The 53641-nt window shown below is 69.2% G+C and carries 69 protein-coding genes (2 of these 69 cut by a window edge); 57 read left to right on the top strand and 12 right to left on the bottom strand.

Going from position 1 to position 53641, the window contains the following annotated elements:
* The 34 genes from tuf to truA all read left to right on the top strand — a co-directional run.
* Positions 1 to 360 carry the 3' portion of an elongation factor Tu gene (gene tuf / locus ACTMTF_RS35555; protein ID WP_327108822.1) on the top strand. It extends 834 nt beyond the left edge of the window, so the window shows 360 of its 1194 coding nt (coding positions 835-1194); its start codon lies beyond the left edge, outside the window; it ends in the stop codon at positions 358 to 360.
* Between the two features lie 275 nt (positions 361 to 635).
* Positions 636 to 944: a 30S ribosomal protein S10 gene (gene rpsJ / locus ACTMTF_RS35550; protein ID WP_012887830.1), complete on the top strand. Its 309-nt coding sequence runs from the start codon at positions 636 to 638 to the stop codon at positions 942 to 944.
* Positions 945 to 958: 14 nt separating this feature from the next.
* Positions 959 to 1612 (top strand): 50S ribosomal protein L3, encoded by a 654-nt coding sequence (gene rplC / locus ACTMTF_RS35545; RefSeq protein WP_397007856.1) that lies wholly within the window; start codon positions 959 to 961, stop codon positions 1610 to 1612.
* Positions 1609 to 2256: a 50S ribosomal protein L4 gene (gene rplD, locus ACTMTF_RS35540; RefSeq protein ID WP_397007858.1), complete on the top strand. Its 648-nt coding sequence runs from the start codon at positions 1609 to 1611 to the stop codon at positions 2254 to 2256. Before rplC ends, rplD begins: the two co-directional genes overlap by 4 nt.
* Entirely contained in the window at positions 2256 to 2618 is a 363-nt protein-coding gene (gene rplW / locus ACTMTF_RS35535) for a 50S ribosomal protein L23 (protein ID WP_441114582.1), read from the top strand. Before rplD ends, rplW begins: the two co-directional genes overlap by 1 nt.
* Before the next feature lie 133 nt (positions 2619 to 2751).
* Positions 2752 to 3585: a 50S ribosomal protein L2 gene (gene rplB / locus ACTMTF_RS35530; protein WP_327108824.1), complete on the top strand. Its 834-nt coding sequence runs from the start codon at positions 2752 to 2754 to the stop codon at positions 3583 to 3585.
* An 11-nt stretch (positions 3586 to 3596) separates the two neighbouring features.
* On the top strand, positions 3597 to 3875 hold the full coding sequence (rpsS, locus tag ACTMTF_RS35525) for a 30S ribosomal protein S19 (RefSeq protein ID WP_397007862.1): 279 nt from the start codon (positions 3597 to 3599) through the stop codon (positions 3873 to 3875).
* Between the two features lie 28 nt (positions 3876 to 3903).
* Positions 3904 to 4257 carry a 50S ribosomal protein L22 gene (gene rplV / locus ACTMTF_RS35520; RefSeq protein WP_189141238.1) on the top strand — a complete coding sequence of 118 codons (354 nt, stop codon included), beginning with the start codon at positions 3904 to 3906 and terminating at the stop codon, positions 4255 to 4257.
* The gene (gene rpsC / locus ACTMTF_RS35515) at positions 4257 to 5108 is read left to right on the top strand and encodes a 30S ribosomal protein S3 (protein ID WP_397007865.1); all 852 of its coding nucleotides are present in this window, start codon (positions 4257 to 4259) and stop codon (positions 5106 to 5108) included. The genes rplV and rpsC overlap by 1 nt, the downstream gene beginning before the upstream one ends.
* A gap of 2 nt (positions 5109 to 5110) precedes the next feature.
* The gene (gene rplP / locus ACTMTF_RS35510) at positions 5111 to 5530 is read left to right on the top strand and encodes a 50S ribosomal protein L16 (protein WP_397007867.1); all 420 of its coding nucleotides are present in this window, start codon (positions 5111 to 5113) and stop codon (positions 5528 to 5530) included.
* Entirely contained in the window at positions 5530 to 5766 is a 237-nt protein-coding gene (rpmC, locus tag ACTMTF_RS35505; protein ID WP_397007869.1) for a 50S ribosomal protein L29, read from the top strand. The genes rplP and rpmC overlap by 1 nt, the downstream gene beginning before the upstream one ends.
* Positions 5759 to 6052 carry a 30S ribosomal protein S17 gene (gene rpsQ, locus ACTMTF_RS35500; protein ID WP_397007871.1) on the top strand — a complete coding sequence of 98 codons (294 nt, stop codon included), beginning with the start codon at positions 5759 to 5761 and terminating at the stop codon, positions 6050 to 6052. The genes rpmC and rpsQ overlap by 8 nt, the downstream gene beginning before the upstream one ends.
* Before the next feature lie 259 nt (positions 6053 to 6311).
* The gene (gene rplN, locus ACTMTF_RS35495; protein WP_026214151.1) at positions 6312 to 6683 is read left to right on the top strand and encodes a 50S ribosomal protein L14; all 372 of its coding nucleotides are present in this window, start codon (positions 6312 to 6314) and stop codon (positions 6681 to 6683) included.
* An 8-nt stretch (positions 6684 to 6691) separates the two neighbouring features.
* A complete protein-coding gene (gene rplX, locus ACTMTF_RS35490) occupies positions 6692 to 6988 on the top strand; it encodes a 50S ribosomal protein L24 (RefSeq protein WP_189141446.1) in 297 nt (98 codons plus the stop codon).
* On the top strand, positions 6988 to 7563 hold the full coding sequence (gene rplE, locus ACTMTF_RS35485) for a 50S ribosomal protein L5 (protein ID WP_441114581.1): 576 nt from the start codon (positions 6988 to 6990) through the stop codon (positions 7561 to 7563). The genes rplX and rplE overlap by 1 nt, the downstream gene beginning before the upstream one ends.
* 1 nt (position 7564) lies before the next feature.
* On the top strand, positions 7565 to 7750 hold the full coding sequence (locus ACTMTF_RS35480; protein WP_327108828.1) for a type Z 30S ribosomal protein S14: 186 nt from the start codon (positions 7565 to 7567) through the stop codon (positions 7748 to 7750).
* Between the two features lie 196 nt (positions 7751 to 7946).
* A complete protein-coding gene (rpsH, locus tag ACTMTF_RS35475; RefSeq protein WP_397007874.1) occupies positions 7947 to 8345 on the top strand; it encodes a 30S ribosomal protein S8 in 399 nt (132 codons plus the stop codon).
* A gap of 16 nt (positions 8346 to 8361) precedes the next feature.
* Positions 8362 to 8904 (top strand): 50S ribosomal protein L6, encoded by a 543-nt coding sequence (gene rplF, locus ACTMTF_RS35470; RefSeq protein ID WP_397007876.1) that lies wholly within the window; start codon positions 8362 to 8364, stop codon positions 8902 to 8904.
* 2 nt (positions 8905 to 8906) lie between these two features.
* Positions 8907 to 9290 (top strand): 50S ribosomal protein L18, encoded by a 384-nt coding sequence (rplR, locus tag ACTMTF_RS35465; protein WP_397007878.1) that lies wholly within the window; start codon positions 8907 to 8909, stop codon positions 9288 to 9290.
* Positions 9291 to 9342: 52 nt separating this feature from the next.
* Positions 9343 to 9972, top strand: a complete 630-nt coding sequence (gene rpsE / locus ACTMTF_RS35460; protein ID WP_189141228.1) for a 30S ribosomal protein S5 — start codon at positions 9343 to 9345, stop codon at positions 9970 to 9972.
* Positions 9973 to 9975: 3 nt separating this feature from the next.
* Positions 9976 to 10158 (top strand): 50S ribosomal protein L30, encoded by a 183-nt coding sequence (gene rpmD, locus ACTMTF_RS35455; RefSeq protein ID WP_189141227.1) that lies wholly within the window; start codon positions 9976 to 9978, stop codon positions 10156 to 10158.
* 2 nt (positions 10159 to 10160) lie between these two features.
* Positions 10161 to 10616 (top strand): 50S ribosomal protein L15, encoded by a 456-nt coding sequence (gene rplO / locus ACTMTF_RS35450; RefSeq protein WP_441114580.1) that lies wholly within the window; start codon positions 10161 to 10163, stop codon positions 10614 to 10616.
* A gap of 168 nt (positions 10617 to 10784) precedes the next feature.
* Positions 10785 to 12095 carry a preprotein translocase subunit SecY gene (secY, locus tag ACTMTF_RS35445; protein WP_397007883.1) on the top strand — a complete coding sequence of 437 codons (1311 nt, stop codon included), beginning with the start codon at positions 10785 to 10787 and terminating at the stop codon, positions 12093 to 12095.
* On the top strand, positions 12095 to 12745 hold the full coding sequence (locus tag ACTMTF_RS35440; protein ID WP_397007885.1) for an adenylate kinase: 651 nt from the start codon (positions 12095 to 12097) through the stop codon (positions 12743 to 12745). Before secY ends, ACTMTF_RS35440 begins: the two co-directional genes overlap by 1 nt.
* A 111-nt stretch (positions 12746 to 12856) precedes the next feature.
* Positions 12857 to 13660: a type I methionyl aminopeptidase gene (gene map, locus ACTMTF_RS35435; protein WP_397007887.1), complete on the top strand. Its 804-nt coding sequence runs from the start codon at positions 12857 to 12859 to the stop codon at positions 13658 to 13660.
* A 20-nt stretch (positions 13661 to 13680) separates the two neighbouring features.
* On the top strand, positions 13681 to 14115 hold the full coding sequence (locus ACTMTF_RS35430; RefSeq protein ID WP_441114579.1) for a DUF1707 SHOCT-like domain-containing protein: 435 nt from the start codon (positions 13681 to 13683) through the stop codon (positions 14113 to 14115).
* A 283-nt stretch (positions 14116 to 14398) separates the two neighbouring features.
* Positions 14399 to 14620 (top strand): translation initiation factor IF-1, encoded by a 222-nt coding sequence (gene infA, locus ACTMTF_RS35425; RefSeq protein WP_012887858.1) that lies wholly within the window; start codon positions 14399 to 14401, stop codon positions 14618 to 14620.
* A 21-nt stretch (positions 14621 to 14641) separates the two neighbouring features.
* Positions 14642 to 14755: a 50S ribosomal protein L36 gene (gene rpmJ, locus ACTMTF_RS35420; RefSeq protein ID WP_003956441.1), complete on the top strand. Its 114-nt coding sequence runs from the start codon at positions 14642 to 14644 to the stop codon at positions 14753 to 14755.
* A gap of 216 nt (positions 14756 to 14971) precedes the next feature.
* Positions 14972 to 15352 (top strand): 30S ribosomal protein S13, encoded by a 381-nt coding sequence (rpsM, locus tag ACTMTF_RS35415; RefSeq protein ID WP_189141220.1) that lies wholly within the window; start codon positions 14972 to 14974, stop codon positions 15350 to 15352.
* Positions 15353 to 15394: 42 nt separating this feature from the next.
* Positions 15395 to 15799, top strand: coding sequence for a 30S ribosomal protein S11 (gene rpsK / locus ACTMTF_RS35410; RefSeq protein ID WP_020542285.1), 405 nt, complete (start codon positions 15395 to 15397; stop codon positions 15797 to 15799).
* 20 nt (positions 15800 to 15819) lie between these two features.
* A complete protein-coding gene (gene rpsD / locus ACTMTF_RS35405; RefSeq protein WP_397007891.1) occupies positions 15820 to 16446 on the top strand; it encodes a 30S ribosomal protein S4 in 627 nt (208 codons plus the stop codon).
* 104 nt (positions 16447 to 16550) lie between these two features.
* On the top strand, positions 16551 to 17567 hold the full coding sequence (locus tag ACTMTF_RS35400; protein ID WP_219469300.1) for a DNA-directed RNA polymerase subunit alpha: 1017 nt from the start codon (positions 16551 to 16553) through the stop codon (positions 17565 to 17567).
* A gap of 147 nt (positions 17568 to 17714) precedes the next feature.
* On the top strand, positions 17715 to 18257 hold the full coding sequence (gene rplQ, locus ACTMTF_RS35395; protein ID WP_397007894.1) for a 50S ribosomal protein L17: 543 nt from the start codon (positions 17715 to 17717) through the stop codon (positions 18255 to 18257).
* Between the two features lie 115 nt (positions 18258 to 18372).
* Entirely contained in the window at positions 18373 to 19284 is a 912-nt protein-coding gene (gene truA, locus ACTMTF_RS35390) for a tRNA pseudouridine(38-40) synthase TruA (RefSeq protein ID WP_441114578.1), read from the top strand.
* On the opposite strand, the gene ACTMTF_RS35385 is transcribed toward truA, so the two are convergent.
* The 3 genes from ACTMTF_RS35385 to ACTMTF_RS35375 form a co-directional block, all read right to left on the bottom strand.
* On the bottom strand, positions 19249 to 21885 hold the full coding sequence (locus ACTMTF_RS35385; RefSeq protein WP_441114577.1) for a hypothetical protein: 2637 nt from the start codon (positions 21883 to 21885) through the stop codon (positions 19249 to 19251). The genes truA and ACTMTF_RS35385 overlap by 36 nt on opposite strands.
* Before the next feature lie 102 nt (positions 21886 to 21987).
* Entirely contained in the window at positions 21988 to 23067 is a 1080-nt protein-coding gene (locus ACTMTF_RS35380; protein ID WP_441114576.1) for a hypothetical protein, read from the bottom strand.
* A gap of 119 nt (positions 23068 to 23186) precedes the next feature.
* A complete protein-coding gene (locus tag ACTMTF_RS35375; RefSeq protein WP_441114575.1) occupies positions 23187 to 23933 on the bottom strand; it encodes a CAP domain-containing protein in 747 nt (248 codons plus the stop codon).
* Between the two features lie 309 nt (positions 23934 to 24242).
* On the opposite strand from ACTMTF_RS35375, the gene rplM reads away from it, so the two are divergent.
* The 3 genes from rplM to glmM are packed head-to-tail and all read left to right on the top strand — an operon-like array spanning position 24243 to position 26599.
* Complete coding sequence (rplM, locus tag ACTMTF_RS35370; RefSeq protein WP_397007904.1) at positions 24243 to 24686, top strand: 50S ribosomal protein L13; 444 nt, start codon at positions 24243 to 24245, stop codon at positions 24684 to 24686.
* A 28-nt stretch (positions 24687 to 24714) separates the two neighbouring features.
* Positions 24715 to 25236 carry a 30S ribosomal protein S9 gene (gene rpsI / locus ACTMTF_RS35365; protein ID WP_189141211.1) on the top strand — a complete coding sequence of 174 codons (522 nt, stop codon included), beginning with the start codon at positions 24715 to 24717 and terminating at the stop codon, positions 25234 to 25236.
* A gap of 1 nt (position 25237) precedes the next feature.
* On the top strand, positions 25238 to 26599 hold the full coding sequence (gene glmM / locus ACTMTF_RS35360; protein ID WP_441114574.1) for a phosphoglucosamine mutase: 1362 nt from the start codon (positions 25238 to 25240) through the stop codon (positions 26597 to 26599).
* Between the two features lie 55 nt (positions 26600 to 26654).
* Here glmM and ACTMTF_RS35355 read toward each other — a convergent pair whose 3' ends face one another.
* The 4 genes from ACTMTF_RS35355 to ACTMTF_RS35340 are packed head-to-tail and all read right to left on the bottom strand — an operon-like array spanning position 26655 to position 30040.
* On the bottom strand, positions 26655 to 27371 hold the full coding sequence (locus ACTMTF_RS35355) for an ABC transporter permease subunit (RefSeq protein ID WP_441114573.1): 717 nt from the start codon (positions 27369 to 27371) through the stop codon (positions 26655 to 26657).
* Entirely contained in the window at positions 27371 to 28285 is a 915-nt protein-coding gene (locus ACTMTF_RS35350) for an ABC transporter ATP-binding protein (protein WP_441114572.1), read from the bottom strand. Before ACTMTF_RS35350 ends, ACTMTF_RS35355 begins: the two co-directional genes overlap by 1 nt.
* Positions 28282 to 29139: an ABC transporter permease gene (locus tag ACTMTF_RS35345; RefSeq protein WP_441114571.1), complete on the bottom strand. Its 858-nt coding sequence runs from the start codon at positions 29137 to 29139 to the stop codon at positions 28282 to 28284. The genes ACTMTF_RS35350 and ACTMTF_RS35345 overlap by 4 nt, the downstream gene beginning before the upstream one ends.
* Positions 29132 to 30040 (bottom strand): ABC transporter ATP-binding protein, encoded by a 909-nt coding sequence (locus ACTMTF_RS35340; protein WP_441114570.1) that lies wholly within the window; start codon positions 30038 to 30040, stop codon positions 29132 to 29134. The genes ACTMTF_RS35345 and ACTMTF_RS35340 overlap by 8 nt, the downstream gene beginning before the upstream one ends.
* A 161-nt stretch (positions 30041 to 30201) precedes the next feature.
* On the opposite strand from ACTMTF_RS35340, the gene ACTMTF_RS35335 reads away from it, so the two are divergent.
* Complete coding sequence (locus tag ACTMTF_RS35335) at positions 30202 to 30336, top strand: hypothetical protein (protein ID WP_397007920.1); 135 nt, start codon at positions 30202 to 30204, stop codon at positions 30334 to 30336.
* Here ACTMTF_RS35335 and coaA read toward each other — a convergent pair.
* The gene (gene coaA, locus ACTMTF_RS35330) at positions 30308 to 31225 is read right to left on the bottom strand and encodes a type I pantothenate kinase (RefSeq protein WP_397007922.1); all 918 of its coding nucleotides are present in this window, start codon (positions 31223 to 31225) and stop codon (positions 30308 to 30310) included. The genes ACTMTF_RS35335 and coaA overlap by 29 nt on opposite strands.
* 187 nt (positions 31226 to 31412) lie before the next feature.
* On the opposite strand from coaA, the gene ACTMTF_RS35325 reads away from it, so the two are divergent.
* The 12 genes from ACTMTF_RS35325 (at position 31413) to tsaD (ending at position 41831) form a co-directional block, all read left to right on the top strand.
* Positions 31413 to 32828: a PhoX family protein gene (locus ACTMTF_RS35325; RefSeq protein WP_441114569.1), complete on the top strand. Its 1416-nt coding sequence runs from the start codon at positions 31413 to 31415 to the stop codon at positions 32826 to 32828.
* Positions 32829 to 32845: 17 nt separating this feature from the next.
* Complete coding sequence (locus tag ACTMTF_RS35320; protein WP_397007926.1) at positions 32846 to 33196, top strand: holo-ACP synthase; 351 nt, start codon at positions 32846 to 32848, stop codon at positions 33194 to 33196.
* Positions 33197 to 33206: 10 nt separating this feature from the next.
* On the top strand, positions 33207 to 34688 hold the full coding sequence (locus tag ACTMTF_RS35315; protein ID WP_441114588.1) for an NAD(P)H-hydrate dehydratase: 1482 nt from the start codon (positions 33207 to 33209) through the stop codon (positions 34686 to 34688).
* A 14-nt stretch (positions 34689 to 34702) separates the two neighbouring features.
* A complete protein-coding gene (gene alr / locus ACTMTF_RS35310; protein WP_397008825.1) occupies positions 34703 to 35833 on the top strand; it encodes an alanine racemase in 1131 nt (376 codons plus the stop codon).
* A complete protein-coding gene (locus ACTMTF_RS35305; RefSeq protein WP_397007928.1) occupies positions 35830 to 36882 on the top strand; it encodes an alpha/beta fold hydrolase in 1053 nt (350 codons plus the stop codon). Before alr ends, ACTMTF_RS35305 begins: the two co-directional genes overlap by 4 nt.
* A complete protein-coding gene (gene tsaE, locus ACTMTF_RS35300) occupies positions 36879 to 37346 on the top strand; it encodes a tRNA (adenosine(37)-N6)-threonylcarbamoyltransferase complex ATPase subunit type 1 TsaE (RefSeq protein WP_441114568.1) in 468 nt (155 codons plus the stop codon). The genes ACTMTF_RS35305 and tsaE overlap by 4 nt, the downstream gene beginning before the upstream one ends.
* A 172-nt stretch (positions 37347 to 37518) precedes the next feature.
* A complete protein-coding gene (locus tag ACTMTF_RS35295; RefSeq protein ID WP_441114567.1) occupies positions 37519 to 38193 on the top strand; it encodes a hypothetical protein in 675 nt (224 codons plus the stop codon).
* A gap of 2 nt (positions 38194 to 38195) precedes the next feature.
* On the top strand, positions 38196 to 38729 hold the full coding sequence (locus tag ACTMTF_RS35290; protein WP_441114566.1) for a class F sortase: 534 nt from the start codon (positions 38196 to 38198) through the stop codon (positions 38727 to 38729).
* Positions 38730 to 38762: 33 nt separating this feature from the next.
* Positions 38763 to 39692, top strand: coding sequence for a phosphotransferase (locus ACTMTF_RS35285; RefSeq protein ID WP_441114565.1), 930 nt, complete (start codon positions 38763 to 38765; stop codon positions 39690 to 39692).
* A 27-nt stretch (positions 39693 to 39719) separates the two neighbouring features.
* Entirely contained in the window at positions 39720 to 40364 is a 645-nt protein-coding gene (gene tsaB / locus ACTMTF_RS35280; RefSeq protein WP_441114564.1) for a tRNA (adenosine(37)-N6)-threonylcarbamoyltransferase complex dimerization subunit type 1 TsaB, read from the top strand.
* A gap of 11 nt (positions 40365 to 40375) precedes the next feature.
* A complete protein-coding gene (gene rimI, locus ACTMTF_RS35275) occupies positions 40376 to 40807 on the top strand; it encodes a ribosomal protein S18-alanine N-acetyltransferase (RefSeq protein ID WP_441114587.1) in 432 nt (143 codons plus the stop codon).
* Complete coding sequence (gene tsaD / locus ACTMTF_RS35270) at positions 40800 to 41831, top strand: tRNA (adenosine(37)-N6)-threonylcarbamoyltransferase complex transferase subunit TsaD (RefSeq protein ID WP_397007942.1); 1032 nt, start codon at positions 40800 to 40802, stop codon at positions 41829 to 41831. Before rimI ends, tsaD begins: the two co-directional genes overlap by 8 nt.
* A gap of 47 nt (positions 41832 to 41878) precedes the next feature.
* Here the strand turns inward: tsaD and ACTMTF_RS35265 are convergent, their stop codons facing one another.
* Both ACTMTF_RS35265 and ACTMTF_RS35260 read right to left on the bottom strand, forming a co-directional pair.
* A complete protein-coding gene (locus ACTMTF_RS35265; protein WP_441114563.1) occupies positions 41879 to 43483 on the bottom strand; it encodes a hypothetical protein in 1605 nt (534 codons plus the stop codon).
* Between the two features lie 186 nt (positions 43484 to 43669).
* Positions 43670 to 44899, bottom strand: a complete 1230-nt coding sequence (locus ACTMTF_RS35260) for a class I SAM-dependent methyltransferase (RefSeq protein ID WP_441114562.1) — start codon at positions 44897 to 44899, stop codon at positions 43670 to 43672.
* Positions 44900 to 45249: 350 nt separating this feature from the next.
* Between ACTMTF_RS35260 and groES the strand changes: the two genes are divergently transcribed.
* From groES to ACTMTF_RS35240, 4 genes are all read left to right on the top strand, one after another.
* Positions 45250 to 45561: a co-chaperone GroES gene (gene groES / locus ACTMTF_RS35255; RefSeq protein WP_043623565.1), complete on the top strand. Its 312-nt coding sequence runs from the start codon at positions 45250 to 45252 to the stop codon at positions 45559 to 45561.
* Positions 45562 to 45633: 72 nt separating this feature from the next.
* Positions 45634 to 47253: a chaperonin GroEL gene (gene groL / locus ACTMTF_RS35250; RefSeq protein ID WP_441114561.1), complete on the top strand. Its 1620-nt coding sequence runs from the start codon at positions 45634 to 45636 to the stop codon at positions 47251 to 47253.
* A 697-nt stretch (positions 47254 to 47950) separates the two neighbouring features.
* The gene (locus ACTMTF_RS35245; RefSeq protein ID WP_189141441.1) at positions 47951 to 48586 is read left to right on the top strand and encodes a sigma-70 family RNA polymerase sigma factor; all 636 of its coding nucleotides are present in this window, start codon (positions 47951 to 47953) and stop codon (positions 48584 to 48586) included.
* Positions 48583 to 48819: a hypothetical protein gene (locus ACTMTF_RS35240; protein ID WP_441114560.1), complete on the top strand. Its 237-nt coding sequence runs from the start codon at positions 48583 to 48585 to the stop codon at positions 48817 to 48819. Before ACTMTF_RS35245 ends, ACTMTF_RS35240 begins: the two co-directional genes overlap by 4 nt.
* Here the strand turns inward: ACTMTF_RS35240 and ACTMTF_RS35235 are convergent.
* Both ACTMTF_RS35235 and ACTMTF_RS35230 read right to left on the bottom strand, forming a co-directional pair.
* Positions 48780 to 49157: a DUF5319 family protein gene (locus ACTMTF_RS35235; protein ID WP_397007952.1), complete on the bottom strand. Its 378-nt coding sequence runs from the start codon at positions 49155 to 49157 to the stop codon at positions 48780 to 48782. The two genes, ACTMTF_RS35240 and ACTMTF_RS35235, sit on opposite strands and share 40 nt — an antisense overlap.
* Before the next feature lie 36 nt (positions 49158 to 49193).
* Positions 49194 to 50216: a LuxR C-terminal-related transcriptional regulator gene (locus ACTMTF_RS35230; RefSeq protein ID WP_441114559.1), complete on the bottom strand. Its 1023-nt coding sequence runs from the start codon at positions 50214 to 50216 to the stop codon at positions 49194 to 49196.
* Positions 50217 to 50630: 414 nt separating this feature from the next.
* Here ACTMTF_RS35230 and guaB point away from each other — a divergent pair, with 414 nt between their 5' ends.
* From guaB to ACTMTF_RS35215, 3 genes are all read left to right on the top strand, one after another.
* Positions 50631 to 52112 (top strand): IMP dehydrogenase, encoded by a 1482-nt coding sequence (guaB, locus tag ACTMTF_RS35225; RefSeq protein ID WP_397007956.1) that lies wholly within the window; start codon positions 50631 to 50633, stop codon positions 52110 to 52112.
* 3 nt (positions 52113 to 52115) lie between these two features.
* Entirely contained in the window at positions 52116 to 53237 is a 1122-nt protein-coding gene (locus ACTMTF_RS35220; RefSeq protein ID WP_397007958.1) for a GuaB3 family IMP dehydrogenase-related protein, read from the top strand.
* A gap of 130 nt (positions 53238 to 53367) precedes the next feature.
* Positions 53368 to 53641: the start of an SDR family oxidoreductase gene (locus tag ACTMTF_RS35215; protein WP_441114558.1), read on the top strand. It continues 410 nt past the right edge of the window; the window shows 274 of its 684 coding nt (coding positions 1-274); its start codon is at positions 53368 to 53370; its stop codon lies off the right edge, out of view.

Below are 53641 nucleotides of genomic sequence, written 5' to 3'. Positions count from 1 at the left end.
GCCCTGCTGCTCCGCGGCATCAAGCGCGAGCAGGTCGAGCGCGGCCAGTGCATCATCAAGCCGGGCACGACCACCCCGCACACCGAGTTCGAGGGCCAGGTCTACATCCTGTCCAAGGACGAGGGCGGCCGCCACACGCCGTTCTTCAACAACTACCGCCCGCAGTTCTACTTCCGTACGACTGACGTGACCGGTGTGGTGAACCTCCCCGAGGGCACCGAGATGGTCATGCCGGGCGACAACACCGAAATGCGCGTTGAGCTGATCCAGCCCATCGCCATGGAGGAAGGCCTCAAGTTCGCGATCCGTGAGGGTGGCCGCACCGTCGGCGCCGGCCGGGTTGTGAAGATCATCAAGTAGTTCGACCGCGGGGTGGCGGTCGGCCTCCACATCAGGGGCCGGCCGCCGCGCCACGATCGGGACAGGAGTCCATACGGCTTCCGTTCCGGAAGGCTTCACGGGGAAAGCCGTGATCCAGCAGTCGCTTCGGTCCAGTGACCGAAGTAGCTGCCGGATCACGGAAGAAAAGGCAGATCGATTGCGTCTGCTTCGTGGAGTCGTGCGGGCTCGACCCGCACGCGGCAAAAGGCCGCACGATACTTTTTCAGACGACAGCGAAGGACACCGAGGCCATTATGGCGGGACAGAAGATCCGCATCCGGCTTAAGGCCTATGACCACGAGGTCATCGATAGCTCGGCCAAGAAGATCGTCGAGACGGTGACGCGGACTGGCGCGAAGGTCGCGGGCCCGGTGCCGCTGCCGACCGAGAAGAACGTGTACTGCGTCATCCGCTCGCCGCACAAGTACAAGGACAGCCGCGAGCATTTCGAGATGCGCACGCACAAGCGGCTCATTGACATCATCGACCCGACGCCCAAGACGGTTGACTCGCTCATGCGGCTCGACCTCCCGGCGGGCGTCGACATTTCGATCAAGCTCTGAGGGAACGCACTGACATGGCTAAGACGATCAAGGGCGTCCTGGGCAAGAAGCTCGGCATGACCCAGGTCTTCGACGCGGACAACCGGATGGTTCCGGTCACCGTGGTCGAGGCCGGTCCGTGCGTGGTGACCCGCGTCCGCAGCGCCGAGAAGGATGGCTATGCCGCCATTCAGCTCGGCTTCGGACAGGTCGACCCGCGGAAGGTCAACAAGCCGCTCGGCGACTACCTGCGCAAGCACGACATCACCCCGCGCCGTTACTTCGCGGAGATCCGCACTGACGACGCGAGCGACTACAACCTGGGCCAGGAACTGCTGGCCGACACCTTCGAGGCCGGCCAGTTCGTCGATGTGACGGGCAAGAGCAAGGGCAAGGGCTTCGCCGGTGTCATGAAGCGCCACGGCTTCAAGGGTCTGGGCGCGTCGCACGGTACGCAGCGCAAGCACCGCTCGCCGGGTTCCATCGGTGGCTGCGCCACCCCGGGCCGCGTATTCAAGGGTCTGCGCATGGCTGGCCGGATGGGTAACGTCCGCACCACCGTGCAGAGCCTCAAGGTTCACGCCGTGGACGCCGAGAAGGGTCTCATCCTGATCAAGGGTGCGATTCCCGGCGCCAACGGCAGCCTGGTTCTCGTTCGCACCGCTGCCAAGAAGGGGGCTGCCAAGTGACCAGCATTGACGTCCTCGACGCCAGCGGTGCCAAGACCGGCACGGTTGACCTGCCCGAGGACATCTTCGGCGCGAAGGTCAACGTTCCGCTGATCCACCAGGTGGTCGTGGCCCAGCTCGCCGCTCGCCGGCAGGGCACGCACAAGGCCAAGACCCGTGGTGAGGTCAGGGGCGGCGGCAAGAAGCCGTACCGCCAGAAGGGCACCGGCCGCGCCCGTCAGGGCTCGACGCGTGCGCCGCAGTTCGCCGGCGGTGGCGTCGTCCACGGTCCGGTTCCGCGTGACTACTCGCAGCGGACGCCCAAGAAGATGAAGGCCGCCGCCCTGCGTGGCGCCCTGTCCGACAGGGCTCGCGGCGGTCGCGTGCACGTGGTGAGCAGCCTCGTCTCCGGTGAGACGCCGAAGACGAAGACCGCTCTCCAGGCGCTGCGCGCGATCACCCAGGCCAAGTCCGTGCTCGTCGTGGTCGCTGACACCGACGAGCTGACCTGGCTGAGCCTGCGTAACGCTCCCGAGGTCCACCTGCTGGACTCCGGGCAGCTCAACACTTACGACGTGCTCTGCTATGACGACGTGGTCTTCACCCAGGAGGCGTACGACCAGGTCGTGGCTCGGCTGGGCCAGGGCGAGAAGGAAGACGCCTGATGGAGAACAGCACCGACCAGCAGGCCGCCGTCCCTACCGCCGAGAAGCCTGTGGGCCGCCTGGCGAGGGTCGTCGACCCGCGTGACGTCATCATCAAGCCGGTCGTCTCTGAGAAGAGCTACGGCCTGATCGATGAGAACAACAAGTACACGTTCCTGGTGAAGAAGACCGCGAACAAGACCGAGGTCAAGATCGCGGTCGAGAAGATCTTCGGGGTCAAGGTCACCAGCGTGAACACGATCAACCGGCAGGGCAAGCGCAAGCGCACCCGGACCGGTTTCGGCAAGCGTCCCGACACCAAGCGCGCGATCGTGAGCTTGGCCGAGGGCGATCGGATCGACATTTTCGGTCAGATCGGCTGATCCGCGGGGGGCGCTGCCCCCCGCGATCCCCATGGTGTCGCCTCTGGCGACGACGGCCTGGGGTCTCGCACGATTGAGACAAGAGATCCAGAGTTCTTGGATTCTGGATATCGACGAAGGATGAACGAAAAAGATGGGCATCCGTAAGTACAAGCCGACGACCCCAGGTCGCCGCGGCTCGAGTGTCTCGGACTTCACCGAGATCACCCGCAGCGAGCCTGAGAAGTCGCTGCTTGCACCCCTTCATGGCAAGGGCGGCCGTAACGTACACGGCCGGGTCACCGCACGCCACCAGGGCGGCGGTCACAAGCGCGCCTACCGGATCATCGACTTCCGTAGGCATGACAAGGACGGCATTCCGGCCAAGGTCGCTCACATCGAGTACGACCCCAACCGCACCGCCAATATTGCTCTGCTGCACTACGCCGACGGCGAGAAGCGCTACATCATCGCGCCGACCGGCCTCAAGCAGGGCGACCGCATCGAGAACGGCCCCGCGGCCGACATCAAGCCGGGCAACTGCCTGCCGCTGCGCAACATCCCGACCGGTACCTTCATCCACGCGGTGGAGCTCCGTCCCGGCGGTGGCGCCAAGCTGGGCCGCTCCGCGGGAGCGCAGATCCAGCTGCTCGCCAAGGAAGGTCAGTACGCCACGCTGCGTATGCCCTCCGGCGAGATGCGCATGGTCGACGTGCGCTGCCGCGCGTCGGTCGGCCAGGTCGGCAACGCCGAGCAGGCCAACATCAACTGGGGCAAGGCCGGCCGCATGAGGTGGAAGGGCAAGCGCCCGACCGTCCGTGGTGTCGCGATGAACCCCGTTGACCACCCGCACGGTGGTGGTGAGGGTAAGACCTCCGGTGGTCGTCACCCGGTCAACCCGAAGGGTAAGCCCGAGGGCCGCACCCGTCAGGCCAGCAAGGCGAGCGACCGGCTGATCATCCGTCGGCGCAGCAAGAAGAAGCGGTAGGAGCAGCCGAAATGCCACGTAGCCTTAAGAAGGGTCCTTTCGTTGACGACCACCTTCAGAAGAAGGTGGATACGCAGAACGAGAAGGGCACCAAGACCGTCATCAAGACGTGGTCGCGGCGCTCCATGATCGTCCCCGACATGCTCGGGCACACGATCGCCGTGCACGACGGCCGCAAGCACGTCCCGGTGTTCGTCACCGAGTCGATGATCGGCCACAAGCTCGGAGAGTTCGCCCCGACGCGGACGTTCCGGAGCCACGTCAAGGATGACCGCCGCAGCCGGCGATAAGCGCCTTCAGAAGTAAGAGGAGTAAGCGATGGAAGCCAGGGCTCAGGCGCGGTTCGTCCGCGTCACGCCCCTCAAGGCCCGCCGTGTGGTGGACCTTATTCGCGGGCTGCCCGCTTCGGAGGCGCAGGCCGTGCTGCAGTTCGCTCCCCAGTCGGCGAGCGAGCCGATCTACAAGGTGCTCTCCAGCGCCATGGCGAACGCAGAGCACAATTTCGATCTCGACCCCCAGACGCTCGTCGTGAGCCGCGCGTGGGTCGACGAGGGCCCGACCCTGAAGCGGTTCCGGCCGCGCGCACAGGGTCGCGCCTATCGGATCAACAAGCGGACGAGCCACATCACCGTGATCGTGGAGTCCCGCGAGCCGAAGGGAAGGACCCGATAGTGGGCCAGAAGGTTAACCCGCACGGGTTTCGCCTCGGCATCACGACCGACTTCAAGAGCCGGTGGTACGCCGACAAGCTGTACAAGGCGTACGTCGCCGAGGACGTGGCGATCCGTCGCATGCTGCAAAAGGGCATGGAGCGGGCCGGCATCTCCAAGGTCGAGATCGAGCGTACGACCGACCGCGTTCAGGTCGACATCCACACCGCGCGTCCGGGCATCGTCATCGGCCGCCGCGGCGCGGAGGCCGACCGTATCCGCGGCGACCTGGAGAAGCTGACCAAGAAGCAGGTTCAGCTCAACATCCTCGAGGTGAAGAACCCCGAGATCGACTCCCAGCTCGTCGCGCAGGGTGTCGCCGAGCAGCTCTCCAGCCGTGTCTCGTTCCGTCGTGCCATGCGCAAGGCGATGCAGTCGGCCATGAAGAGCGGCGCCAAGGGCATCCGTGTCCAGTGCTCCGGTCGTCTGGGCGGCGCCGAGATGTCGAGGTCGGAGTTCTACCGCGAGGGCCGGGTGCCGCTGCACACGCTCCGCGCGGACATCGACTACGGCTTCTACGAGGCCCGTACCACCTTCGGCCGGATCGGCGTGAAGGTGTGGATCTACAAGGGTGAGGCTCCGACGAGCCGCGCCGAGCGCGAGGCGGCTGCCGCCGGTGCTCGGGCCGGCCAGCGTCGTGAGCGTGACGACCGTCGGGGTGGCGGCGGCGACCGTCCCCGCCGTGGTGGTGGCGCCGGTGGCGGCGCTCGCCGTGGTGGTGGCCGTGGCGACCGTGCCCCCAGGACTGAGGCGGCCGCTCAGGCCGCCCCCGAGACCGGCCCGGCTGCGCAGCCGGGTGCTGAAGGGAGCTGACCATGCTGATCCCGCGCAGGGTCAAGCACCGCAAGCAGCACCGGCCTGACCGCAGCGGAGCCGCCAAGGGCGGCACCAGGGTCGTCTTCGGCGAGTTCGGTATCCAGGCGCTTGAGCACTCCTACGTGACCAACCGCCAGATCGAGTCCGCTCGTATCGCGATGACCCGTCACATCCGCCGTGGCGGCAAGGTGTGGATCAACATCTACCCCGACCGTCCCCTGACGAAGAAGCCCGCCGAGACCCGCATGGGTTCCGGTAAGGGTTCTCCGGAGTGGTGGATCGCCAACGTCAAGCCCGGACGCGTGATGTTCGAGCTGTCCGGCGTGACGGAGACTGTGGCGCGTGAGGCGCTGCAGCGCGCGATTCACAAGCTCCCGATGAAGTGCAAGATCGTTAAGCGTGAAGTGGGTGAGGCGTGATGGCTAAGGGCCTGACCGCCGGCGAGCTGCGAGTGGAGGACCAGGACACTCTGGTCCAGAAGCTCAAGGAAGCCAAGGAGGAGCTGTTCAACCTCCGCTTCCAGTCAGCGACCGGTCAGTTGGAGAGCCACGGGCGGCTGCGGGCCGTCCGCCGCGAGATCGCCCGTATCTACACCGTGATGCGCGAGCGCGAGCTTCGCATCGTCACGGTCGAGAAGGAGTCGAGCGATGGCTGAGACCGAGACCACCGAGACGGGCGCCGAAGTCGACGCCCGTAAGTTCCGCAAGGTCCGCGAGGGCCTGGTCGTCAGCGACAAGATGGACAAGACCGTCGTCGTCGTCGTCGAGGACCGCGTCAAGCACCGTCTGTACGGCAAGGTCATCCGCCGTACGACCAAGTACAAGGCACACGACGAGTCCAACGCCTGTGGCGTGGGCGACCGCGTGCTTCTGATGGAGACCCGCCCTCTCTCCGCCACCAAGCGGTGGAGGATCGTGGAGATCCTCGAGAAGGCGAAGTAACACTCGCTTCTCGGATATACCGCGCCTCGTGGGGATGGCGACATCCCCATGACGGCGTCCAAGGACGCGGGGCCGTGTTCAAGAACGTGTTCACGAACAAGGCCTCGCGTCGCCTGCGGTGCGGCGCCGCGTGTGCCGCCCGTCCGGATCGAGAGGTACGGACGAGCGTGCGCGTGGCGCTGTGGCCGGAGGAACAAGACAACATCGGGTTCCGCCAGGCTCAGCGATGAGAACCGGCGCGACTAACAGGAGTTAAAACGTGATCCAGCAGGAGTCGCGGCTCAAGGTCGCCGACAACACGGGTGCCAAGGAGATTCTTTGCATCCGCGTTCTCGGTGGCTCGGGCCGACGCTACGCCGGTATCGGTGACGTCATCGTCGCCACTGTCAAGGACGCCCTGCCCGGCAGCACGGGCGTCAAGAAGGGCGATGTGGTCAAGGCTGTCATCGTCCGCACGGTCAAGGAGCGCCGCCGGCCCGACGGCTCCTACATCCGCTTCGACGAGAACGCCGCCGTCATCATCAAGGACAGCGGTGACCCTCGCGGCACTCGTATCTTCGGCCCGGTGGGCCGTGAGCTGCGCGACAAGAAGTTCATGCGCATCATCTCGCTCGCGCCGGAGGTGCTGTAATGCCGAAGCTGCATGTGAAGAAGGGCGACCTGGTCCAGGTCATCGCCGGCAAGAACAAGGGTGCCAAGGGACATGTGATCGCCACCTTCCCGCGCGAGGACCGCGTGGTCGTCGAGGGCGTCAACATGATCAAGAAGCACCAGAAGGAGCAGCAGGGTCCGCGCGGCACCCAGGCGGGTGGCGTGCAGACCATGGAGGCTCCCATTCACGTGAGCAACGTGAAGAAGCTCAAGGAAGACAAGCCCGCCGAAAAGCCCGCCGACAAGAAGGCCGACAAGGCCGACGAGACGGGTGAGGACAGCTGATGACTGCCACGACCACTGAGACCGAGCGCCCGACGCCGCGCCTCAAGACGAAGTACCGCGAGGAGATCGCGGCTCAGCTTCGCGAGGACTTCGGCATCGAGAACGTCATGCAGATCCCCGGCCTGGTGAAGATCAAGGTCAACATGGGTGTCGGCGAGGCGGCTCGCGACTCGAAGCTCATCGAGGGCGCTGTCCGCGACCTCACCGTGATCACCGGCCAGAAGCCGGCCGTCGTCCGGGCCCGCAAGTCCATCGCGCAGTTCAAGCTGCGTGAGGGCATGCCGATCGGCGCGCACGTCACTCTCCGCGGTGACCGCATGTGGGAGTTCCTTGACCGGCTGCTGTCGCTGGCGCTGCCGCGCATCAGGGACTTCCGCGGCCTGTCGCCGAAGCAGTTCGACGGCAACGGCAACTACACCTTCGGTCTGACCGAGCAGGTCATGTTCCACGAGGTCGACCAGGACAGGGTCGACCGGCCGCGGGGCATGGACATCACGGTCGTGACCACCGCGAAGACCGACGACCAGGGCCGGGCGCTGCTCAAGCTTCTCGGCTTCCCGTTCAAGGAGGCCTGATATGGCGAAGAAGTCGCTGATCGCCAAGGCGGCGCGCAAGCCGAAGTTCGACGTCCGGGCTTACACCCGCTGCACCCGCTGCGGGCGTCCCAGGGCCGTCTACAGGAAGTTCGGCCTGTGCCGTGTGTGCTTCCGCGAGATGGCGCACCGGGGCGAGCTGCCTGGTATCACCAAGTCCAGCTGGTAGTTACCCTTGGGGGCGGCGTGTGTCGCCCCCGAAGGCGGCTGCTGGCCGTACATATCCGTAAATGTCAATTCCAGGGGGCTCTCGCAGAGAGCACCCATGACCGCGCCGAAGGTCCACCGGCAGAGCAGTGCCCGGCAGCAGTGCCGGACGCTGAAACTTGGCCGACTGGAAACCGCGGCGAGGAAGGCCACTGGCCATGACGATGACCGACCCGATCGCAGACATGCTCACACGTCTGCGCAATGCGAATTCGGCGTATCACGAAAGCGTGACGATGCCGTACTCGAAGATCAAGGCGCACATCGCCGAGATCCTCCAGCAGGAGGGTTACATCCAGGCTTGGACCGTCGAAGACGCCAAGGTTGGCAAGAACCTCGTGGTGGAGCTCAAGTTCGGTCCGACCCGTGAGCGGTCGCTCGCAGGCCTGCGCCGGGTGTCGAAGCCCGGACTGCGGGTCTATGCGAAGAAGGACAACCTGCCCCGAGTCCTGGGAGGGCTGGGCGTCGCGATCATCTCGACGTCCGCCGGTCTCATGACTGACAAGCAGGCCGGCAAGCGTGGTGTAGGCGGGGAAGTCCTCGCCTACGTCTGGTAGAGGGGAGGAATACAGCATGTCGAGAATCGGACGGCTGCCCATCCCTGTGCCCGGCGGCGTAGACATCACGATCGACGGCCGGGATGTCCAGGTCAAGGGCCCGAAGGGCACGCTTTCTCACAGGGTCGCCGAGCCCATCGCGGTAGGCCGCGATGACGACGGCGCCATCGCAGTGACTCGTCCCAACGACGAGAACAAGGTCCGTGCGCTGCACGGACTCTCCAGGACGCTGATCGCCAACATGGTGCAGGGCGTCACCCAGGGCTACTCCAAGACCCTGGAGATCGTCGGAGTCGGTTACCGCGTTCAGGCCAAGGGCCCGACGCAGCTGGAGTTCGCGCTGGGCTTCAGTCACCCGGTCATCGTCAACGCCCCCGAGGGCGTCACCTTCCGCGTCGAGAAGCCGACCCTGTTCCATGTGGACGGCATCGACAAGCAGAAGGTCGGCGAGGTCGCCGCCAACATCCGCAAGTTGCGCAAGCCCGACCCGTACAAGGGCAAGGGCGTGCGTTACCAGGGCGAACAGATCCGCCGCAAGGTCGGAAAGGCTGGTAAGTAGGCATGGCTCCGAAGACTGCGTTCGGCAAGCACACGGCTGCCCGCACCGTCTCGCGGGCCCGCCGTCACCGCCGCGTCCGCAAGAACGTCGTCGGTACGGCCCAGCGTCCGCGCCTGGTCGTCAACCGTTCGACCCGTCATCTCTTCGTGCAGATCGTGGACGACACCGTCGGCCACACTCTGGTGAGCGCGTCCACCATGGACTCCTCGCTGCGCACGATCGAGGCGGACAAGACCGAGAAGGCCAAGAAGGTCGGCGAGCTCCTCGCTCAGCGGGCCAAGGAAGCCGGGATCACGGCGGTCGTGTTCGACCGTGGTGGCAACCGCTACGCAGGGCGCATCGCGGCCCTGGCGGACAGCGCTCGCGAAGGCGGGCTCGAGTTCTGATGCGGGCCCGGCAATCGCAACTGATACTGGCAACTGAGATGAGGAACCACTGATGGCTGCAGCTCCGCGTCGCGGTGGCGGCACCGGTGGCGAGCGGCGTGACCGTCGTGACGATCGCCGCGGCGGCGCCGCCGACAAGGGCGTCTCGTACATCGAGCGCGTAGTGAAGATCAACCGAGTGGCCAAGGTCGTGAAGGGTGGTCGTCGCTTCAGCTTCACCGCCCTGGTCGTCGTCGGTGACGGCAACGGCATGGTCGGCGTCGGCTACGGCAAGGCCAAGGAAGTTCCCGCGGCCATCGCCAAGGGCGTCGAAGAGGCGAAGAAGCACTTCTTCAAGGTGCCTCGGATCCAGGGCACCATCCCGCACATCGTGCAGGGTGAGGAGGCGGCCGGTGTCGTCTTCCTGCGCCCCGCCTCGGCCGGTACCGGCGTCATCGCCGGTGGCCCGGTGCGTGCGGTGCTGGAGTGCGCCGGCATCCACGACGTGCTGTCCAAGTCGCTCGGCTCGGACAACCCGATCAACATCGTGCACGCCACCGTGGCGGCTCTGAAGGGCCTTTCCCGGCCCGAGGAGATCGCCGCCCGCCGTGGCCTGCCGATTGAGGACGTGGCTCCGGCCCGGATGCTCAGGGCTCAGCGTGAGGGCATCGCGGAGGCCGCAGCGGCTAAGGCGGTGAGCTAGTCGATGGCACGCCTGAAGATCACTCAGGTTCGCTCGAAGATCGGTGGCAAGCAGAACCAGCGTGACTCGCTGCGTTCGCTTGGCCTGAAGCGAATCGGCGACGTCGTCGTCAAGGAGGACCGGCCCGAGATTCGTGGCATGGTCTCCGTGGTGACGCACCTCGTCGCCGTGGAAGAGGTCGACTAGTCATGACTGACAAGGCTCCGCTGAAGATTCACGACCTGCGTCCTGCCCCCGGCTCCAACAAGTCCAAGGTCCGCAAGGGCCGTGGCGAGGCGTCCAAGGGCAAGACCGCCGGTCGCGGCACCAAGGGCAGTCGCGCCCGTACGACGGTCCCCCTCGGTTTCGAGGGTGGCCAGGTGCCGCTGCAGAGGCGTCTGCCGAAGCTCAAGGGCTTCTCCAACGCCATGTTCAAGACGACCTACCAGGTCGTCAATCTGGACAAGCTCGGCGAGCTGTTCCCCGACGGTGGCGTAGTCACCGTCGAGACGCTGGTCGCCAAGGGCGCTGTCCGCAAGAACCAGCCGGTCAAGGTGCTCGGCACCGGTGACATCTCGGTCGCGGTGAACGTGACGGCTCACGCCTTCTCGTCCACGGCGAAGGAGAAGATCGCCGCTGCTGGGGGTTCCGTTACCGAGCTGTAAGAGCCATTACGAGGCGTGGGGGTTCTGACAATGGGCCCCCACGCCCGTAGTGCGTTAGAGTTCGCGAGACAGCAGGATCCTGTCCTGCTCGACTGACCTGAGACTTCAGATGGCAGATCCCCGCACCATCGCATACTCACACCGCCTTATAGGCGCGCAGGAGGGACCGTGCTGACCGCGTTTACCCGGGCGTTCCGGACACCGGACCTGCGCAAGAAGTTGCTCTTCACTCTGGGCATCATCGCGCTGTTCCGTCTCGGCTCGGTTCTTCCGACTCCGGGCGTTCACGTCCAGAACCTCGCGGCCTGTTTCGATCAGGCCCGTACCGGCGACACCGGCAACATCTACGGAATGGTGCAGCTGTTCAGCGGCGGCGCGCTTCTGAAGCTGTCGGTGTTCGCGCTGGGCATCATGCCCTACATCACCGCGAGCATTATTCTGCAGCTGCTCGTCGTCGTGATTCCACGCCTGGAAGCGCTCAAGAAAGAGGGCCAGTCCGGGCAAGCCAAGATCACACAGTACACCCGTTATCTGACGGTTGCTCTCGGTGTCCTGCAGTCGACGGCGTTCATCGCGCTGGCGCGCTCGGGGCAGCTCTTCCCCAACTGTCAGCAGGACGTGCTGCTCGATCCCGACAACGTGTTCCAGATCGTCACGATGGTCCTCATCATGACCGCGGGCACGTCCGTGATCATGTGGCTGGGTGAGCTGATCACCGACCGGGGCGTCGGCAACGGCATGTCGATCCTGATCTTCACCTCCATCGTCTCCATCTTCCCCTCCGAGCTCGCCAACATCTTCCAGGCCAACAAGTTCTCCTTCGCGGTGGTCCTGGTGGTCGGCGTCTTCCTGGTCGCCGCGGTCGTCTTCGTCGAGCAGGCGCAGCGCCGCATCCCGGTGCAGTACGCCAAGCGCATGGTGGGTCGCCGGATGTACGGCGGGACCTCGACCTACATCCCGCTGAAGGTCAACCAGGCCGGCATCATCCCGGTCATCTTCGCCTCTTCGCTGCTCTACCTTCCGCAGCTCGTGACCTCGCTGTTCGCCAACGCCGAGAACCCCAACCCGGTCGTGCAGTGGATCTCCCAGAACCTGGCCACCGGCGACACGCCGATCTACATGGCCACCTACTTCTTGCTGATCGTGTTCTTCACGTACTTCTACGTGTCCATCACTTTCAACCCCGCTGAAGTAGCGGACAACATGAAGAAGTACGGTGGGTTCATTCCGGGCATCCGCCCGGGCCGGCCGACGGCTGAGTATCTGGGTTTCGTGCTCAACCGGCTGACCGCGCCTGGCTCGCTCTATCTGGGTCTGCTCTCCATGATCCCGATCGTCGCGCTGACGGTGGCCGGTGCGAGCCAGAACTTCCCGTTCGGAGGGACGAGCATTCTGATCATGGTTGGTGTCGGCCTTGACACGGTCAAGCAGATTGAGGCTCAGCTGCAGCAGCGTAACTACGAAGGTTTCCTCCGGTAGTGCGTCTCGTTCTGGTCGGGCCCCCTGGAGCGGGTAAAGGGACTCAGGCCCAGTACATCGCATCGAACCTGTCCATCCCGAAGATTTCGACAGGTGACATCTTCCGTGCCAACGTTTCCGGCGGCACGGAGCTCGGCAAGCTGGCCAAGACATACATGGATCGTGGCGATCTGGTGCCCGACGAGGTCACCATCGCCATGGTCCGTGATCGCCTCTCCGAGGACGACGCGCAGGACGGTTTCCTGCTCGACGGCTTCCCGCGCAACGTGCCGCAGGCGGAGATTCTCAAGAAGATGCTGGCCGACTGGGGACAGGCACTCGACCTGGTCCTGGAGCTGGTGGTCGACGACGACGAGGTCGTCAGGCGACTGGCGGGCCGGCGCACGTGCAGCCAGTGCGGCCGCATCTGGCATGTGGAGTTCGACGACAAGCAGGACGACAAGTGCGACGCCTGTGGCGGCGCGCTGTTCCAGCGTGACGATGACAAAGAAGACACCGTCAGGCACCGCCTTGAGGTCTATCAGGAGCAGACGTCGCCGCTGATCGCCTACTACGCGGACGAGGGCATCCTCGTCGGGGTCGATGCGACTGGCCCGGTCGAAGAGGTAACCCAACGGGCCATGGATGCCATTCGGCCCTACATAGGTTAGATGTGACGACCGACTGCGGAGGTGGCACGGATTTCCGTGCCACCTCGCGGCTATTGTGGGGGGAATTGGGCTCCCGCCTCAGCCCGTTGAAAGCGCCTGGGGGTGCCGTACGTGTTCAAGAGAAACAAGCATGGGATTCAGATCAAGACGCCCGAGCAGCTGGAGAAGATGCGCGGGGCGGGACTGGTGGTGGGGCGCACGCTCGACCTGCTGAAGCGTTCGGTGGAGCCGGGCATGACGCCGCTCGACCTCGACGTCATCGCTGAGAAGGCGATCAGGGGCGAGGGCGCCATCCCGTCGTTCAAGGGCTATCAGGGCTTTCCCGCCACCATCTGCGCCTCGGTGAACAACGAGGTGGTGCACGGCATCCCGACGAACGCCCGCAAGCTTCGCGAGGGCGATGTCATCTCGATCGACTGCGGCGCCATCCTCGACGGCTGGCACGGCGACTCCGCGGTCACCGTCCCGGTGGGCGAGGTCGACCCCAAGCTGACCGAGCTGATGCGGATCACCGAAGAGGCCATGTGGAGCGGCATCAGGGCTCTCACCGTCGGCCGGCACCTGTCGGACATCGGCTACGAGATCGAGCGTTACGTGAGATCTCAGGGCCGCTACGGCATCCCTCAGGAGTACGGCGGCCACGGCATCGGCACCGAGATGCACATGGACCCGTGGATCGCCAACCATGGCAAGCCCGGCAGAGGCCCCGTGCTGGAGCCCGGCATGTGCCTGGCCATCGAGCCCATGGTCAACCTCGGTTCGGACCGCACCCGGGTATTGGCCGACGACTGGACCGTCGTGACGGTCGACGGTAAGGCGTCCGCGCACTTCGAGCACAGCGTCGCCGTGACACATAATGGTCCTTGGGTGCTGACCGCCCTGGATGGGGGCAAAGAGCGCCTGGCGCAGCCGTAAACGAGGCCAGGAGTGGTGGTATGGCGCAGAGCCCCGAGATGCGTGCCTCCGATGTCGACCGGGACAAGGTGGCGGCAGTGCTGCGTGAACACACCGCAGAGGGTCGCATCACCATGGACGAGTTCAACGAGCGGCTCGAACAGCTCTACAAGAGCAAGACCTACGGTGAGCTCGCCCGGCTGACGGCCGACCTCCCGGACGTGGACCTGCGCAACAACCGCCCGGCGAAGATCACGCCACAGCCGGTGGCCAAGCAGGCGGGGATGCACCCCGGCATGCGGGCCGCCTGGAGCGCGTGGGCCGGGGCGAGCGCCATCAACTGGGCGATCTGGCTGATCATCAGCCTCACGGCCGGCGACTTCGTCTACCCCTGGCCGCTGTGGGTGATGGGACCCTGGGGAGCGATCCTGCTGGTGAGCACCGTCTTCGGCGGTGGGTCGCAGGAGAAGAAGTAGCGGGCCCCACGCCGTGTCCGGCCGTCCGTGAGGAAACGCCCACCGCGCAGGGGAAGATGGCGTGAGGTGGGAGATTGTTCGGGTAGACTGGCCTCTGGTTGTGTCAGGACACCTGGCACGCGTTTCGCGTTCTACTCTCAGGTGTCGTACACTCCTTAGTCGGCTCACTATGACTACCACGCGTCGGCGACCCTTGGCGGTCGCCGCTCTCTTCGAAGCGTGAGGTCGCGGCTGCTTAGTGAACCGGAGCCTCAGACGACCGATCAGTGAAACGCGAGGGATTTTGGCCAAGAAAGACGGCGCCATCGAGATCGAGGGCACTGTGGTTGAGTCGCTCCCGAACGCTATGTTCCGGGTGCAGCTCGATAACGGCCATAAGGTCCTGGCCCACATCAGCGGACGGATGCGGATGCACTACATCCGAATCCTTCCTGACGACCGGGTAGTCGTTGAACTGAGCCCCTACGACCTTAGTCGCGGGCGGATCGTCTACCGATACAAGTAAGACGTCTGAGGAACAAGGACAATGAAGGTAAAGCCGAGCGTTAAGAAGATCTGCGACAAGTGCAAGGTGATTCGCCGGCACGGTCGCGTCATGGTGATCTGCGACAACCTGCGCCACAAGCAGCGCCAGGGCTAGTCGCCGCAAGGCTTCTCCGAGTCCGCCCCAGCAGGGAGCGGACTCGACGCATGAGGAGCCTGAGCCAGTAATCGCGTGCTACACCCGAGCAGGCGTGCCCTCACCGGCACGGACCACTCGGGAGACCCCCGGTCGGAGGCCGGGGCCCTCACCCCGGGCATGGGGAGGGGAAGTGGCGCGCAAGACCTCCGCCACAACGAAGGAGAATGCCCGACCATGGCTCGCCTGGTTGGCGTCGACCTCCCCCGCGACAAGCGGCTGGAGATCGCTCTCACCTACATCTACGGCATCGGCCGCACCCGCGCCCAGGAGATCCTCCAGGCCACCGGGATCAGCGGCGACCTCCGTGTGCACCAGCTCTCCGACACCGAGCTCGTCCCGATGCGTGACTACATCGAGTCGACGTTCAAGATCGAGGGTGACCTGCGCCGCGAGGTTCAGGCCGACATCCGTCGCAAGATCGAGATCGGTTGTTACCAGGGCATCAGGCACCGCAAGGGCCTGCCCGTCCACGGTCAGCGCACGCAGACCAACGCGCGCACCCGTAAGGGCAAGAAGAAGACCGTGGCCGGCAAGAAGAAGCCCGGTAAGAAGTAATCCTCGCAGCCGCGACCGAACCACCTGGAGTGAAGGCAACCAATGCCTCCTAAGAGCCGTCAGGGTGCGCCCAAGAAGGTGCGCCGCAAGGAAAAGAAGAACGTCGCTCATGGGCACGCCCACATCAAGAGCACGTTCAACAACACGATCGTTTCGATCACCGACCCGAACGGGAACGTGATCTCCTGGGCCAGCGCCGGCCACGTGGGTTTCAAGGGCTCCCGTAAGTCCACCCCGTTCGCCGCCCAGATGGCCGCCGAGAACGCCGCTCGCCGCGCCATGGAGCACGGCATGCGCAAGGTCGACGTGTTCGTCAAGGGTCCCGGCTCCGGCCGTGAGACCGCGATCCGCTCCCTCCAGGCCACCGGCCTCGAGGTGGGTTCGATCCAGGACGTCACGCCCGTCCCGCACAACGGCTGCCGTCCGCCGAAGCGCCGCCGCGTCTGATTCCCAGGAGATATTGAGAAATGGCTCGTTACACGGGCGCGGACTGCAAGCTCTGCCGTCGCGAGAAGACCAAGCTCTTCCTCAAGGGCAGCAAGTGCGAGTCCGCCAAGTGCCCCATTGAAATCCGTCCTTACCCCCCGGGTGAGCACGGTCGCGGACGCCCCAAGGAGTCCGAGTACCAGCTTCAGCTTCGCGAGAAGCAGAAGACCCGTCGCATCTACGGCGTCCTCGAGAAGCAGTTCCGCAACTACTACGAGGAAGCCGCGGGCAAGAGCGGCAAGTCGGGTGAGGTTCTGCTCCAGATCCTGGAGAGCCGCCTCGACAACGTCGTCTACCGCGCCGGGTTCGCCCAGTCGCGTGACGCCGCTCGCCAGCAGGTCCGCCACGGTCACATCATGGTGAACGGCAAGAAGGTCGACATTCCTTCTTACCGCGTGCGCGAGCACGACATCATCGAGGTCCGCGAGACCAAGCGCAACCTCCTGCCCTACGAGGTGGCTCGCGCCACCGCCGGTGACCGCACGGTCCCCGCCTGGCTGGGCGTCGTGCCCGACAAGCTGCGCGTCCTGATCCACCAGCTGCCGGTCCGCCAGCAGATCGACACCCAGGTGCAGGAGCAGCTGATCGTCGAGTACTACTCCAAGTAGTAGCTCGTCTTCTGGTTCGCGTACGGATTCCGTACGCGAACTAGGCTGTTTATCGGAGTGGCGTCATATAGCGGGCGCCACACGAAAAAGGGGAGAACCCACTCATGCTGATCGCTCAGCGTCCGACTCTTCTCGAAGAGTCGATCGACGACACGCGCTCCCGGTTCGTCATCGAGCCGCTGGAGCCGGGTTTCGGCTACACCATCGGCAACTCGCTCCGCCGTACGCTGCTGTCGTCCATTCCGGGCGCGGCCGTGACGAGCATCCGGATCGAGGGCGTGCTGCACGAGTTCTCGACCGTTCCCGGGGTCAAGGAAGACGTCACCGACATCATCCTCAACCTCAAGGAGCTGGTCGTCTCGTCCGAGCACGACGAGCCGGTCGTGATGTACCTGCGCAAGCAGGGCCCGGGTGAGGTCACCGCCGCCGACATCGCGCCCCCGGCCGGTGTCGAGGTGCACAACCCCGAGCTGCGCATCGCCACGCTCAACGGCAAGGCGAAGCTGGAGATGGAGCTGACCGTCGAGCGCGGTCGCGGCTACGTCTCCGCCGCGCAGAACAAGCAGCCGGGCCAGGAGATCGGTCGCATCCCGATCGACTCCATCTACTCCCCGGTGCTCAAGGTCACCTACAAGGTCGAGGCGACCCGAGTCGAGCAGCGCACCGACTTCGACCGCCTGATCCTGGACGTCGAGACCAAGCCGGCCATGAAGCCCCGCGACGCGGTGGCCTCGGCCGGTAAGACCCTCGTCGAGCTCTTCGGCCTGGCCCGTGAGCTCAACGTCGAGGCCGAGGGCATCGACATCGGCCCGTCGCCGACCGACGCCGCCCTGGCCGCCGACCTGGCGCTGCCGATCGAGGAGCTCAACCTCACGGTCAGGTCGTACAACTGCCTCAAGCGCGAGGGCATCCACACCGTGGGTGAGCTCGTCGCCCGCAGCGAGCAGGACCTGCTCGACATAAGGAACTTCGGCGCCAAGTCCATCGAGGAGGTCAAGCAGAAGCTCCACGAGATGACGCTGGCCCTCAAGGACTCCCCGCCCGGGTTCGACCCGAGCGCGGTCGCCGGTGCCGGTTACGACGACGACGACAGCGCGTACGTCGAGACCGAGCAGTACTGACCTGAGAGGGCTCCGGCCCTCACGACCCCGCGCCGGACGGCCCGTCCGGCCGGCGCGGGGGACACTGACGGCCGCGTCGCCCGACGCGGCCGGCCCGACTCCGGTACCTGGTACGGCCGGGGCGGGTGAACTCACAAGGAGAGAGCAATGCCCAAGCCCACCAAGGGCGCGCGTCTTGGCGGCAGCCCGGCGCACGAGCGGCTGATCCTGGCCAACCTTGCCACGGACCTGTTCCGTCATGGCAAGATCCGCACCACGGTGACGAAGGCCAAGCGCCTGCGGCCGCTGGCGGAGCGCCTGATCACCAAGGCGAAGAAGGGCGACATCCACAACCGTCGCCAGGTGCTGACCGTCGTCAAGGACAAGGGCGTCGTGCACCACCTGTTCACGGAGATCGCGCCGACGTTCGCCGAGCGTCCGGGCGGCTACACCCGGATCACCAAGATCGGTGCGCGTAAGGGCGACAACGCCCCCATGGCGGTCATCGAGCTGGTGGCCGAGCCCCTGAACCCGGTCACCGTCTCGCGCACCACCGAGGCTCCGGCCGCCGCGGACACCACCCCGGCCGCCGCCGAGACCGAGGAGACGGCCCCGGCCGCCGAAGCCACGGAGGCTCCCGCCGAGGAGACCGCCGCCGCCGAGGCTCCCGCCGCCGAGGCCAAGGACGAGGCGAAGAAGGACGAGGCCTGATCCATCCAGGCCGACAGAAATCGGGCCCGGACCCCTTCGCGGGGGCCGGGCCCTTTTCATGTGCGGGTACGCGCGCCTGAGTGCGCGGTAGCGTCTGTTGGGACTGTCTGGAGGAATGATCGTGGTACGGCTCCGACTCGACCTCGGCTACGACGGGAGCGACTTCTCCGGGTGGGCCAGGCAGCCAGGCCTGCGTACCGTCCAGGGGGAGATCGAGGAGGCGCTCGGCCGGATCCTGCGGCTCGGCGAGCCGCCGATGCTGACGGTGGCGGGGCGTACGGACGCGGGCGTGCACGCGCGCGGTCAGGTCGCGCACGTCGACGTGGCCGACGAGGCGCTCGCCGAGCTCGACGGCAACCGGGCCGGCCCGCTGGAAACGGATGAGCGGCTCTCTGCGCTCGTGCGACGGCTCGGGGGTGTCCTTCCTCCAGATGTACGGGTTTTTCGGGTCACAGTGGCTCCTGAGGGCTTTGACGCCCGGTTCTCGGCCATGTCCCGTCGGTACGCGTACCGGGTGAGTGACGCCGTGGGGGGCGTCGACCCGTTGCGGCGCCAGGAGGTCGTCTGGCACAACCGGCCGCTCGATGTGGACGCGCTCAACGCGGCGGCCGCCCGGCTGCTGGGCGAGCACGACTTCGCGGCGTTCTGCAAGAAGCGCGAGGGCGCCACCACGATCAGGGAGCTGCAGCGGCTCGACTGGGTGCGTGGCGGCGACGGGGTGCTGGTCGCCACCGTCGTGGCCGACGCGTTCTGCCACTCGATGGTGCGGGCGCTGGTCGGCTCCCTGCTGGCCGCGGGTGACGGGCGGCGGCCGGTCGAGTGGCCGGCGCGGGTGCTGGCGAAGGCCGTACGCGACTCCGGGGTGCATGTGGCGCCCGCGCACGGCCTGTGCCTGGAAGAGGTGAGCTACCCGCCGGAGGCGGAGCTCGCGGCTCGGGCGAAGGCCACCCGGCGGGTCAGGACCCGGGTCGGGACTCAGGTCGGATCATCGTCAGCTGTCGGTGACGCGGCGCTCGAGGACGAGTGACGTCTGGTCGCGGAAGGCGCTGCTGACCTTGATCAGCGTCTTCTCCTTCGCCTCCGGGGTGTGGCCGTCGGCGTGGGTGGCGTAGCTGAAGACGATGTAGCGGCCCCACACCAGCCCCGCCGCGTAGCCGCCCGCGATGTGCACGCGGTCGCCGCCTGAGCCCGGCGAGCCGGGCAGGGCGCGGAACCAGAGGTTGCGGCTCAGGTTCTTGGCCTTGTCGACGCGCAGGGCGGCATCCTTGCTGGGCAGCACCGCGATGCCGGTCGTCACCGCCCAGCGGCGCTTGGCGTCGACGTACGTGGCGCGCAGGACGCGGCTGCACTTCTGCTCACGCAGCGCCTCGGCGAACGCGCCCGCGGCCGCCTCCTGGCAGCTGGCGGCCACGTCGGACTTGACCCTGGTGAAAGTGGCGCCCGCCGCGCTCACCTTCTTCTTCGGGAACGCCTCCGACAGCGACAGCTTCTTGGGATCGGTGATCTCGGAGTTGAGCATGGCGGTGCCGGCGGCCTCGGCCGGCGTCGGGACGGCGGGGGCTGCCGTGGGGGTCGCCGACGGCGCGGCGGAGGTGATCGGGGCCGCCGCCTCCGGAGTCGGCGCGCCGACCGACCTGACGGCGAAGAAGCCGCCGGTCGCGACGCCCGCCAGCACCAGCACGCCCAGGGTGGCGAACAACGCCCGTTTGCTCTTGCCCGGCTGCTCGACCACCTGCAGCGGAGCGAACGGCGGCTGCCTGAACGCGGCGCCGCCCTGCGGTACGAGGTCGGCGGACGGGGCGCCGCCCGGGGGAAGGGCCAGGGCGGGGCGCTGGCCCCAGGTCTCCTGGTCGAACGGGAGATCGGGCAGCTTGTCCTGTTGCTCCGCGCCGTGCGGGGTCGGCGGCCAGACGGGGACGTCGCCGGGACCGGCGGGCTGATCCGCCTGCTCCTTGCCCTGGTTGGGGTTGAACAGCGGCGACGGAGGCAGCTTGGGACCCGGGGTCGGGGTGGTCCTGCCCGGGATGGCCTTCCTGGCGGCGGACGGCGAGGCGGCCTCGTCCGTGTCGGCCGGCACCGGCGCGCTGAACGGCGCGGCCGCTCCGTGCGCGGCGACCGCACCGGTGGTGAACGGCGCGCTGCCCTGCCGTGGGATGGGGGGCGGCGCGCTCTGGCCGGCCCCGTGCGGTGGTGTGGGCGGGGGTGCGGTCTGGCCGGTGCTGAAGGGCGGGGTGGGCGCTTGGGCGGCGGGTGGCAGCGCCTTCTCGCCGGTGGTGGGCTGCGCGGTGGGGGGCGGCGCCATCTCGCCGGTGGCGAACGGTGACGCCGGTTGGGGGTGTTGGGTTGTGGCATTCGGGTCGAAGCGGGCCGCCGGGGCGGTGGGAGCGTCGGCCTCGCGTCGCGTGGGGCCGACGCTCTGGGGCGTGTCGTGCGGGCCCTCCTCGCCGCCGGGGTCGAGCTCGCCGGTCGCGGCCGGCCAGGGCGGCATGGCGGGCGTGTCGGTGACGGGTGCGGGCCACACCTGCATGCCCGCCGCAGCAGCGGTGAACGCCGGCGGCGGCTCCCACCGGGGCGCGCCCGGAACCGCGGGCTCCGGGGCCCACGGCTCCCTCGCGGGCTGGGGCATGGCGGCCTCGTGACCTGGGTGCGCGGGCGCGTCGACCCCCGCACCTGACACGGGCGGCTCCTCCGAGCCGTCCGGTCCGGCGAACCAGTCGTACGGCGCGGCGTCGCCCTCTCGCACCTCCCACGGCTGCGCGCCGGGGAAGTCGGGCAGCGCGGGAAGCCGTTCGCCCTGAGCGGCCCGCACGTCGTCCACACCCGGAGGCGGCGTGGAGGAGGCCTCACCCTGCGATCGCGCGGCGGCAGCCTGTGCACCGCTCCAAGCCCCGGCAGGGCGGATCTCGCCGGTGTTCTTCGCAGGCGACAGGGTCGGGGCGGGTCGGGTCTCGGCTTCGGGGGCGGGACGGGCGGCGGCCTGCGCTCCGCTTTCGGCGGGGTGCCAGGCGGCAGGTCGGGTTTCGCCTTCCGAGGGTGGTCTGGCGGCGGGCCGGGTTTCGCCTTCGGAGGCGGGACCGGCGGCGGCCTGTGCGCCGCTGTCGGCGGGGTGCCAGGCGGGGTGGGGCTCGGTCCCGCCGGTGTTGGTCGCGGGCCGCAGGGCCGGGGCGGGGTGGGTTTCGGCTTCGGCGGCGGCGTGGGCGCCGCCCTTGGCGGGGAGCCAGGTGGTGGGGCCGTCGGCGGCCACCGGTGGCCAGGCGTCGGCGGGGCGCGTCCGGTCGCCCTTGCCGGGCCAGGCGATCGCGGGTCGGGTCTCGCCGGGGACGGGGGGCCGGGGGAGGGACGGGCTGGTCTCGCTCCCCGGGGCGGCGGGCTCGTCCTCGACGGAGAGCCACGCCTCGGCGGGCGGCCCGCCGTCCCGTGGCTGCCATCCGTCGACGGCGCCCGTCTCACCCTCTACAGAAAGCCAGCCTTCCGACTCCTCGACGGACGGCGGCTCGGGGTACGACCGCGGGACGCGCTGCTCGCCCGACGGCCGCCCGCCGAAGCTGGGCGGCGGCGTCGACGGTGCGGCCGAGCCGTCGTTATCCCTGCGACGCTCGTGCTCAGACCCGGGTCCGTGGCCACGCATAAGGTGAGCCTAGCGAGAGTCGCTAGATCGTTCCCTAGGTATGGACCTTCCCGGCGGATTGATCGTCCTGTTTGCGACCTTAACTCGGCGAAAGGGCGATTTTCAGGTGGCCCGGGTGCCGGTCAAGGTACGGGAGTCGAGCGCTTTGAAGACCGTCGCCTTGGTGATGTCGTCGGCCGCCTGGAAAAGCGTCTTCGACGCCTTCTTGTCGGGCTTGATGCCGTCCTTGCTCTGGAACCAGACCATGACCGCGTAGTGGCCGTGCGTCCACACCTTCGCCCCGCCGCTGCCCGAGCCGAGGAACTTGGTGACCTCGTCCTTGCCCGCCAGGGGCTTGACGTAGTCGGCCGTGCCCGCCGCGCGGGCCACCTTGGAGGCGTTCTTGCTCGTGTTGAGGTTGGCGACGCCGACGGTGCCGATCACCTTGCCGGACTTGTCGCGGAAGCTGGCCCGCATCATCTGCGTACACTTGCCCGCTTTGAGCGCCTTGGCGATCTTGTCACCCAGGACGCCATCGCCACACTTCTTGTCCTTGCTGGTGATGGTCATCTGGTACGAGCGACCGGCGATGGTGAACTTCTTGGCCGTGAACAGCTCCTTGACCGTGAGCGGGTCCGGGTCCGTACGACGCTCACCGGCGTAGCCGAACTTGCCAGGGGGCGCCGACGGGATCGGCGCGGACGTGCGGCGGCCCGCGTCGGTGGCGGCGGCGTCCGGATCGTCGGCGTTCCACATCACCGCGAGGCCGGCGCCGAGGAGCCCCATCACCGCCACGCCGCCGAGCACCGCCCAGAGCGGGCCGCGCGAGCGGTTCTCGTCGTCGTAGGGGCTCCACGTCCGGTGGGTCGGCCCGGTCTCGACGCGGTCGTCGGGCTTGGGCTGGGAGCCGGAGCCGGCGGCGGGGCCGGGCGCGAGGCCGTAAGGAGGGGCGCCCGACGGGGGCGCCGCTGCGGTGTCGGCAGGAGTGAAGGCGCCGGCGAAGGTGCTGGCGTCGGCCTCGGCCGCTTCGGCTGCCTTGCGCTCCTTGCGCGACATACGCGGGGCGCTCTCGGTGTCGGCGGCCTTGCGCTCCTTACGTGACAGGCGCGGGGCGCTCTCGGGTTCGGCGGCACGGCGCGAGCGGCGCGGCGTGCCCTCCGGATCGCCGTCGCCGCGAGCCCGGCGCGGGGTGCTCTCCGGCATGCCTTCACCGCCGGGAGCGCTCTCCGGGGCCTTTGCACGGCGCGAACGGCGGGGGGTGCTCTCCGTGCCACTTTCACGTTCATTGGGAAAACCCATGCGGAGACATTACCGTGCGTGGGTCACGAGCGTCCGAAATCCTGGGTCCACCACGGGCCGTCGGGGCCGGACACGACGCCGACGCCGATCGCCCTGAACTCGCAATTGAGGATGTTCTTACGGTGGTCGGGGCTGTCGAGCCAGCCGCTCAGGGCCTCCTCGGCGGAGACGTAACCGCGGCCGATGTTCTCCGCGGCGCCGGCGTAGTAGCGGGCGCGCTCCATCCGGTCCCACGGCGTCGAGCCGTTGGGGGACTCGTGCGTGAACTGGCCGGAGCGGGCCATCTCCAGCGAGTGGGCACGGGCGGCCCTGTTCAGCCGTACGTCGCTCCTGAGCGGGCCGCACCCGTGCCTGGCCCTGACGGCGTTGGTGAGGCGGACGACCTCGGCGGCCGCGCCGGGCAGGCTCCTGGGCGCCTGCTCGTCGCCGTGCATGCGGGTGAGGTCGTCGGTGGTGTAGCCGGGGATCTGGTCGTCGGCGCTCCTGGTCGGCCGGACCCTGTTCCTGCTGCGCGGGGCGATCGTGGTCGTCTGCCTGGGCAACGCCTCGACCAGCGGCTGCGGCTTCTTGCGGGCGGGCACGGAGGCCTTCGCCGTGGGGGAGGGGGTGGCCTCGTTGAGGTAGATGTGGCCGGCCGGCACCGGGTCGCCGGCCATGCGGCCGAGCAGAACTCCGGTGAACAGCGCCGCCAGGAGGCAGGCCAGCGCGCCCAGGTGGTTCCGGCGCCGTGCGCTCCGCTGGGTGTGCCGGGTGTGAAAACTCTGCCACATACCGCCACCAACGATAGGCAAGTCGGGTCGTGGTGAAGAAGGGATAGCAGGGAAACGAAATAGAACTGTTCTGTGGTCGGGTAGACTCAGCGGAGTTACCGGTCTTTTGACCAGCGTCCATCAGGGCGGGTAACCTAATCGTTCGTTGTGTGCATAGGTCCAGCGTGACCGATGCGCGGCGCGTCCGGCGTCATCTCCCATCACTTGAGGAGACGGAAGGTCCGGGCCGTCGTGTGCCCGCACCGACCGACCCCAGCGCTGTCGCATCCGGCAGCGCGCCGAAGACGCGAGCATAAGAAGGCTACGACCGTGCGCACGTACTCACCGAAGCCCGCCGACGTCCAGCGTCAGTGGTACGTCATCGACGCGACCGATGTCGTGCTGGGCCGGCTGGCCAGTCACGTCGCGATCCTGCTCCGAGGCAAGCACAAGCCGATCTTCGCCAACCACGTCGACACCGGTGACTTCGTCATCGTCATCAACGCGGACAAGATCGCGCTCACGGGTAACAAGCTCGAGCAGAAGAAGGCTTACCGCCACTCCGGCTACCCAGGTGGTCTGCGTTCCGTGAGCTACGGCGAGCTCATGGAGAAGCGGCCGGACAAGGCTGTTGAGAAGGCCGTCAAGGGCATGCTGCCCAAGAACTCTCTCGGCCGGAAGATGGCCAAGAAGCTCAAGGTCTACGCGGGTGCCGAGCACCCGCACAAGGCTCAGCAGCCGGTGCCGTTCGAGATCACCCAGATCGCCCAGTAGTAGTCCGAGAAAGAGTTAGAGGAGAACCGTGGCTGAGCCCACCGGTGTCGAGACGGCCGTCGAGCCCCAGGTGGAGGAGTTCCCCACCGAGGAGTTCCCTTCCGAGTACACCACCGAGTCCACCGCAAGTGCTGACGCTCCCGTGCGCAAGCCCATCACCACGGGCAACTCGTACGGCACCGGTCGCCGGAAGGAGGCGATCGCCCGCGTGCGCATCGTCCCCGGCACCGGCAAGTGGACGATCAACGGTCGTTCGCTTGACGTCTACTTCCCCAACAAGGTCCACCAGCAGATCGTCAACGAGCCCTTCGTGGTGCTCGGTGCCGAAGAGGCGTTCGACGTCATCGCGCGCATCGACGGCGGCGGCGTGACCGGCCAGGCCGGCGCGCTGCGCATGGGTCTGTCCCGCGCGCTGACGGCGCTGGACGTCGAGACCAACCGTGCGCCGCTCAAGAAGGCCGGCTTCCTCACCCGTGACGCGCGCGCCACGGAGCGGAAGAAGTACGGCCTCAAGAAGGCCCGTAAGGCTCCGCAGTACAGCAAGCGCTAAATTGGCGCGTCTGTTCGGCACCGACGGGGTGCGTGGGGTCGCGGGTCGCGACCTCACGGCCGAGACCGCCATGGCCCTTTCGGTCGCGGCGGCTCACGTCCTCGGCGATGCAGGCGTGTTCACCGCTACTGGCTCTGCCGCTCGTCGGCAACGGCCAGTAGCGGTCGTAGGCCGGGACCCACGAGCTTCGGGAGAGTTTCTCGAAGCCGCTGTGGTCGCCGGCCTCGCGTCGTCCGGAGTGGATGTGCTGCGCCTCGGCGTGCTGCCCACTCCCGCCGTCGCCCATCTCACGGCCGCGCTCGGCGCCGATTTCGGCGTCATGCTGTCGGCCTCGCACAACCCGGCGCCCGACAACGGCATCAAGTTCCTCGGCCGTGGCGGCTTCAAGCTGTCCGACGCGGTCGAGGACGAGATCGAGCGGCGGCTCGACGAGGACTGGGACCGGCCGGTCGGCTCTGCGGTCGGCCGGGTCCGCGACGCCTACGGCGAGGCGGACCGCTACATCTCCCATGTCCTGACGACGGTCAACGGGCAGCTCGACGGGCTGGACATCGTGGTCGACTGCGCTCACGGCGCCGCCCACATGGTCGCCCCGGAGGCGCTGCTGCGGGCCGGGGCCAGGGTGGAGGCGATCGGCGCCAGGCCCGACGGCCTCAACATCAACGCCGGTCACGGCTCCACCCACCTGGACAAGCTGCAGCAGGTGGTCGTCTCACGCGGCGCCGACGTGGGCATCGCCTACGACGGTGACGCCGACCGTTGCCTGGCCGTCGACCACACCGGCGCCATCATCGACGGCGACCAGATCATGGCCGTCCTCGCGGCCGACATGCACGCCAAGGGCAGCCTGGCCAAGGACACCGTGGTCGCGACCGTGATGTCCAACCTGGGCTTCAAGCTGGCGATGCGTGATGCGGGCATCAACGTGATCGAGACCGCCGTGGGCGACCGCTACGTGCTCGAGCGCATGAAGTCCGAGGGCTTCAACCTGGGCGGCGAGCAGTCGGGTCACGTCATCATGCTCGACCACGCCACCACGGGCGACGGGCTGCTCACCTCGCTCCACCTGCTCTCGGTGGTGGCGCGCTCGGGCAGGTCGCTCCGGGAGCTGGCGTCGATCATGACGCCGCTGCCGCAGATCCTGATCAACGTCAAGGACGTGGACCGGGGCAAATCCGCCGCCGACGAGCTCACGGCCGCGGTCGCGGTGGCCGAGGAGGAGCTCGGGGAGACGGGCCGGGTCCTCATCAGGCCGAGCGGCACCGAGCCGATGATCCGCGTCATGGTGGAGGCCTCCTCCAAGGACCAGGCCACCAAGGTCGCCGAGCGCCTCGCGGACGTCGTCCGCGTCGCCTGCGTCTGACACACCCTCCGGGTGCGGCACACCGCACCCGGAGGTCATGCCTGGGCTTCGCCCGTTACTCGTCGCCGGTGAGGGAGAACTTGCGCAGGCGGAGGCCTGCCCAGAAGACCGCGCCGGCCGTGACGATGATCAGGGCTGGGATGGCGAAGCCGAGGGTGACCTTCGCGTCGAGGAACGGTGAGTCGGAGATCTGGGCGGCGATGGCCTGGCCCCACTGCTGGATGGAGAACTTCTGGGCGCCGGTGATGAAGCTGCCGACGAGGGTCTCCCAGACGAGGGCGTAGATGACGCCGATGGCGACGGCGTGCCGGGTGATGACGCCGAGCAGCAGGAAGACGGCGGCGTAGGCGATGCCCGCCACCAGCACCCCGAGGGCGAAGCCGGAGGCGATGCCGTCCTCGTTGCGGACCAGGAGCCAGGCCGCGATGTAGGTGGGCACGGCGGCGAACAGCGCCAGGACCGAGGCCGCCACCAGGAACTTCGTGCCGGCGATGATCGGGCGGGAGATCGGCTTGGACAGCAGGTGGATGATGGTGCCGTCGTCGATCTCGGGGGCTATGACGCCGGTGCCCGCGATGAGCCCGAGCAGCGGCAGCATGGTGGCGATGGCGAACTTGTCCATCAGCAGCAGGGCCGAGCGCTGGTCGGCGCTGCCCACGAAGAGCAGCAGGATGGCCAGGCCGATCAGGGCGAGCGGCAGCAGCAGGAGCAGGAGGATCCTGCGCCTGCCCAGCAGCGCCCGGTAGGTGATGCCTGCGACCACGGTATTCATCAGGTGCTCCTGTTGATCAGGTAGGAGAAGACGCTCTCCAGGTCCTCGTCGGCGGGGGACACCTGGTGCAGTCGTACGCCCTCGGCTCGGGCGACCCGGGGGAGCAGTTGGGCGAAGCGCCGGAACTCGGCGGCCTGAACCTCCAGGCCGTCGGGGCCGAGTGTGACGCCGCCCGCCGAGCTGTCGATGATGAGGGCGGCGGCCAGCTTGCGGTCGTCGCTGGACCGGATCTTGAACAGGTGTGGCCGGTCCGTCATCAGGCGGCGGATCTCGCGGAAGTTGCCGGTGGCCGCGTGTCTGCCCGCGACCAGGACCTCGATCTGCTGGGCGACCCGCTCGACCTCTTCGAGGATGTGCGAGCTGAACAGGATCGTCTTGCCCGCGGCGCCCATGGACCGGATCAGGTCCATCAGGTGCATCCGCTGGCGGGGGTCCATGCCGTTGAAGGGCTCGTCCAGCAGGAGGACCGGCGGGTCGTGGACGAGCGCGGCGGCGACCTTGACCCGCTGGCGCATGCCCTTGGAGTAGGTCTCGACGCGGCGGTCCTTGGGCTCTTCCATCTCCACCGTGGCCAGGGCCTTGCCGGCGGCTCCGGCAGGGTCGGACAGGCCGTGGAGCCTGGCCGCGGACAGGACGAACTGCCAGCCGGTCAGGAAGCCGTAAACGCCCTCCCGTTCCGGGACTAAGCCGATATTGCGGTAGATGTGATGGTTCTTCCACACCTGGGCGCCGTCCAGCGTGACCGTGCCGCCGGACGGGGCCAGGAAGCCGGCCATCATGTGCAGCAGCGTCGACTTGCCGGCGCCGTTGGGGCCGAGCAGGCCGGTGACGCCGGGACCGATCGTCATCGTGACGTCGTTGACCGCGACGACGTTGCCGTACCAGCGCGAGACCTGCGAGAGCTCGATCTTCATCGCGAGGCCGCCTTCCGGTAGCGCAGTGCCAGGACCGCAAGGGCGGCGGCGATGAGGGCCGCCACCAGGAGAGCGGGGACAGGGCCCCCGGGATAGGGGCCTTCGGCGTGGGACGGGGTGCCGAACAGCCAGGACTGCACGGCGTCGACCAGCCAGAACGGGTTGGCCAGCCAGGCCCAGCGGGCCTCGGAGCTGTAGCCCGACATCTCCAGCGTGCCGTAGATGACCGGGACCGCCGCCGAGGACAGCAGATAGGCGGCCATGACGGAGGCGACGCCGAGGCCGCGCCTGGGCGTGAGCGAGGAGATCGCCAGGCCGAAGGTGGACAGCAGCAGCGCCAGGACCAGGGCCATGGCCACGGCGCCGAGGTACTCCCCGGTCCCCGGCGGCCCCGGGAGGTCGATCAGCAGCTCGCCCACGTAGATCAGCGTCAGCGGCACCGCGACCAGCAGGAACAGCGCCGCGGTCATCGCCGCGACCTTGGCGCCGACGTACTCGCCGATGGTGACGGGCCGGGACAGGTAGAGCGGCAGGACGCGGAAGCGCAGGTCGGGGGCGACGACCGTGGGCGCCTGAGCGGCCAGGAAGATCGCCACGACCGCCTGCATGAGAACGGCGAAACCGCTGTAGGCCACCAGGCCCCGCTGCTGGACCAGCGCCATCATCGCGATGGACACGACGGCGGGCAGCAGCATGATGGTGACCAGCGAGAACGGCATGATCTTGCTGCGTGCCGTGCGGCCGAGGCCGAAGATGCCGCGCAGGCTGTGCACGGTCAGGGCTCGCACCGTGTGGCCGCGGCCCAGGCGCGGGCCGTCGTAGTGGCGGTAGCCGATGTCGTAGATCTCAGACATGGGCCGCCTCCTCCCTGAAGACGTCCTCGATGCGGTGCCGGCCCTGCTCCAGGCGGATCAGGCAGAGGTCCAGGTCGGCGGCGGCGTCGCGGACGGCGTCGAACGTCTCGGGGCCGAGCACCTGGACCGCCAGCAGGCGGCCGTGCGGGGTGACGGTCTGGCCGAGCTCGGCCAGGCGGGCCGCGAGCAGGTCGGCGCCGTCCTCGACCTCGACGGTGATGGACTCGGTGGCATGGGTGAACTCGGCGATCGCGGAGGAGCGCAGCAGCCGCCCGGCGTCGATGACGATGACGTGGTCGCAGACGCGCTCCAGCTCGCCGAGCAGGTGGGAGGTGACGAGCACGCTGATGCCGAACTCGGTGCCGATGCGCCTGATCAGCGCCAGCATCTCGTCGCGGCCGCGTGGGTCGAGCCCGTTGGTGGGCTCGTCGAGGAAGATCAGCTTGGGGTCGTGGACCAGTGACTGGGCCAGCTTGACGCGCTGCTTCATGCCGGTGGAGTATCCGCCGATCGCCCGGTAGCGCTCTTCGGCCAGGCCGACGTGGCGCAGCACGTCGGCGGCGCGCTCGCGGGCCGCCGTGCGCGGCAGCCCGGACATCCGGGCCAGATGGACGACGAACTCGGTGGCGGACACGTCGGGCGGCAGGCAGTCGTGCTCGGGCATGTAACCGACGAACCTGCGGATCTCCGCGCCGCGCGTCGCCACGTCCAGGTCGAGCACCTTGGCGGTGCCCTCGGACGCCGGCAGCAGGCCGAGCAGGATCTTGATGAGCGTCGACTTGCCCGCGCCGTTCGCCCCGACGAGGCCGGTGACGCCGGGTCCGACGGTCACCGACAACCCGTCGAGCGCCGTGACGGTGGGGAAGCGTTTGGTCAGCCCCTCGGTAGCGAGGATGTGCATGTCCGGGACCCTACCGGCAGCGATATGGACGCGGCGTCGGTCAAAAGGATGAACGACGTCCTCCCTGGGGCTGGAATTCGCGCTGCGCCCACGGGTGGAGTCCCGGACCTGTCGATCAAACGTTGAATTCTCATTGACTCTGGTCGGCGAAGCTGCCGACCATGCAGATCTACAGGTGCCACGATCACGGCGAGGAGTGCTGGTTCGCCGACATCGACGATCAGGAGTGTGCGGGCAGGTTCGCGACCTACCTGTTCGAGGAGGCTTTCAGGTGCGGCGAAGCCGTACCCGCGTGACGGCGTGGTCGGCGCCCTTGTGCATGACCAGGTCGGCGCGGCCCCGGGTGGGGGCGATGTTCTCGATCAGGTTGCGTTCGTTGATGTCGCGCCAGACGTTGACCGCGAAGGCGGTGGCCTCCTCGTAGGACAACTCGGCGATGTGACGGAAGTAGGACTTGGGGTCCTCGAAGGCGGTGCGACGGAGCTTGTGGAAGCGGTCGACGTACCAGTTGCGGATGTTCTCGACCTTGGCGTCCACGTAGATGGAGAAGTCGAAGTAGTCGTTGACCGCCAGTGAGGTGGGCGGGGCCGGCTGGAGGACGTTGAGTCCCTCGATGATCAAAATATCGGGACATTTCACGATCTGCGCCTCGCCGGGGACGATGTCGTACTCAAGGTGGCTGTAGACCGGAGCGCGCACCTCGCGCGCGCCCGCCTTCACCTCGGCCACGAACCGCACCAGCCCCCTGCGGTCATAGCTCTCCGGGAAGCCCTTGCGGTGCATGATGCCCTTGGACTCCAGCACCGCGTTGGGGTAGAGGAAGCTGTCGGTCGTGATCAATTCCACGTGTGGGTGCTCGGGCCACCTGGCCAGCAGCGTGTGCAGCAGTCGCGCCGTGGTCGACTTGCCGACCGCGACACTGCCCGCGATGCCCAGGATGTACGGAACTCGCTGTTCGGCGTGGCCCAGGAACGCGCTCAGCACGCTGCTGCGCTCCTTGGAACCGGTGAAATGGAGGTTCAGCAGCCGCGTCAGCGGCAGGTAGATGTCGGTGACCTCGGTGAGGTCGATGGGGTCGTCGACGCCTCGTAGCTCTTCGAGCTCTTCCGCCGTGAGAGTCAAGGGCGTGTTCTTGCGGAGTTCGCTCCACTGCTCCCTGCTCAGTTCAACGTAGCCGTTGTTCACCTTGGCAGCGTAGCGACGGCGTCACAGCCGGGCTCCGGCCGGGGGTGGAGGGGGATATCCACAGGCTGTGGATGAAAACGGGGGATTACCGATAGTCAGTTCGGGGAAAGGGGGCCGCCCGGTCGAATCGTCGGCATGTCGACGGGCCTGCGGCTAATGTGCCATAGCAAACTCACCTGGAGGCCATGTGGACCGTCGTCGTTTCCTCACCCGCACGGCCACGATCGCCGCCGGGATCGCCGGGCCGTTCGCGGGCGTCGCCTGCGCGGGAGCCCAGGGAGGCGCCAGGCCGGCGCCCGGATACGGGCGGCTGCGGCCGGTGCGGGACCAGCGTGACGGCGTGGTCAGGCTCCACCTGCCGGACGGCTTCAAGTACAGGTCGTTCAACGCGGCGGGGGAGAAGTTCTCCGACGGCAGCGCCGTGCCGGGCCGGCACGACGGGATGGCCGCGTTCGCCGGGCCGCGCGGCAGCGCGATCCTGGTCCGCAACCACGAGGTCAACGGCCCCGTGGGGGCCTTCGGCGACCGGGCCAGGGCCTACGACCCGATGGCCGGGGGCGGCACCGCCACCCTGCGGGTGAGCCGCTACGGCGAGGTGCTCAAGAGCCTGCCGTCGCTGAACGGCACCATGATGAACTGCTCGGGCGGCCCCATGCCGTGGGGCGCCTGGGTGAGCTGCGAGGAGACCGTCAACGGCCCCGACGTGGGCGACGACCACACCGGCGGCGACAACTCCAAGCTCACCGAGAAGCACGGCTACATCTTCGAGGTGCCGCTCAAGGGCCGGGCGACCGCCAGGCCGATCAGGTCCGCGGGCCGGTTCGCGCACGAGTCGGTGGCGTTCGACCCCCAGACCGGCACCCTCTACCTGACCGAGGACAACTTCGGCTTTCCCTCGGGTTTCTACCGGTACATCCCGCCGCGGCATCCGGCGCAGGCGGGCCGCCTGCTCGACGGCGGCAGGCTCCAGATGCTCGCCGTCAAGGGCAGGAAGCGCGCCGACCTCTCGGTGGGCCACCCGCCGGGCGCCGCCTTCGGCACCGAATGGGTGGACATCGACGAGCCCGACCCGTCCTTCACCGGCAGACCGTCGAACGACCACGCCGTCCAGGCGGTCGGCAAGCAGGGCCGGGCCGCGGGCGGGGCGATCTTCTCCAGGCTCGAAGGCGCCGTCTACCACCAGGGGACCGTCTATTTCGTCTCCACCCAGGGCGGGGACACGGCGCCGGGCGACACCCCGCCGGACGGATTCGGCAAGGGCAGGGGACAGGTGTGGGCGTACGAGACGTGGAGCGGCAGGCTCAAGCTCGCCTACCAGTCGCCGCGCGCGGCGACGCTGGACCTGCCGGACAACGTGACCGTCAGCGGACGCGGGACGCTGGTGCTGTCCGAGGACGGTGAGGGCGACAACTACCTGCGCGGGCTCACCCGCGCGGGCGGCGTCTTCGACTTCTGCCGCCTCGCCCCGGTCGCGGGTGACGCGGGGGCGGAGTTCGCGGGCTCCACGTTCGGGCCCGGCGGCCACACCCTGTACGTGAACGTGCAGTCCAAGCAGGGCCGGTCCTTCGCCATCTGGGGTCCTTGGCAGCGAGGCGCTTTCTAGCTGGTTAGCCTGGTGGGATGATCCTGGGCATCGGCGTGGACGTCGTGGACATCGCGCGCTTCGAGGCCGCGCTGGAGCGGACGCCGGCGCTGCGCGAGAGGCTGTTCACCGAGATCGAGCGGCCGCTGGCGACACACTCCCTGGCCGCCAGGTTCGCGGCCAAGGAGGCCGTCGCCAAGGCCCTGGGCGCCCCGAAGGGCCTCGGGCACCTGGAGGCCGAGGTGCGCTGCGACGAGAGCGGCAAGCCCGAGCTGCACGTGAGCGGCAAGGTCGCCGAGGCCGCCTACGGGCTCGGGGTGAAACGCTGGCACGTCTCACTCAGCCATGACGGCGGTGTGGCGATGGCTTACGTGATCGCCGAGGGATAGCTTGGTGCAGGTGATCGCCGCCTACTCCGCCGACCAGATCAGGGCCGCCGAACAGGCGCTGATGGCACGACTGCCCGAGGGCACGCTGATGCTGCGCGCCGCGACGGGCCTCGCCGCCGTCTGCGCCGGCCTGCTCGGCAAGGTGTACGGCAGCCGCGTCGTGCTCCTCGTGGGCAGCGGCGACAACGGCGGCGACGCCCTCTACGCCGGCGCCGTGCTGGCCCGGCGCGGGGCCAGGGTCGAGGCCGTGCTCGCCGGCTCCAGGACGCACCAGGCGGGGCTGCGCGCCCTCCAGGAGGCCGGCGGGGTGGTCGCGGGCGAGGACGCCGTCGGTGCGGCCGACCTCATCGTCGACGGACTGGTCGGGATCGGCGCGTCCGGCGCGCTGCGCGAGCCCTACGCCCGCCTCGCCGAGGCCGCCAACGCCGCCCCGGGCCCGGTCGTCGCCGTGGACGTGCCCAGCGGGGTGGACGCGAGCAGCGGGCGGGTGGCGGGCGCGGCCGTGCGGGCGCTGCTCACGGTGACGATGGGGGCCCGCAAGACCGGTCTGCTCGTCGATCCGGGAGCCGCCTTCGCGGGCCGGATCGAGCTGGTCGACATCGGGCTCGACGCCTACCTGCCCGGCCCGGACGCCACCGCGCTGACCCGCGCCGAGGTCGCCGGGCGGCTGCCGCGACCCGGCAACGAATCCGACAAGTACCGCAGGGGCGTGGTCGGCATCGCCGCCGGCAGCGACCAGTACACCGGCGCCGCCGTGCTCGCCGTGGGCGGCGCGCTGCGTGCCGGCGCGGGCATGGTGCGTTACGCCGGTCCGAGCCGCCCGGCGGCGCAGGTGCGCGCCCGCTGGCCGGAGGCGGTCATCACCGAGCTGGACGAGCCGTCGATCGACGGCGTCGGCCGCGTGCAGGCGTGGGTGCTCGGCCCCGGGCTCGGCACCGGCCGCTGGGCGCGCGAACTGGTCGCCAGGGTGCTCGCCTCGGACGTGCCCGTGCTGGTCGACGCCGACGGCCTCAACCTGGTGGCCAAGGACGTCGCGTCGCTGCGCCGTACCAGCCCGGTCCTGATCACCCCGCACGCGGGCGAGCTGGCGCGGCTGACCGGAGCCGGCCGCGCCGAGATCGAGGCGGGCAGGCTGGAGCACGCCCGTGCGGCGGCGACCGGTCTCGGCGTCACGGTGCTGCTCAAGGGGTCCACCACGGTCGTGGCCGAGGAGGGCTCGCCGGCGCGGGTCAACGGCACCGGCACGCCCTGGCTGGCGGCGGGCGGCACCGGAGACGTGCTGTCCGGCGTCGCGGGCTCGCTGCTCGCCCAGGGGCTGAGCTGCTACGACGCCGGGTCGTGCGGCGCCTATCTGCACGGGCTGGCGGCCCGGATCGCGGCCCGTGGCGCGCCGCTCACCGCGGCCGAGGTGGCCGAGGCGGTGCCGGCCGCCATCCGGGCGCTGAGCGGCGAAACCTCGCTCGACCACGCGCACGAACTGACAGACTGGTAGGTATGGACAACCCGATGGCGACGCCCGCGCAGGCGCGGGTCGACCTGGCCGCGATCAGGCACAACGTGGCGCTGCTCAAGGAGCGCGCCGGGGGCGCCGAGCTGATGGCCGCCGTCAAGGCCGACGCCTACGGGCACGGGCTCGTGCCCTCCTCCCGGGCCATGCTGGCGGGCGGGGCGGCCATGCTCGGCACCGCGTTCATCGCCGAGGCCCTGGAGCTGCGCGCGGGCGGGATCACCGCGCCGGTGCTGTCGTGGCTCATCACGCCGGAGGAGCCGCTCGACGAGGCGCTCCAGGCCGGCATCGAGCTGTCCGCCTCCGACGAGCGGCTGCTCGACGAGATCGCCGCCGCCGCCCGGCGCACCGGGCGCACCGCCCGCACCCACCTGGAGGCCGACACCGGCATGAGCCGGGGTGGCGCGCCGCTCGCCGCCTGGCCCGGCCTGCTGCGCCGGGCGCTGGAGCTGCAGGCCGAGGGCGCCGTCGAGATCGCCGGGCTCTGGTCGCACTTCGCCTGCGCCGACATCCCCGGGCACCCGGCGATCGACGCGCAGCTGGAGGCGTTCGAGACGGCACTGAAGCTGGCGGAGCAGGCGGGGGCCGCCGGATCCCACGTGATCAGGCACCTGGCCAACTCCGCCGCCACCATGACCCTGCCCAGATCCCACTACGACCTCGTCAGATGCGGCATCGCCGCCTACGGCCTCAGCCCGATCCCCGAGCAGGGCGACTTCGGGCTCAGACAGGCGATGACCCTCGTGGCGCGGATCGCGATGGCCAAGCGGGTCCCGGAGGGCTCCGGCGTCTCCTACGGGCACCTTTACGTCACCGATCGCGAGACCACGCTCGCCCTGGTGCCGCTCGGCTACGCCGACGGGATACTCCGGCACGCGACGGGGAAGGCCGAGGTGCTGGCCGGCGGCCGCCGGAGGCTCGTGACGGGCCGGGTCTGCATGGACCAGTTCGTGCTCGACATGGGCGACGACCCCATGGTCGCGGGCGACGAGGTCATCCTGTTCGGGCCGGGCACCCAGGGCGAGCCGACCGCTCAGGAGTGGGCCGATAACCTCGGCACCATCACGCATGAGATCGTGACCAGGATCGGATCGCGGGTGCCGCGGGTGTACGAAGGATGGGGTCCATGACGACCACAACACGCCGAAAGGTCGGAATCGCCGGCGCGATCGTCGGCGCCGCCTCCGCCGGGGTGGCCGCGGCGGCGCTGGCCAAGCGCTACGCCGTGGGCCGGATCAGGCTGCGGCCGGACCTTGAGGCGAACGAGCCGTTCGGCGAGCTCGGCGGCACCGAGCACACCCTGACCACCTCCGACGGCAAGGCGCTGCACGTCGAGGTCGACGGCCCGCAGGACGCCCCGCTGACGATCGTGTTCTGTCACGGCTACTGCCTCAACCTGGAGTCCTGGCACTACCAGCGCAAGGACCTGCGCGACACTCACCGCATGGTGCTCTGGGACCAGCGCTCCCACGGCCGCTCGCAGCGCGGCGCGGCCGACGACAGCACGATCGACCGGCTCGGCGAGGACCTGGCCGAGGTGATCGAGCGGTTCGTGCCGGGGCCGTGTGTGCTCGTCGGCCACTCCATGGGCGGCATGACCGTCATGGCGCTCGCCGACCGCCGGCCCGAGCTGTTCGGCGACCGGATCCGGGGCGTCGCGCTGATCGCCACCTCGGCCGGCAAACTGGCCGAGCTGACCCTAGGGCTGCCCGCCCTGGTGTCGAAGGTCGTCCACAAGGTGGCGCCCACGACGGTGTCCCTCCTGGGCCGCAGGGGCGCGCTGGTCGACCGCACCCGCGACGTGGGCAGCGACATCGCCTTCCTGATGACCCGCTACATGGGCTTCGGCGACTCACGCAACATCAGCCCCACCCTGGTCGACTTCGCCGAGTCCATGATCAGGGGGACGCCGACCGAGGTCGTCGCCGACTTCTACCCCGCGCTGATGAACCACGACAAGCTGTCGGCGCTGCACGTGCTCGACCCGATCCCGACGGCGATCGTGGTGGGCGACAAGGACTGGCTGACACCGCCCGACCACAGCAGGGCGATGGCCGAGGCGCTGCCCAAGGCGCAGCTCACCGAGGTGCCCGACACCTCCCACCTGATCCAGCTGGAGCGCCCCGGGGTGGTCAACGACGCGCTGCGCGACCTGATCAAGCAGGTGGAGATCCAGTGAGACTTCCCACCGCGGAGGAGATGCGCGCGTACGGCACCCGCCTGGCGGCCCTGCTCAGGCCGGGCGATCTGCTGGTCCTGTCCGGCCCGCTCGGCGCCGGCAAGACCACGCTGGTGCAGGGCGTGGGCGAAGGGCTCAAGGTGCGGGGGCCGATCACCTCGCCCACCTTCGTGATCGCCAGGGTGCACCCGTCGCTGTGCGGCGGGCCGCCGCTCGTGCACGCCGACGCCTACCGGCTCGGCGGCGACCTCGAAGTGGACGACCTCGACCTCGACGCCTCCCTGGAGGAGTCGGTGACGGTCGTCGAGTGGGGCGAGGGTCTGGTCGAAGGACTGTCCGAGGAGCGGCTGGAGATCCACATCGACCGCGAGGCCGGCGACGAGGCGCGGACGGTCACGTTGCGCGGCGTCGGACCCAGATGGGCGGGCGTGAAGGTGGACGACACGCCGTCTGAAACGGACTAAGAGTAAAACCGCCACCAAGCCCCGATCATCCTGTCACCCTTGACGCGACTCGCCGATGCCAGGAAACATGATCATTGGTAAGGGTTGGCCCAGAAATTCTGGGTATTCAGGAGGGGCGGCATCCATAGTTTGATGGATGCTTGGTGAAAGACGGCGGAGTGGGGTGCGACGGGTGCTCAGGGTCAGGCGAGTCGCGTACGCGGGAGCCATCGTCATGATCGGCCTCGTGGGATGCGCGGCGGAGGCACAAACACCACCGGCGAGTTCGGGAAGCCCGACCGCGACGGCCAGCCCCACAGCCAGCGTCACGGCCACCACGTCGGCCGGCCCCACGGCGACCGCCACCCGGCAGGCCATCTCGGTCCAGCTCAACCCCGACAGCGTCACCGCCGGCGAGACCTCGACCGTGTGGATCCTGGCCAACTGCCCCGAGCCCTCGGGCGGCCCCGCCCACACCGGCACCGCCACCTCCAGAGCCTTCCTGTCCGGGGTCTCGTTATCCCCGGCCACGTCCGCGACCGCCACCCCGGCCGCCACCGGCTCGCCCTCCGGCGCGTGGGTGCGCGGCCAGGCCCAGGTCTCCGGCACCGTCAAGCGCGGCTCCTACCCCGTGGACGTCAAGTGCGACGGCACCAACCACGTCGGCCGGGCCACCCTGAGAGTCACCCGAGCCGACCCGCTGCCCAGTGACGTGCCCACCAGGGCGCCCAGGGCGGGCGGCGGCGGCACCTTCGGCCAGGAGGTCGACGAAGGCTCCTCCATCCCGCTCGGCGGCGTCGGCCTGGCGCTCGGCCTGGCCATGGCCGTCGGGATCGGGGTGGCGGTCAAGCGCCGCAGCCGGTCCTAGCGATGGCGCGTCCCGGGCGGGTGGTGCTCGCCGGCGCCGTGACCGGGCTGGTGCTGGTCGCCTTCGGCAAGAGCATGCAGTCCACCCCCGAGACGGCGGCCGCCATCGTGCCGAAGAGCATCGAGATCGCCTCGATCGACATCGAGGCCCCGCTGATGAAGCTCGGGCTCAAGGACGGCGAGGTCGAGCTGCCGCCCTACGAGAAGCCCGAGATGGCCGGCTGGTACACCGGCAGCGCCGTGCCGGGCGAGAAGGGCGCCTCGGTGATCGTCGGCCATGTCGACACCAAGACCGCGCCGGCCGTGTTCTACAAGCTCAGGAACGTGCGCAAGGGCGAGATCGTCAAGGTGGAGCGCAGCGACGGCAAGGTCGTCACGTACAAGGTCGACGACGTCGAGCAGGTCCACAAGGACGACTTCCCGCTCAGGCGGGTGTACGTCGACGACGGGCTCAAGCTGGTGACCTGCGGCGGCAGGTTCGACCGCGCCGCGGGCGAGTACCTCGACAACATCATCGTCTACGCCTCCCGCGCCTGAAATTCGGTTGCGCGCTCCGGGAGCATGGGGTGCATGAGCGTCGACACCAGCCCGCCCGCGGCGGGAGCCCGAGTCCCGTGGGCCGAGGTGCACCCGGGCGTGCGCGCCGCGGTCGAGAAGCTGCTCGGCGGGCCCGTGGCCGAGGCGGTCACGCAGCAGGGCGGGTTCTCCCCGGCGGCGGCGGTGCGGCTGCGCGGGGCCGACGGACGCCGGCTCTTCGTCAAGGCCGTCGGCCCCGAGCCGAACCCCGAAGCCGTCCGCATCTACCGCGCCGAGGCCCGGATCGCCGCCGCGCTCCCCGCCTCGGTCCCGGCTCCCCGCCTGCTCACCAGCTTCGAGGTCGACGGCTGGGTGGTGCTGGCGTTCGAGGACGTCGAGGGCCGCCACCCGGCGCTGCCGTGGCGCCGTGACGAGCTCGACCGGGTCAGGTCGGCGGTCGAGCGGATGTCCGCCGAGCTGACGCCGTCCCCGATCGACGCGCCGCCGATCGCGGAGGCGTTCGGCGCCTCCTTCCACGGCTGGCGCGGGCTGTGCGCCGGGGACGCCACCGGGCTGGACCCGTGGGCGCTGCGCCACCTTGACGCGCTGGCCGGGCTGGAGTCCGGCTGGGCCGAGGCGGCGGCGGGCGACACACTTTTGCACGGTGACGTGCGGGCCGACAACGTCCTGCTCACCCCCGAGCGCGTCTACGTCGTGGACTGGCCGTGGGCCTGCGTGGGCGCGCCCTGGTTCGACGTGGTGGCCATGCTGCCGTCCATCGGCATGCAGGGCGGGCCGCCGCCGCACGAGCTCTTCTCCGACCCGGATCCCGGCGTCACCAAGGTGATCGCCGCGCTCACCGGCTATTTCGTCAGCCAGGGCCGGCAGCCGCCCCCGCCGGGCCTGCCCACGCTCAGGGCGTTCCAGCGGGCGCAGGGCGTCGTCGCGCTGGAGTGGCTCAGGCGACGAACCGGCTGGGTCTGACCTGCGCTGCGGGTAGGCTAGTCAGTCGTGCTGGTCCTGGCTTTCGATACCGCTACCCCCGCCGTCACCGCCGCGCTCCACGACGGGGAGCGAGTGCTCTCCGAATCCACCACGATCGACGCCCGGCGTCACGGCGAGCTGCTGGCGCCGACCGTCGAGCGGGTGCTGGCGGAAGCGGGCGTGTCGCTGCGTGACGTCACCGCCGTGGTCGCGGGCAGCGGCCCCGGCCCCTACACCGGCCTGCGGGTCGGGCTGATGACCGCGCAGGGCCTGGCCACCACGCTCGGCGTGCCGGCCTACGGCATCTGCACCCTCGACGCCGTCGCCTTCGGCAGCGGCCTGGACGAGCCGTTCCTGGTCGCCACCGACGCGCGGCGCAAGGAGGTGTTCTGGGCCCGCTACGCCGACCGGCGCACCAGGCTCGACGGCCCGTCCGTCGCCCGGCCCGCCGACGTCCCCGTCGACGGGCTGCCGGTGGTGGGCGCCGGCGCCGGGCTCTACCCCGAGACACTCGGCCAGGCACACGACCCCGCCTATCCGTACGCCGGCTTCCTGGCCGCGCTCGCGGCCGAGCGCATCGCGGCGGGGACGCCGCTCGACCAGCCGCACCCGGTCTACCTGCGCCGGCCCGACGCGGTCGTGCCCGGCGCGCCCAAGAGGGTGACGGCGTGAAGCTGCGGCCGATGACCGTGGCCGATCTGCCGGTCGTGATGGCGATCGAGAGGGCGACGTTCCCGTACGACGCGTGGAGCGAGGGCATGATGCGCGGCGAGCTCGCCGATCAGCCGCGCACCAGGCACTACGTGGTGGCCGAGGCCGACAGCGAGATCGTCGCCTACGCGGGGCTGGCCGTCGCCGCCGACCAGGCCGACGTGCAGACCATCGCGGTGCTGGAGTCCCACCGCGGCACCGGCATCGGCGGCGCGATGCTGGCCGAGCTGCTGCGGGAGGCGCGGGAGCGGGGCGCACGGGAGGTCTTTCTGGAGGTCCGGGAGGACAATCCGGTCGCTCGTGGCGTCTACCAGCATTTCGGGTTCGAGGAGATCGGCGTCCGGCGCCGCTACTACGACGACGGCACCGATGCGATCATGATGAGGAGAAAGCTGGATGGCTGACGCACCGCTGGTCCTGGGCATCGAGACGTCCTGCGACGAGACCGGCATCGGGATCGTCACCGGTCACACCCTGCTGGCCAACACGATCGCCTCCAGCATGGACGAGCACGCCCGCTTCGGCGGCGTGGTGCCCGAGGTGGCCTCGCGAGCCCACCTGGAGGCGATGACGCCCACCGTGGAGGCGGCGCTGGCCCAGGCCGGGCTGAAGTTCTCCGACATCGACGCGATCGCGGTCACCGCCGGGCCGGGGCTGGCCGGCGCGCTGCTGGTCGGCGTGGCCGCGGCCAAGGCCTACGCGCTCGGCCTCGGCATCCCCCTCTACGGCGTCAACCACCTGGCCGCGCACGTCGCGGTGGACCAGCTGGAGCACGGGCCGCTGCCCAAGCCGTGCATCGCCCTGCTGGTGTCGGGCGGCCACTCCTCGCTGCTGCTGGTGCCCGACGTGGCCCAGGACGTCATCTCGCTCGGCTCCACCGTGGACGACGCGGCGGGGGAGGCGTTCGACAAGGTGGCGCGGGTGCTCGGGCTGCCGTTCCCGGGCGGCCCCTACATCGACAAGGCCGCCACCTCGGGCTCCGGCACCGCGGTCGCCTTCCCCCGGGGCAAGATGGACGACGGCACGCTCGACTTCTCCTTCTCAGGGCTGAAGACCGCCGTCGCCCGCTGGGTGGAGGCGCGCGAGTCGGCGGGGGAGCGCATCCACGTGCCGGACGTGGCGGCCTCGTTCCAGGAGGCGGTGGTCGACGTGCTGACCCGCAAGGCGCTGCAGGCCTGCCGCAAGTACGACGTGGGCGACCTGCTGATCGGTGGCGGTGTGGCGGCGAACTCGCGGCTGCGCGCCCTGGCCCAGGAGCGGTGCGACGCGGCCGGCGTACGGCTGCGCGTCCCCCGCCCCGGGCTGTGCACCGACAACGGCGCCATGGTCGCCGCGCTGGGCTCCGACCTGGTGGCGGCCGGTGTCACCCCGTCGTCGCTGGAGATCCCCGCCGACTCCTCGATGCCCATCACGACGGTCCACGTCTGAGCCTGCCCATCACGACGGTCCACGTCTGAGTCTGCCCGTCGCGGCTCTCAGTCCTTGGCGCGGGTGGGCCGCAGGAGGGCCTCGGCGAGGGCCAGCATGGTCTCCTCCAGGGCGCCGAGGCGCTTGTTGAGGTCGGCGGTGGCGGGCTCGACGATGCCGGTCACCGTCTCGGTCACCGTCTCGGCCAGCGCCTCGCGGTCCGGGCGGGAGCTGACCGCCTCGGTGAGCGCGGCGGCCGCCTCGGCCAGGCGCTCGGCGTGGTCGGCCCGGTGGGAGTCGAGCAGCTCGCCGAGGCGCTCGTCGATGGCCAGCGCTTCGGGGAGCTGGCCGATGCGGCGGCCCACGGATTCCAGCGTCTCGCCGACCTGCTCGGAGTGGGTGGTGAGGCCGGTCAGGTGGGCGTCGAGGCCGTCGACCCGGGTGGTCAGGTGTTCCTCGGCCGCCTCCAGCCGCTCGTCCAGGGACTTCAGATGCGTGTCCAGGCCGTTGAAGCGGTCCTCGTCGCGGGCGGCGGTCTCGGTCAGGTGCTCGTCGAGGGCGTCGAAGCGCCCGTCGTGACCGGCCAGGCGGGCGTCCAGCTCGTCGTTCATGGAGACGAGCCGGGTGTCCACGGACGTCAGCCGCGAGTCCACACCCTGCAGGCGGGTGCCGAGGTCGGTCAGGGACCTGTCGGCGCTCTCGAAGCGGTTGTCGACGCCGGCCAGGCGGGTGCCGAGGTCGGTCAGGGACTCGTCGGCGCTCTCGAAGCGGTTGTCGACGCTGGTCAGGCGGGAGTCGATGGCGACCAGCCGGCCGTCGACCTTGTCGACCCTGCTGTCGACGCGCCCCGAGAGGTCGTGCACGCGGCCGGCGAGGCGCTGCTCGGTGTCGTCGAGCCGGGCGCCGAGGGACTGCTCGGTGTCGTCCAGGCGGCCGGTCAGGCGCTGCTCGACGGCGTCCACCTTGACGCTGACCCGGTCCGTCGAGGCGGTGAGCTGCTCGGCGGTCGCGGCCAGCCGCTCGTCGAAGCTGTCGGACAGGTCCAGCACCACCCCCTCGACGCGGTCGGTGCGGGCGTTGAGCTCCGCCAGTGACTTGTCGATCCGGTTGAACCGGCCGGCGGCGACCTCCATGCCGGCGCTCACCTGGGCGAGCCTGGTGGTGAAGTCGCCCATCCGCCGGGTCATGCCGTCGGTCACCTCGAGCACCGACTGCAGCCGGCTGAGCGTCTCCTCGACCCCCTCGCTCACGACGCTGAGATCGGCGCGCAGCTTCGGCAGCTCCAGGACCGGGTGCACGCGCTCGTGCACCGACTCCACCCGGGAGTCGACGCCGTCGACCTGTTCGCCGACGGCGTCGACGTGGTCGCGCACCGCCTCGACGTGCTGGGCCAGTCCTTCGGCCCACATCGGCGGCTTGGCGGCGATGTCGTCGAGGCGTCCGCTCACCGTCTCAAGGGTGCCGCTGAGACCTCCCAGCTCGCGCTCGCGCACCTCGCGAAGAAGCCACTCCATCCCCTCAAGCCGCTGGCGGATCTCGTCGAGGACGGCTCCCTGCGTGCGCTGCTCGTACACGTGATCCTGCGCGGCACGCGCCAGCAGCTCCCGCATCCTGTCGGAGATGGCGGTCTGGCCGCCTGCTTGCAGAAGGGTGGTGTGGTTCGAATGATCCACCGAAAGGCTCCTTCGCTCGTCGACGGTCTGCCGCGTAGCGAGTCCGGTTTGCGAAATGGAAGAAGGAGAACACGGCTCACCGCGATAGGGGGAGAACTCCCGCCCGCCACCATAGCCTTTCGATCAAGGTCCGTCAGGGGCGAGAGAGAACGTCGTGCTTATCGATGAATCGCCCTGCTTTGTCATTTATGCAGGTGGGGTGGGGTCACAGATGATGACTGACGGCCGGTCCATAATCCTGGTCAGGATGATTACGGTGGATTTATCGCCGGAAAGTCGGAGGTCGCGGCGCAGGCGCTCGATATCTACCGCCGAGCCGCGCTTTTTGATGGTGACATTTCCGATTTGGCGGTCGCGGAGTGCGGTGCGGAGGCGTTTGAGTGAGAAGGGCAGCACCTCGTCGACTGCGTACCTCGCGGCCCAGGGGGTGTCGATCGGCTCGTCGCCGGAGATGTAGGCGATCATCGGGTCGGGGAGCCGGCCGTGCACCAGCTCGGCCACCTCGCCGACGAGATGCGCGCGGATGGCGGCTCCGTCGGGCTCGTACACATAACGCCCGACCGGTCCCGTGGACGCCCGTACGCCGGTGGCGGCCAGGCTGTGCGGGCCGGGCAGCAACGTGGCCCGCCTGCCGATCCGCTCCTCACCCGCCTCGCTCTCGCCCGTCCCGCTCCCGCCCGTCCGCTCGGCCGCGTCGGCCGGACGGCCGACCCAGAGGGTGGCCTCCTTGACCTCGCCCCGGTACGACACCCACTCGGCCTCGGCGTCATCGGGGATGAACTCGTACGGGATCCCCGGGGCCGCCTTGAGGCAGGCGCGCCGCGACCTGGACACCAGATCCAGCACCACCGGCCAGGGCGGGGAGTAGGCCAGGGGGTCGAACGTCCTGCCCCTGGAGGTGCGGCGCGCGGGGTCGGCGAACAGCACGTCGTACGCCTCTGGCGTAATCGACGCGGCGTCGGCCAGGGTGACCGTGACCCGGTCGGCGAGGCCGAGCGCCTCGGCGTTCGCCGTGGCGACGGCGACGGTCAGCGGGTCGGTGTCCACCGCGTCCACGGTGCAGCCCGCGCGGGCCAGCGCCACCAGGTCGCCGCCGATGCCGCAGCACGCGTCCACCACCCGCAGGCCGGTCCCGGCGGCCAGGCGGCGGGCGCGGTGCTCGGCCACCTCGGCGCGGGTCGCCTGCTCCAGGCCGTGCGGCGTGAAGTACATCCGCGCCGCGTCCGCGCCGAACTTCGCCCTCGCCCGGTCCCTGAGCCCGGCCTGGGTGAGCGCGGCCGAGGTGAGGGCGGCGTCGTAGGTCCTGCGCAGCTTCGTGGCGGCCACGACCGGGTCGGCGCCCACGAGCTCCTCGGCCTCGCCGAGCGCCCGCAGGCCGCGCGGCGTCAGCAGCTCACGAAAGGCCTCAAGGTCCACGACATACGACGTTAGCGCCCGCACCGGACCCGCCGGTCCGCCGTACTTCCTGGAGGTCGCGAGCCGGTGCGGCGCGCCGACGTGACGTGCGGGGGGATCGTCCCGAATGCCCCTAGGCTGGGACTCCAGGCAGTGCGCCAACCTGGGGTCACCTCGGGGAAGACTTGGGTCCCTGATCGCTCTCAGCAGACGAGTTCGTGTTGACTGTCAAGCCCCTCTTGCATATGTTTCCTGTTGGCACTCTCCCCTTGAGAGTGCCAATGTGCGACGAGGCAGGTCTGGCACCCGCGACGGCAGGCCCCGCTGGTCGCCTCTTCTAGATCATTCAAATCTGAAGGGGAGGTCCGATCGTGACGACCGCCACCAAGGTTCCCGTTAAGCCGCTCGGCGACCGCATTGTGGTTCAGCCGCTTGAGGCAGAGCAGACCACCGCTTCCGGTCTGGTCATCCCGGACACCGCCAAGGAGAAGCCGCAAGAGGGCAAGGTCCTCGCGGTGGGTCCCGGCAACTGGGATGAGGACGGCGACAAGCGGATTCCGCTCGACGTCAGTGAGGGCGACATCGTCCTCTACAGCAAGTACGGCGGCACCGAGGTCAAGTACGGCGGCGAGGAGTACCTCGTGCTCTCCGCCCGCGACGTTCTCGCGATCATCGAGAAGTAAGCCGGTTGTGTCGGGGCCCCGGGCGCATACCGCGTTCGGGGCCTTCGACGCCAGGAGAGGACTCTCAGCAAAATGGCGAAGATCCTGGAATTCGACGAGAACGCCCGCCGCGCGCTTGAGCGCGGCGTCAACGCCCTCGCGGACGCCGTAAAGGTTACCCTCGGCCCCCGTGGCCGCAACGTCGTCATCGACAAGAAGTTCGGTGCACCGACGATCACGAACGACGGCGTGACCATCGCTCGTGAGATCGAGCTGGAGGAGCGTTACGAGAACCTCGGCGCCCAGCTCGCCAAGGAAGTTGCCACCAAGACCAACGACGTCGCAGGTGACGGCACCACCACCGCGACCGTCCTGGCCCAGGCGATGGTCCGCGAGGGCCTGCGCAACGTGGCCGCCGGCGCCTCGCCGCTGTCGCTCAAGCGCGGCATCGACCAGGCCGCCAGGGCCGTCAGCGACAAGCTGCTCGCCAGCGCCCGTCCGGTCGAGGACAAGAAGGAGATCGCCAATGTCGCGACGATCTCCGCGCAGGACGCCCAGATCGGCGAGCTGATCGCCGAGGCGTTCGACAAGGTGGGCAAGGACGGTGTGCTCACCGTCGAAGAGTCCAACGCCATGGGCATGGAGCTCGAGTTCACCGAGGGCCTGCAGTTCGACAAGGGCTACCTGTCGGCCTACATGGTCACGGACTCCGAGCGCATGGAGGCCGTCCTGGAGGACGCCTACATCCTGCTCACCCAGGGCAAGGTCTCCTCCATCGCGGACTTCCTGCCGCTGCTGGAGCAGATCGCGCAGAGCAAGAAGCCGCTGCTGGTGGTCGCCGAGGACGTCGAGGGCGAGGCCCTGGCCGTTCTGGTCACCAACAAGATCCGCGGCACCTTCACCTCTGTCGCCGTCAAGGCCCCCGGCTTCGGCGACCGCCGCAAGGCGATGCTGCAGGACATCGCCATCCTCACGGGTGGCCAGGTCGTCAGCGAGGAGATCGGCCTCAAGCTGGAGAACGTCGGTCTGGAGGTGCTCGGCACCGCCCGTCGCATCGTCGTCACCAAGGACGCCACGACCATCGTCGACGGCGCCGGTGACGCCAAGGCCATCGAGGACCGGGTCAAGGAGATCAAGCTCGCGATCGAGCAGTCGGACTCCGACTGGGACCGCGAGAAGCTCCAGGAGCGCCTGGCCAAGCTCGCCGGCGGTGTGTGCGTGCTGCGTGTCGGCGCGGCCACCGAGGTGGAGCTCAAGGAGAAGAAGCACCGCCTCGAGGACGCGATCTCCGCGACGCGCGCCGCGATCGAGGAGGGCATCGTCTCCGGCGGTGGCTCCGCGCTGATCCACGTCTCCAAGGAGCTCGACGACCTCGGCCTCACGGGCGACGAGGCCACCGGTGTCGCCATCGTGCGCCGCTCGCTGGTCGAGCCGTCCCGCTGGATCGCCGAGAACGCCGGCCTTGAGGGTTACGTCGTCACGCACAAGATCGCCGAGCTCAAGCCCGGTCACGGCCTCAACGCCGCCACCGGCGAGTACGGCGACCTGCTCTCGCAGGGCGTCATCGACCCGGTCAAGGTCACCCGCTCGGCCGTCCAGAACGCCGCCTCCATCGCGGGCATGCTGCTCACCACCGAGGTTCTCGTGGTGGACAAGCCCGAGGATGAGGAGGCCTCCGCCGGCCAGGGCCACGGCCACGGCCACGGCCACTAGCCCCACCCGCACCACCGCACGGCCCGTACCGATACGTCGGCGCGGGCCGTACGCGTTTCCGCACGCGTTCCCGCGGTGACGGGCCCGGCCTGAACCGCCGCACCGCCGCACGGCCAGCTCCGAGCTCTGGACGCGGGCCGTACGCGTTTCCGCGGTGACCGGCCTTGCCTGCACCGCGTACGGCTCGCTCCGATCCCTCGGTGCGGGCCGTACGTGTTTCTACAGCCACTGGCCTCACCGCATGGCGGTACGAGTTCCTGCGGTGAGTGAGTCGTCGGTGGCGCGCTCGTCCCGCGCCTGGGGTGCCCGGCCTGGTTCGGTGGTCCGGGACAGGCACTCGTGTGGTCTCTGCCGGGTGAGCGGGTCTGTGGGCCGCGAGGGCGCGCCCTGAGGGGCTGGAGCCGGAGTCAGTACCGGAGCCGGACACCGGCCGGTCGGAGGGCGGTATGTCATGTAGCGCAGGTTGTTGTGTTGTGGGGGAACTTGGGGAAAGAATGCGGGTTTATTGGAGTAAACCTGAAGTAGGTGTTAAGCGTCTGCATCTGACGAATGTCGTGCATTTCGGGTTATGAGGTGAAATATCTTGCCAGGTAGAAAGGCTTAGTGTTGTCGTGCGATTACTGACGGTTATCGTCTCTTCAATGTGACCAATCCGTAGCCGTTCGCGATGACGACAGGCCGGATCAGTGCGGGCATCATGCCTAACGTGAGCGAGGGAAGCGTCGCCGACGCCAAAATTGGGGTAAGGCTCGCGTCGAGACTTCCGGCACGGACGGATGACTCCGACCTTAGGGAACTAACGAGCCTCGCTGTGCAGGGGGATCGCAGTGCGATCGAATCCTTGCTCGGCGAGTTGCGTCCGATGGTGGTGCGGTATTGCCGCGCCAGGCTGGGCCGCGTTACCGGGCAATATCACATTGCCGATGACGTCGCCCAGGAGGTGTGCATCGCGGTCCTGTCCGCGCTGCCGCGTTACAGGGACATGGGGAGGCCCTTCGCGTCCTTCGTGTTCGGGATCGCCTCGCACAAGGTGGCCGACGCGTTGCGCAGTTCCGTGCGCTCGGCCGTACCCACTCAGGATCTTCCGGACGGGCCCGACGACGGGCCGGGGCCGGAGGAGACGGTGGTCCGCTACATCGAGGTGGAGCACGCGCGCCGGCTGCTCGCCCGGCTGCCGCCGAATCAGCGGGAGTTGCTGCTCTTGCGGGTGGTGTCGGGCCTGTCGGCGGAGGAGACGGGTAATGTACTCGGCATGTCACCAGGTGCCGTCCGGGTCGCCCAGCATCGGGCGCTGGCCAGGCTGAGGCAGATGGCCGAGCTGGAGTCGGCTTGACGCCAGAGGAAGAGAGCGACGCGCTGCTCGACGCGCTCGCCGCGGGGGAGTCACCCGACTGCCGGGATCCCGCGGCTCGGGTGCTCGCCGTCCTGCGCGGCGACGTGGTCGATCAGCGGGGCTCCGGTGACCGGGTCCATCAGGGGCGCTCCGGCGACGTGGTCGGTCCGGGGTGCGCTGAGGACGCGGTCGGTCAGCGGCGCTCTTCGGTGTCGATGACGCCGTCGACGTAGCCTCTGGCGTACTCCCAGCTGACATATTCGTCCGGGTCCGGGAAGTACGCCGGCTCGTGCACCTGGGGCCGGCCGAGCTCGATCATCTGGCGCAGGTTGCCGCGCAGCAGGTCCCAGTCGAAGAAATGCTGCTCACCGCATTCGGGGCAGTCGAGCACGAGGCCGAGGACCCCCTGCGGCTCCAGCACCGAGCGAAAGACCTCGACGTCCGCCAGGTCGGTGACCGCCTCGTCCCGCTCGGCGGCGGTGAGAGGCTCGGTGTCGTCGAGCTCGCCCATCGCCGAGGACGGGTCGTCAGGGTCGTCCGCGAACGGGTCGCGGGGGACGTCTTCCAGCACCTTCCCACCATATGACCGAAGCGGTGCCGGCGGCGGTCATTGACGCAGCCAGCCGCGCCTGGCGGCCTCCACACCTGCGTGAAAGCGTGATTGAGCGCCCAGTTCGGACATGGCGTCGGCGAACCGCGCGCGCACCGTACGGACCGACACGCCGAGGTGGCGTGCGATGGATTCGTCGCACATGCCCTGTGCGGCCAGTCGCAGCACCTGCACCATGCCGCCGCCCTCGCGGCCCGACGGCAGCCACGGCAGGGGCATGGCGCGCCCCCACAGCTCGTCGAACAGGGAGTGCAGCATGCCCACCACGATGGGGGTGCGCATCAGATAGAAGTTGTAGGCGTGGTCGGGCAGGTTGCCGCCCCACAGGGCGGGCAGGCCGGCCGCGTCCGGGCCCGCCGCGACGAACCAGCTCGGCACCTGGTCGAGCGTGCGCACCTGGCCGCCCGCCTCGATCATGCGGGTGAGCTGGTCGCGTACGCCGGGGAGCACCAGGGTGCCGACCGGGATGACCACCCGCACGAGCAGCAGCCCCTGCCGCTGAGCGTTGATCCACGTGTCGGCGTACTTGCGGGCGAAGTCGATCATGGTTCGCTCGTCCGGGATGGCGCTCAGCAGCGTCATCGGCGGCGCCTGCACCGCCATGCCCACGACGCTCTCGTACAGCACGTCGGCCCCGCTGACCAGCTCCACGGGAAAGGGGCCGCTCTGGTAGTCGCGACCGGCGTCGTAGTCGCGGATCAGGCCCCGGATCGAGCCGAGCGCGGAGTCGATCCGGCGGCTCTCCTCGGCGAGGCGGTCGAGCCGCTCGGCGATCAGCCGGCCGAGCGCCGCCGCCGGATGCCTGGCGAGGTACTCGCCCGACTCCTCGTCCACCACGCCGAGCCTGACGAGATCGTCGAGCTCCCTGCCGACCTTCTCTACCGGATCGTCCATGGCCGCGGCGAGCTCGCTGCTGGTGGCCCGGTGCAGGCGCAGCACGGCTGCGTAGAGGGCCGTCTGAGTGGGGCCCAGGCCCAGCGTCTCAAGCGGCTCGGGCATGGTCTGATGCTCGCTGCGCATGGTGTCGGGCTCCGTTGGGGGGACAGGCGTGCCGCGAGAATAACCCGGCATTTCCCACTTGTCCGCTCCTTGCGAGGGACTCATCGGTACGGCGTGCAGCTTAGTGCAATTGCACGTTTTCACGTTGCGCTGTGCCGTTGCGTAACTCAGGCTTAACTCTGCGTCGGCACCCCGAGGGGCCGGGCAGCGCCGGCCATCAGGACGCGGAGGGGGGTTCGGTGGCGTGAGGCGCGTGCTCGGCCCGGTGCCGGTGGCCGGAGGTGGGACGGTGACACCGACCGTCCCACCTTCCGGCGCGTGACGATGCCGGGAGTACGACGGGCCGTGGGGGTCATCGTCCTCCCGGCATCACATGCGTTTGGACGCAGGCCCTAGACTTGGCTCATTCAGCGCATCGGCGGGAGGGGCCGCAGCATGTCCAAGTTCACCGCGACAGGTCTGACCTTCGACGACGTGCTGCTCGTGCCGGCGTATTCAGACCTGCAGCCAGGTGACGCCGACACCCGCACCCGTCTGTCACGCGGCATCACTTTGTCCATCCCGCTGGTCTCGGCGGCCATGGACACCGTGACCGAGGCCCGGATGGCGGTCTCCATGGCCAGGCAGGGCGGCATCGGCATCCTGCACCGCAACCTGTCGGTCGAGGAGCAGGCGCAGCAGGTCGACCTGGTCAAGCGGTCCGAGGCGGGCATGGTGACCAACCCGGTGACCTGCAGCCCCGACGACACGCTGGCCGACGTCGAGCGGCTCTGCGCGACGTACCGGATCTCGGGTGTGCCGGTCACCGACGCGTCCGGCATCCTCGTCGGCATCGTCACCAATCGCGACATGCGCTTCGAGACGGACCAGGCGCGGCCGGTGCGCGAGGTCATGACGAAGATGCCGCTCGTCACCGCCCCCGTGGGGGTCTCGCGTGACGACGCCTACTCCCTCCTCCGGCAGAACAAGATCGAGAAGCTGCCCCTGGTCGACCCCGACGGCAGGCTGCGCGGCCTCATCACGGTCAAAGACTTCACCAAGAGCGAGCAATATCCGCTGGCCACCAAGGACGCCGACGGCCGCCTGGTGGTCGGCGCCGCGGTCGGCGTCGGAGGCGACGCCGAGGTGCGCGCCAAGGCGCTCATCGAGGCCGGTGTGGACGTGATTGTCGTCGACGTCGCGCACGGCCACTCCAAGGGGCTCGCCGACATGATCGGCCAGGTCAAGGCCAACAGCAAGGTCGACGTCATCGGCGGCAACATCGCCACCAGGGCCGGCGCGCAGATGCTCGTCGACGCGGGCGCCGACGCGGTCAAGGTCGGCGTCGGACCCGGCTCCATCTGCACCACCCGCGTGGTGGCCGGGGTGGGCGCGCCGCAGGTCACCGCCATCTACGAGGCCTCGCGCGCCTGCGCGCCCGCCGGGGTCCCGGTGATCGGCGACGGCGGCCTGCAGTATTCCGGCGACATCGTCAAGGCCATCGCCGCGGGCGCCGACACGGTCATGCTCGGCTCGCTGCTGGCCGGCTGCGAGGAGTCGCCCGGTGAGCTGATCTTCATCAACGGCAAGCAGTTCAAGTCCTACCGGGGCATGGGGTCGCTCGGCGCGGTGCGCAACCGCGAGCGCGGCGGCACCTCCTTCAGCAAGGACCGTTACGCCCAGGCCGAGGTCGGCGGCGAGGACAAGTTCATCCCCGAGGGCATCGAAGGCCAGGTCCCCTACCGCGGCCCGGTCTCCGCCGTCTCCCACCAGCTCGTCGGCGGCCTGCGTCAGGGCATGTGGTACGCCGGGTGTCGCACCATCGCCCAGATGCACACCGACTGCGAGCTCATGCCCATCACGATGGCGGGCCTCAAGGAGAGCCACCCCCACGACATCCAGATGACCGTGGAAGCTCCGAACTATCACAGAAGGTAATCCATGACTCAGCAGGTGGAGATCGGCCGGGGCAAGTCCGGCCGCCGCGCCTACTCGCTCGACGAGATCGGCCTCGTGCCCTCGCGGCGTACCCGCGATCCGGAAGAGGTCTCGATCGCCTGGCAGATCGACGCCTACCGGTTCGAGCTGCCCGTGATCGTCGCGCCCATGGACAGCGTCGTCTCGCCCGCCACCGCGATCGAGATCGGCCGGCTCGGCGGTCTCGCGCCGCTCGACCTTGAAGGTCTCTGGACCCGGTACGACGACCCGTCGTCGCTGCTGGAGGAGTGCGCGTCGCTCGACACCGAGGCGGCGACCAGGAGACTCCAGGAGATCTACGCCGCGCCGATCAAGGAAGAGCTGATCGGGCGTCGCATCGAGGAGATCCGCGCGTCCGGCGTGACCACCGCCGTGCGGCTGTCACCGCAGCGCACCGTCCAGTACCACAAGGCGGTCATCGACGCGGGCGTGGACATCTTCGTCATCCGCGGCACCACCGTCTCGGCCGAGCACGTCTCCGGCCGGGCCGAGCCGCTCAACCTCAAGCAGTTCATCTACGAGCTGGACGTGCCGGTGATCGTCGGCGGCTGCGCCACGCACACCGCGGCGCTCCACCTGATGCGCACCGGCGCGGCGGGCGTGCTGGTCGGCTTCGGCGGCGGCGCCTCCCACACCACCCGCAACGTCCTGGGCGTCGCCGTGCCGATGGCCACGGCCATCTCCGACGTGGCCGCGGCCCGCCGCGACTACATGGACGAGTCCGGTGGCCGCTACGTGCACGTGATCGCCGACGGCGGCATGGGCACCTCCGGCGACATCGCCAAGGCCATCGCCTGCGGCGCGGACGCCGTCATGGTCGGCTCCCCGCTGGCCAGGGCCGCCGAGGCGCCGGGCCGCGGCTTCCACTGGGGCTCCGAGGCCCACCACCCCGACCTGCCGCGCGGGCGCCGGGTGGAGTTCGGCACGGTCGGCCCGCTGGAGCAGATCCTGCACGGCCCCTCCAGCGTCGCCGACGGCTCGATGAACCTCATGGGCGCGCTCAAGCGCACCATGGCGTCCACGGGCTACTCCGACATCAAGGAGTTCCAGCGCGTCGAGGTCGTCGTCGCGCCGACCCAGCGCTGACCCCCTCCCGGAAAGGCGCGCCACCGCCGTGGCGCGCCTTTCGCACGCCTGTACGGCCCCACCCCACCCCCGTCCCGAAGCTTCCGTCAGGTCTGGGTACGTAGGGTGTGCGAGGGAAAGGGGGCCTGGGGTGGATCGAGTCTGCCTGGTGACAGGCGCCAATCGGGGGATCGGGCACGAGCTGGTGAGGCAGCTCTGCCAGGCGGGCGACACGGTCGTGCTGACCGCCAGGGACATGGGCAAGGCGGAGCGGGCGGTGGCAGGCCTGCCGGGGGCCGTGCCGATGCGCCTGGACGTCACCGACCAGGCGTCGGTGGACGCGCTCGCCCGGGAGGTGGGCAAGCGGCTCGGGCGGCTGGACGTGCTGGTGAACAACGCCGCCGTCCACTACGACACCTGGCAGT

This window comes from Nonomuraea sp. ZG12, from assembly GCF_052068115.1.
In the GTDB taxonomy this organism is placed as follows: Bacteria; Actinomycetota; Actinomycetes; order Streptosporangiales; family Streptosporangiaceae; genus Nonomuraea.
Note: the sequence above shows the minus strand (reverse complement) of the source record. Positions and strands in the feature narration are given on the sequence as shown.

Coding starts and splice junctions, on each gene's coding strand:
- rimI (WP_441114587.1), top strand. CDS start 40,376: ATGACCGTGGCCGATCTGCCGGTCGTGATGGCGATCGAGAGGGCGACG.
- ACTMTF_RS35340 (WP_441114570.1), bottom strand. CDS start 30,040: ATGCACATCCTCGCTACCGAGGGGCTGACCAAACGCTTCCCCACCGTC.
- ACTMTF_RS35220 (WP_397007958.1), top strand. CDS start 52,116: ATGACTCAGCAGGTGGAGATCGGCCGGGGCAAGTCCGGCCGCCGCGCC.
- ACTMTF_RS35305 (WP_397007928.1), top strand. CDS start 35,830: ATGACGACCACAACACGCCGAAAGGTCGGAATCGCCGGCGCGATCGTC.
- groL (WP_441114561.1), top strand. CDS start 45,634: ATGGCGAAGATCCTGGAATTCGACGAGAACGCCCGCCGCGCGCTTGAG.
- rplR (WP_397007878.1), top strand. CDS start 8,907: ATGGCTCCGAAGACTGCGTTCGGCAAGCACACGGCTGCCCGCACCGTC.
- ACTMTF_RS35480 (WP_327108828.1), top strand. CDS start 7,565: ATGGCGAAGAAGTCGCTGATCGCCAAGGCGGCGCGCAAGCCGAAGTTC.
- rpsM (WP_189141220.1), top strand. CDS start 14,972: ATGGCTCGCCTGGTTGGCGTCGACCTCCCCCGCGACAAGCGGCTGGAG.
- rpsE (WP_189141228.1), top strand. CDS start 9,343: ATGGCTGCAGCTCCGCGTCGCGGTGGCGGCACCGGTGGCGAGCGGCGT.
- ACTMTF_RS35320 (WP_397007926.1), top strand. CDS start 32,846: ATGATCCTGGGCATCGGCGTGGACGTCGTGGACATCGCGCGCTTCGAG.
- rplV (WP_189141238.1), top strand. CDS start 3,904: ATGGAAGCCAGGGCTCAGGCGCGGTTCGTCCGCGTCACGCCCCTCAAG.
- tsaD (WP_397007942.1), top strand. CDS start 40,800: ATGGCTGACGCACCGCTGGTCCTGGGCATCGAGACGTCCTGCGACGAG.
- rpsS (WP_397007862.1), top strand. CDS start 3,597: ATGCCACGTAGCCTTAAGAAGGGTCCTTTCGTTGACGACCACCTTCAG.
- ACTMTF_RS35345 (WP_441114571.1), bottom strand. CDS start 29,139: ATGTCTGAGATCTACGACATCGGCTACCGCCACTACGACGGCCCGCGC.
- rplW (WP_441114582.1), top strand. CDS start 2,256: ATGGAGAACAGCACCGACCAGCAGGCCGCCGTCCCTACCGCCGAGAAG.
- rpsD (WP_397007891.1), top strand. CDS start 15,820: ATGGCTCGTTACACGGGCGCGGACTGCAAGCTCTGCCGTCGCGAGAAG.
- rpmD (WP_189141227.1), top strand. CDS start 9,976: ATGGCACGCCTGAAGATCACTCAGGTTCGCTCGAAGATCGGTGGCAAG.
- rplQ (WP_397007894.1), top strand. CDS start 17,715: ATGCCCAAGCCCACCAAGGGCGCGCGTCTTGGCGGCAGCCCGGCGCAC.
- guaB (WP_397007956.1), top strand. CDS start 50,631: ATGTCCAAGTTCACCGCGACAGGTCTGACCTTCGACGACGTGCTGCTC.
- rplO (WP_441114580.1), top strand. CDS start 10,161: ATGACTGACAAGGCTCCGCTGAAGATTCACGACCTGCGTCCTGCCCCC.
- rpmC (WP_397007869.1), top strand. CDS start 5,530: ATGGCTAAGGGCCTGACCGCCGGCGAGCTGCGAGTGGAGGACCAGGAC.
- rplB (WP_327108824.1), top strand. CDS start 2,752: ATGGGCATCCGTAAGTACAAGCCGACGACCCCAGGTCGCCGCGGCTCG.
- ACTMTF_RS35355 (WP_441114573.1), bottom strand. CDS start 27,371: ATGAATACCGTGGTCGCAGGCATCACCTACCGGGCGCTGCTGGGCAGG.
- ACTMTF_RS35350 (WP_441114572.1), bottom strand. CDS start 28,285: ATGAAGATCGAGCTCTCGCAGGTCTCGCGCTGGTACGGCAACGTCGTC.
- ACTMTF_RS35335 (WP_397007920.1), top strand. CDS start 30,202: ATGCAGATCTACAGGTGCCACGATCACGGCGAGGAGTGCTGGTTCGCC.
- ACTMTF_RS35230 (WP_441114559.1), bottom strand. CDS start 50,216: ATGCGCAGCGAGCATCAGACCATGCCCGAGCCGCTTGAGACGCTGGGC.
- ACTMTF_RS35380 (WP_441114576.1), bottom strand. CDS start 23,067: ATGCCGGAGAGCACCCCGCGCCGGGCTCGCGGCGACGGCGATCCGGAG.
- rpsJ (WP_012887830.1), top strand. CDS start 636: ATGGCGGGACAGAAGATCCGCATCCGGCTTAAGGCCTATGACCACGAG.
- rplP (WP_397007867.1), top strand. CDS start 5,111: ATGCTGATCCCGCGCAGGGTCAAGCACCGCAAGCAGCACCGGCCTGAC.
- ACTMTF_RS35285 (WP_441114565.1), top strand. CDS start 38,763: ATGAGCGTCGACACCAGCCCGCCCGCGGCGGGAGCCCGAGTCCCGTGG.
- rplC (WP_397007856.1), top strand. CDS start 959: ATGGCTAAGACGATCAAGGGCGTCCTGGGCAAGAAGCTCGGCATGACC.
- ACTMTF_RS35400 (WP_219469300.1), top strand. CDS start 16,551: ATGCTGATCGCTCAGCGTCCGACTCTTCTCGAAGAGTCGATCGACGAC.
- alr (WP_397008825.1), top strand. CDS start 34,703: ATGGCGACGCCCGCGCAGGCGCGGGTCGACCTGGCCGCGATCAGGCAC.
- rpsK (WP_020542285.1), top strand. CDS start 15,395: ATGCCTCCTAAGAGCCGTCAGGGTGCGCCCAAGAAGGTGCGCCGCAAG.
- rplE (WP_441114581.1), top strand. CDS start 6,988: ATGACTGCCACGACCACTGAGACCGAGCGCCCGACGCCGCGCCTCAAG.
- rpmJ (WP_003956441.1), top strand. CDS start 14,642: ATGAAGGTAAAGCCGAGCGTTAAGAAGATCTGCGACAAGTGCAAGGTG.
- ACTMTF_RS35430 (WP_441114579.1), top strand. CDS start 13,681: ATGGCGCAGAGCCCCGAGATGCGTGCCTCCGATGTCGACCGGGACAAG.
- rpsH (WP_397007874.1), top strand. CDS start 7,947: ATGACGATGACCGACCCGATCGCAGACATGCTCACACGTCTGCGCAAT.
- ACTMTF_RS35375 (WP_441114575.1), bottom strand. CDS start 23,933: ATGTGGCAGAGTTTTCACACCCGGCACACCCAGCGGAGCGCACGGCGC.
- rplF (WP_397007876.1), top strand. CDS start 8,362: ATGTCGAGAATCGGACGGCTGCCCATCCCTGTGCCCGGCGGCGTAGAC.
- truA (WP_441114578.1), top strand. CDS start 18,373: ATGATCGTGGTACGGCTCCGACTCGACCTCGGCTACGACGGGAGCGAC.
- ACTMTF_RS35245 (WP_189141441.1), top strand. CDS start 47,951: ATGCCTAACGTGAGCGAGGGAAGCGTCGCCGACGCCAAAATTGGGGTA.
- ACTMTF_RS35290 (WP_441114566.1), top strand. CDS start 38,196: ATGGCGCGTCCCGGGCGGGTGGTGCTCGCCGGCGCCGTGACCGGGCTG.
- ACTMTF_RS35385 (WP_441114577.1), bottom strand. CDS start 21,885: ATGCGTGGCCACGGACCCGGGTCTGAGCACGAGCGTCGCAGGGATAAC.
- rpsQ (WP_397007871.1), top strand. CDS start 5,759: ATGGCTGAGACCGAGACCACCGAGACGGGCGCCGAAGTCGACGCCCGT.